Raw genomic sequence first — 57,671 nt, 5'->3', positions numbered from 1 at the left:
TAAATCCTTTGATTCGTCTCAATCTTCTGGTGACAACAGATCCGTTTTCACCCTCTTCCTGTGTCTAGATTACGCACCAATCCCTATCCTACATGGTATCGTTTCATGATCCATCTGACAGGCGGAGCCAAAATGCTTTCTATATCCCCTATCCCCGCATTCAGCGACAACTATATATGGCATCTCCAACAAGGCGATAAACACTGGGTTGTGGACCCAGGAGAGGCCGACCCGGTTGTTAAAGCCCTCCGGGGGGCTTCGCTCAATGGCATTCTCATTACTCACCATCATCTGGATCATACCGGCGGTATCGCATCACTGTTTAAACAGTATCAATGCCCGGTCCTTGGCCCCGCATCCATCGAGGGGGTAACAACCCCATTGACCGGGGGTGGTGGGGTAACCGTATTGGGCATGCCCCTCGGGGTCTGCAATATACCGGGTCACACTTTGGACCACTTGGCACTGATCCTGCGGGAACCGGTTTCCGAGCGCTCTGTGCAAACCCATCTGTTTTGCGGTGATACACTGTTCGCCGCCGGTTGTGGTCGCCTGTTTGAAGGCACTCCGGAGCAGATGTTCCATTCCCTGGCAAAACTGGGCACACTGGACGCCACTACCCGAGTCTACTGCGCTCACGAATACACATTGGGCAACCTGCATTTCGCCAAAGTCGTCGAGCCCGGAAACACAGCCATAGAACAGCGGCTCTCTAGTTGCCAGGCACTCAGGGATGCGAACAAGCCCACACTCCCCTCCACCATCGCCCAGGAACTAGCAACCAACCCCTTTCTGCGCTGCAAAGTGCCCGAGGTGATAAAAAGCGCAGCCCACCACGCGGGTCAACCTCACCCCTCAACTCTGGATCAAGTCACCGTATTTGCAATCTTGCGCGAATGGAAAGACCAGTTCTAGAGAAATAGTCATCGGCTAGACATTAATCACGCATTGTATTTTCGACAAAGCTTTCGATTGCCGGGGTAAACGGCTAAGGAAGGCCCAGCAAGAGAGCACCCTACACATACACTGGTATTTCAAGGATGGCGATTCAAATGGCCTTTTCAATATCCGCTTACTTGTCTGTTAGATCGTGTCACAAATCGGCTGCATATTTCTTATCCGCCTGCATTGACCGAAACTATTTCGGCTATTTAGAATCACATGGATATGATTAAATGCTTAGTATCCCCAAAAATAAGCGCTTAAGCGCAGTCTGGGCCAGGAATTAGAAGAAGTACGCGCGGATATACCCAACATGGTTCACAAGAATTTTACCATGGCATTGCTGGCAGCCACGGTCGGGGCCTGCTCGCCAATACCGACTAAAGACGCACTCCCCGAGCGCGAACCCATTCCGGCACAAGAAACCTCAAATACGCAGAGCACTGACACGCCCACCTTGGTAGCCACTGAAGAGTCGCTGCCACCGGAGAATATATGGGATCGCCTGCGCCGGGGTTTTCAGCTCAACCACCATACTAGCGATCCCAGGGTAGAGGACTACATCGCGTATTTTTCTCGCAATGAAGGCTATATGGCCCGTGTTACCCAACGCGCCCGCCGTTATATTTTCCATGTTGCAGAGGCTTTGGATCAGGCTAATATGCCGCTGGAACTGGCTCTGCTGCCGATCGTTGAGAGCGCCTACGACCCCTTTGCCTATTCCCACGCCCGAGCCTCCGGTATGTGGCAGTTTATTCCCTCTACTGGCCGCTCGTTAGGCTTGCAACAGAACTGGTGGTACGACGGGCGTCGCGATGTTCACGAATCCACCCGCGCTGCGATCAAATACTTTAACTATCTAACCGAGCGTTTTGACGGCGATTGGGAGTTGGTTTTAGCGGCTTACAATTCCGGTGAGGGCACTGTGCGCAGAGCCATTGAACGCAACCGGCGCAAGGGACTGGGTACCCGCTTCTGGGATCTCAAACTGCCGCGGGAAACCAGGCACTATGTCCCCCAGCTGCTGGCCCTGGCAGAGGTTGTATCGCACCCCGAACAATATCAAGTGCCATTACACGACGTAGCCAACCAGCCCTACTATGTTCGTGTAGATGTCGGCAGCCAGATTGGTCTGGCCCAAGCCGCAGACCTGGCCGAGATCGAAATCGAGGAGCTGTACCTGCTCAATCCCGGTTACAATCGCTGGGCAACAGATCCCAACGGAAATCACCAGTTACTAATCCCCATTGACAGCCACCAGCAGTTTGAAAGCGCCTTGAAGCTGCTGCCGAAAAATCAGCGGGTAACCTGGCAGCATTACACTATCGTTCGGGGCGATACGCTTTCCACAATCGCACGCGATTATCAGACAACGGTCTCGGCGATACGCGAGGCCAACAAGCTCCGCAACAACAATATCCGTGCCGGCACAACCCTGCTGATCCCCAGCGCATCCGGCCCCGCCGGGCAGTATGCCTATGCCCTAGACCAGCGCGTGAGGCACCGCCAGTCCTCCGAGCATGGACAAAAGACCCGCTATACCGTTCAACCCGGCGACAGTCTTTGGGCAATTGCCCGCAAGTTGAAAGTCAGTGTGAAAGCACTGGCCAGCTGGAATAGTATGGCCCCCAGTGATACCCTACGCCCCGGGCGTATACTGGTTGCTTACGGCAGCACTCCGGACAATAACAGCCGCACCACACGCAAGGTCTCTTACAGGGTGAGAAGCGGTGACTCTCTCTACCGGATAGCCAGCAAATTCAGTATACGAATCGATGACATTTTGCGCTGGAACAAACTAACCAAATCGAAATATTTACAGCCCGGCCAGCGCCTCACCCTGTTTGTGGATAGCGCCGGTAACCAGCGTAAACTTTTCTAAGCAAGTCTATTTAATAGTTTGAAGGACTTCTGGCAATAAAAAACCTAGCAAAATATCGGGTTTTTTATTGCCTATCAAACGGGTTACTCACCGCTAGTAAAAAGCTCAACCTTAGCCTGATCTGACAGGTAGCGCTGCACGGCAGCCAATTCAGCACCGCCAGTGACCGAGGCCAACTGCTGCATCAGTGCCTGGCGCTGCTCTTTGTTCTGTTGCGACAAACTGCCTGAGCGAACATGGCGCAGTTTGAGAATCACCTGGTCTCCATTATCGGTGGCAAACACCACTAATCTAGTCGCCCCCCCCAAAGGCGCTGGCAACGAGAAGGCTTTATTGTTAATTTCACCGCGCTCACCGAAGCCGCCGCGGCGGGTCTTATCACTGGTCTCAAAGGTCAGCCCCTGGTCCTTGGCAAGCTCGGCAAAGTCTTCTCCCTCGGTCAGCTTTTCTTTAAGTGCCTGCGCCTGTTGCACAAGCTGTGCGCTGGCCTTGTCGCGCTTGAGGCGTTCAACGATTTGCTCACGCACCTCCTCCAATGGGTAGGTACCGGCTGCCTGGGACTCGGTTACACGCAGCACCAGCGAATGCTCATTGGTCAGGTTCAGCACATCGGAGGTATTGCCATCTTCCTTGACCTCAGGAGAGAAAGCCGCGTCGACCACCTGACTATCTGCCAGCACACCGGTACCACTGGTACGGGAAAAAAGGTCACTACTTTGCAAGGGCACGCCCAGCTCCTCGGCCGGGCCGGAGAGTTCCTCGGCGTTATAGGCCAGATCGGACAACCGGCTCAGGGCATCAACGAACTCCTGCTCTGCAGCGACGCTGCGCAGTTGGCTTTCAATTGCACTTCTACGCTCTGAAAAAGTAGGGGGTTCGTTCTCTTCAACTTCCAGCAGCTTGATAAAGTGGGTGCCGCTCTCAGTAGTTACCGGAGACGATACCTGTCCCACCTCCAGAGAGGCTAGCGTCTCCTCGAAAACCTTGGGAAAGACATCCCCGGTGGTGAAACCCAGATCACCACCCTCATCCCGCGAACCGATATCTTCCGAATAGGTCTTTGCCAGCTGGGCAAAGTCCTCACCAGCGTTCAGCTTGCCCTGAATTTCAGCAATTTTATCCTGACTGGCATCTTCCAGAAGGATATGGGCGGCCCGTCGGCGGCGCTCAGCGCCAAAACTGGCTACCTCCTGATCATATTGAGCACGTACATCCTCTTCCGAGATATCGATATTGGCGGCAAATATGCTAGGCGTCAGCTCGATGTATTCAACCGCCACCTGCTCGGGACGCTGGTACTGACTCTGATTCTCCTGATAATACTGCTCCACCTCTCCATCGCTGACCTCTATACCGGCCAACAGCGCCTGTACAGGCATCACGACGTAATCGAAGTCGCGCTCCTCCATAGAGGCCGCCACAATCTGCTTGGCATCCACCTCTGTGGTGAAGGCACTCCCGGTGACGCTGTCAGCATACTGCTGCAAAGCAAGATCACTTTCGATAACCTGAGGAAAGTTCGCCGTGTTATAGCCCATGCGGCGCAAAGCATCACGATAGAGTTGCGGATCAAAATTACCATTCACCTGAAATGCAGGTATCTCCGTGATGGCTTTGTTCACAGTTGTCGTGCTCATCACCATGCCGCTACTTTGTGCAGCTTGGCGCAGTACGGCGCTGGATACCAGTTGACGCAACACCGGTTCGCGCAGCTGTTGATCACTAATAAGATCTGCAGGAACATTTTCACCATATTGGCTCATAATCATATTACGGCGATTTTGGATTGCGCGCTGCAAATCCAGATTGGTAATCTTCTCACCATTGACCTCGGCAACCGCATCGGCAGCACCGCCACTGGCCCCGGTGAAAAAGTCGATTCCACCAATAACCATAATAAAACCAAAAAAGGCCGCAAGAATGATTGCCGCTGTGCCTTTCAGGTTGTCGCGCATGGACTGAAGCATGCTCAGCTCCGAAAGTTGAGTTTGTTATTTGACTGTGCAGATAGAAAAAAGGCGTATCCGAGTTGACACGCCTGTTGAAGCTCCAGTTATTTACAAAGCCGGGAACACCACTGACAAACTCAGTTTACGGCGTCTTTCAGGGCTTTACCGGCCTTGAAGCTGGGAATTTTTGCCGCAGCAATTTCAATTGGATCGCCCGTGCGCGGATTGCGACCAGTACGGGCAGCGCGCTCTTTAACTGCAAAAGTGCCAAAGCCCACCAAGGCAACCTGATCGCCTTTCTTAAGCGCACCAGTAATGCTATCAACTATTGCCTCCAAAGCACGACCGGCAGCTGCTTTTGGAATATCTGCAGATGCGGCAATTGCTTCAATCAATTCGGACTTGTTCACGCTTAATCCCTCTGTTCTTTTCAATATGCTTCGGATACCCTCAAGCTGGGCACCCTTAGTTGTAACTTTTTGACCACCAGCCACTCACATGCCGGGTAGCAAGCCTTGTTTTATACCAACTGCCCCGTAGCGGGTCAAGGAACCATGGGGGTTTCCGGTGGGCCGGGTACTCCTCAAGCAGCTGAATCCGGGTGACCGGCTATATTTTGACCCTGAAAATTGTTTCAAGGTGACAAAAGCCACCCCGGACAGGTATTTAGTGGGTCTGGATTGAGCGCTGAGAGCGCTCTTCAGCTTGCTTTTGTAAGGCAGAGTATTCCTCGTCCGATAAGGATTCCGGTTTGTGCTCGAGTGCCAGCTCGAGTACTTGATCAATCCACTTAACCGGTTTAACCACCAAATCCTGAAGGATATTGTCGGGAATATCTTTTAGGTCCCGCTCGTTATCCGCAGGAATCAGTACCGTTTTGATACCGCCTCTGTGTGCCGCTAACAACTTCTCCTTGAGACCACCAATGCGCAGTACCTCTCCACGCAAAGTGATTTCACCCGTCATTGCAACCTCTGAGCATACCGGGATATTAGTCAGTACAGAAACCAATGCGGTGCACATGGCTATACCCGCCGATGGGCCGTCTTTAGGTGTAGCGCCTTCAGGAACGTGAATATGGATATCTTTTGTCTCGTGGAAATCAGGCCCTATGCCAAGCGCCTGGGAGCGAGAGCGGACCACTGTCAGCGCGGCCTGGATTGACTCCTGCATCACATCGCCGAGGGAACCGGTTTTGATCATGCGCCCCTTGCCGGGCACCGCAGATGCCTCAATATTGAGTAGCTCACCACCCACCTCGGTCCAGGCAAGGCCGGTTACAATACCGACCTTGTTTTCCTCTTCTGCACGACCAAAATCAAACTTGCGCACACCCAGCAATTCTTCCAGCTCCTCGGGTTTCACCATAGCTTTTTTATCTGACGGATTGCGCACATGTTCAGTGACAATCTTGCGACAAATTTTGGCGATTTCCCGATCCAGCCCACGCACTCCCGCCTCACGGGTATAGTAGCGGACTATGTCCCGGATCGTATCATCAGACAGTGCCAACTCATCCTCTTTGAGCCCGTTCGCTTTGCGCTGTTTGGGCACCAGATAGCGCTGGGCAATATTGAGTTTTTCATCTTCGGTGTAACCGGGCAGGCGTATCACTTCCATGCGGTCGAGTAGCGGACCCGGTATATTCATGGAGTTTGAGGTACACACAAACATCACATCAGAGAGGTCATAGTCCACCTCCAGATAGTGGTCGTTAAAGCTTTTGTTCTGCTCAGGGTCCAACACCTCCAGCAGTGCCGATGCAGGGTCACCGCGCTGGTCCATACCCATTTTATCTACTTCATCCAGCAGAAACAGGGGGTTCTTCACACCAGCCTTGGAGATTTTCTGTATCAGCTTACCCGGAAGTGAACCAATGTATGTGCGACGGTGACCTCGAATTTCTGCTTCATCCCGCACCCCGCCCAGAGCCATTCGCACATAACGGCGATTGGTCGCGCGGGCGATAGACTGTCCCAGAGAGGTTTTACCAACGCCGGGTGGGCCCACCAGACACAGAATTGGACCTTTCACTTTTTTTACCCGCTTTTGCACTGCGAGATATTCGAGTATACGTTCTTTGACTTCCTCCAAGCCGTAGTGATCTTCCTCTAGAATTTCTTCGGCCTTCTTCAGGTCATGTCGTACCCGGCTGCCTTTTTTCCAGGGCAAACTCAGCATCCAGTCAATGTAGCTGCGCAGCACCGATGCCTCTGCGGACATTGGCGACATCATTTTCAGTTTAGCCAACTCCGTACGGGTTTTCTTTTCCGCCTCAGCACTCATACCGGCATCGCGAATTTTGTTTTCCAGCTCTTCAATTTCATTAGGTTCTTCAGTAATTTCACCCAACTCTTTTTGAATGGCTTTCATCTGTTCATTCAGATAATACTCGCGCTGGCTTTTCTCCATCTGTTTTTTCACACGGCCACGGATCCGTTTCTCAACCTGAATCAAGTCAATTTCAGAATCCATCAGACCGAGCAGATGCTCGAGTCGCTCTTTGACACTGGCCGTTTCCAAAAGCTCCTGCTTCTGCGAGAGCTCCAAAGACATATGGGCCGAAATAGTATCCGCCAGGCGGCCTGGTTCATCAATCCCTGCCAGTGAGGTAATTACCTCATTAGGTACCTTTTTGCTGACAGAGACATACTGCTCAAACTGAGCCATCACAGAGCGCACCAGGGCTTCCGCCTCTCCCTCTGGCAATTCCAGCGTTTCCAAGGGCTCCACGCGAGCCTCAAAGTGGTTTTCATGTTCCTCAACACCGAGAATATTGACTCTCTCTCCCCCTTCCACTAGTACTTTTACAGTGCCATCGGGAAGTTTGAGAAGCTGTAGAACATTGGCGATTGTGCCTATCCGGTAGATATCCTCAGCGCCGGGGTCATCTTCCGATGCCTTTCTCTGCGCTACGAGTAACACCTGTTTATCCCTGCGCATAGCCTCTTCGAGGGCTTTTATAGACTTCTCCCGGCCGACAAACAGCGGGATCACCATATGTGGGTAAACAACGACATCCCGCAGTGGCAATAATGGATATGCAAGTGTAGTGTCGGATGACTGATCCATAGAACTCCTCTCAGCCCAATCACTGGGTATTTGGCACAGCACCATATTGCTGCTTGAATTGGACCACCGCCTTTCAGTTATAGGAAATGGGGGAGATCGCCCCGAATACAAGTCTAATCTCGCGTCCAATGTGTACCGACTTCAAATGCACTACAGAAGACTGTTCCCTTATGTCTTGAGAAAATGGCCGCAAGTTTTGTTAATGATAAAAAAATGCTATAAAAAAACCCCATTTTGGGGTTTTCCTTGGCACATTGGGCACTATTCTTCCGGCACGGCTTTCTGCGGCTTGGTTTCGCTCTCGTAAACCAGCAGGGGCGCCGACTCCCCTCTAATGACCGGCTCATCAATAACCACTTTGGCGACGTTATCAGCGGAGGGAATATCGTACATGGTTTCCAGTAACACAGATTCCATGATAGAGCGCAGCCCGCGTGCACCAGTTTTGCGCTCCATGGCCTTGGTTGCCACCGCGTCTAGGGCATCCGGGCGGAAGTCCAATTCTACATTTTCCATCTCGAAAAGCTTTGCGTACTGCTTGGTCAAGGCATTGCGGGGCTCGGTGAGAATCTGCACCAGAGCCTCCCGGTCCAGTTCTTCAAGTGTGGCTGTCACCGGCAGGCGGCCCACAAACTCCGGGATCAAACCATAGCGAACCAGATCTTCCGGCTCCAGGCCCTTGACTATTTCCCCGAAATTACTCTTGTCATCGCTAGACTTTACTTCGGCACTGAACCCAATGCCGCCCTTCTCTGAGCGATCTCGGATCACTTTGTCCAGCCCCGCAAAGGCGCCACCACAGATAAACAAAATATTGGCGGTATCCACTTGCAGAAATTCCTGCTGGGGATGCTTGCGCCCGCCCTGGGGCGGCACAGAGGCCACGGTTCCCTCAATCAACTTCAGTAGTGCTTGTTGCACGCCTTCGCCGGAGACATCACGGGTGATAGATGGGTTATCAGATTTACGGGAAATTTTGTCGATTTCATCGATATAAACGATGCCCTGCTGGGCCTTTTCAACATCGTAGTCGCATTTCTGCAACAGCTTTTGGATAATATTCTCAACGTCTTCACCCACATAGCCAGCTTCAGTGAGCGTAGTCGCATCCGCGATGGTGAAAGGCACATTGAGCAGGCGCGCTAGTGTCTCAGCCAATAGGGTTTTACCGCTGCCGGTGGGACCTACCAGCAGGATATTGGATTTGCTGAGTTCAACATCGTCCTTGCCTTTCACGGCAGTTTTGCTGCGCAGGCGCTTGTAATGATTGTATACCGCTACTGCCAGCACGCGTTTGGCGCCCTCCTGCCCTACCACATACTGATCGAGGATTTCGGTGATTTCACGCGGGGTGGGTAGGTGTCCCTCTGAGCCTTCCGCGGTTTCCTGGACCTCTTCGCGAATAATATCAGTGCAGAGTTCGACACATTCATCGCAAATAAAGACGGACGGCCCGGCGATTAACTTCCGCACTTCCTGTTGACTCTTGCCACAGAAAGAGCAGTACAACAACTTGCCACTGTCTTCCCCGCTGCTTTTGTCGGTCATCAAAATACTCCGTGGTCACTGCCCGGCCAGGGCCCTCTCAAATACAAGTATTCCAGCAAGATGCTGCTTTTTAGCACCTTTTTCAAGCCCTTTTACCGAGGGGAAACAATCCTAGAACGCACCACTGAAAGATAACGCCACTGACAGATCTTCAGTTGCACTCACTATTTCTCCAACGCCTGCCGACGTGACAATACTTCGTCTACCAGGCCATACTCCCTGGCTTCATCAGCACTGAGGAAATGATCGCGCTCCGTATCCCGCTCAATATCGCTGACCGGTCGTCCGGAGTGATGCGCCATCAACTCGTTCAAGCGGTGGCGAATTTTCAGGATTTCCTGGGCATGAATATGGATATCACTGGCCTGCCCCTGAGCACCACCGCTGGGCTGGTGGATCATCACACGGGAATTAGGGGTCACAAATCGCTTGCCAACAGCCCCTGAGGTCAAGAGAAAAGCCCCCATGCTGCAGGCCTGGCCAATACACATGGTGCTCACATCCGGCTTGATAAACTGCATTGTATCGTAAATTGACATGCCCGCAGTTACAGAACCACCGGGAGAATTAATGTAGAGATGGATATCCTTGTCGGGATTCTCAGCCTCCAGGAACAACAGCTGAGCAACCACCAGGTTGGCCATATGGTCTTCAACCGCCCCAACGAGGAAGATAACCCGCTCTTTGAGCAAGCGGGAGTAGATGTCAAACGAGCGTTCTCCTCTGGCGGTTTGTTCCACCACTACGGGCACCAAACCCGTTCCCAAAGGGTCTATAGAGGCTCGGGGAAAATCAATTCGTGCCATAGGTACCATTGCTTCCTTTTTTGGCGTTTTCCGCGGGTCAGCAAACGGGCGACTGCCACCGATGCTGAAAAAATCGGTTTTCAGAGCTTAACCGGTCAGACGGGATAAAGCCAGCCGACGCTAGGGGTAGGAGATGCAGCGGTGCCCCACCGAAGCGGGGCCACCTATCCTTGTAGGGAAGTTAAAATTTAGTTCTGTTGCGGCTTGATGACCTCATCGTAGCTGCATTCAACATCCTGTACTTTGGCAGAAATCAGAATAAAATCGACCACTTGGTCTTCCAGAACCACTGACTCAACACCCGCCAGCAGTTCGCGGTTGCCGTAATAGTAATCAACCACCTCTTCCGGCTGCTGGTAAGTAGAAGCCAGTTCCTCGACCTTCGCTTTCACACGCTCTGCGTTCACAATCAAGTCATTTTGCTTGACAATCTCACCCACCACGAGGCCGAGCACTACCCGGCGCCTGGCCTGTTCTTCAAACATGGTGTCCGGCAGCATGCGCTCGGCATCCTCGGCTTTAACCTGACCACCGAACTGCTGGGTCATTTGGGTGCGGAGGGTGCCGATTTCTCCTGCCACTAACACGGATGGCAGCTCAAGTGAATGCCTTTCGAAAAGCTGATCCATAATTTGGGTCTTCACTCTGTTCAAGGCGGCGTTCTTAAGCTCCCGCTCCATATTGCTGCGCACTTCCTCACGGAACTTTTCTTCCCCGCCACCCTCCACGCCGTAAGCTTTGAAAAATGCGTCATCCAATGGCGGCAATTCAGGCTTTTCGGCGGAGTTCACCTTAATGTGGAAGGTTACTGCTGCACCGCGCAGCGCTTCGGACTGGTAGTCTGCCGGGAATGTCAAATCAACCTCTTTTTCTTCCCCCGGTTTCATGCCCAGGATGCCATCTTCAAAACCGGGGACCATCTGTCCTGAACCCAACACCAACTGATGGTCTTTGGCCTCACCACCTTCAAACGCCTCACCGTCCTTACGGCCAACGAAATCAATGGTGACCCGGTCTCCCTTTTGAGCTTTACGCTTGGTATCTTTCCAGGAAGACTGTTGTTTTCGCAGTACTTCAACCATGTTATCGATGTCGGCATCGGTAACCGCCGCTACCGGACGCTCAATCCTGATCTCGGCGAGGTCGGCCAACTCCACTTGGGGATAAACTTCAAAAGTGGCGACATATTCGAGATTCTTCCCCGCGGCAGTTTCCTTTGCCTCAATACTCGGCTGGCCGGCGGGCTTCAATTGTTCATTCTGAACAGCGTCGTGGAAGGAGCGGCTCATCACTTCACCAAGCACTTCCTGGCGCACACCGGCGCCAAAGCGCTGGCGCACCAGCTTCAAAGGCACCTTGCCCTTGCGAAAACCGTTTACGCGAACTGTTTTAGCGGCCTGCTGAAGTCGCTTGTCCACCTCTCTATCGACGATTTCCGCCGGCAAATTAACCGTTAAACGGCGCTCCAGACCCGAAGTAGTTTCGATGGAAACCTGCATGTTTATCCTCGTGAGACTCTCTCTTTATATCGCGCCACAGCGCCAACGAATATCGGGCGCCGGAGACTGAGCCGGCCACCTCATAGGCATATCCAGCGAACTTACAAAGTAAATTCCCGCCCATGCCAGATACAAGAAGTCCGCACCCACCCTTCTCGGGGCAGATCCGGCGGACTCCAGGACTCTTGATTTGGTGGGGACGGGGAGACTCGAACTCCCACACCTCGCGGCACCAGAACCTAAATCTGGCGTGTCTACCAATTTCACCACGTCCCCAGAACAGCTTTGCCGCTAACTCTTTGAAATATATGAATTTTCACACTTAAACAAATGGCCGACGCAGCAAGGAGCGAGATTGTGCCACAGCGTATTACAGGCTTCAACAGCTTGCCAGTTACTAAGTCCACAAAATTAAAAAAGGCGTCTTAACGACGCCTTTTCAGAGCAGAGGAGGGCTCATACTCGTTCTAAAACCGTGGTAATACCCTGCCCCAGCCCAACACACATCGTGGAAACCCCCAGGGTTCCACCCTCGTTCTGCAAAACGGACAGCAGGGTGCCGGTGATACGCACCCCGGAACAGCCAAAGGGGTGACCCAGAGCGATGGCACCGCCGTACAGATTGACCTTTTCGTCCATTTTTTCGAGCAGATCGAGATCCTTCAACACCGGCAGTGCCTGCGCCGCAAATGCCTCATTCAACTCAACCTTGTCGATATCATTGATACCAAGACCCGCATGCTTCAGTGCCTTGTGGGTGGAAGGAACAGGTCCATATCCCATGATGGAGGGATCAACCCCGGCCAGAGCCATCTCCCTTACACGAGCGATCGGGATCATGCCCAGGGCCTCGGCGCGCTCAGCCGACATGACAAGCATTACTGAAGCCCCGTCAGTGATCTGAGATGAAGTCCCCGCTGTCACCTGGCCGTGCTTGGGATCGAACGCCGGCTTCAATTCTGCGAGACCTCCCACGGTGGTGTCCGGTCGAATGGTCTGATCGGTCTCCACCAGAAAAGGCACACCGTCATCATCATGACCTTCGATGGCAATAATCTCGCGATTAAATTTGCCGGTCCGGGTCGCTTCTGCGGCACGCTGGTGAGAACGAGCACCGAACTCATCCATTTGCCGGCGCTGAATACCGTGCATCATTGCCAAATATTCCGCGGTCATGCCCATGGAACCAGCTGCTTTGGCCATATAGCGACCAAGCATAGGGTTGGGGCTGACATGCTCCATCATATTCAGGTGGCCCATGTGCTCTACCCCCCCCACCACATAAACATCGCCCACACCGGCCTGGATATTGGCCGCAGCGGTGTGCAGCGAGGACATGGAGGAGCCACATAGGCGGTTGACCGTCTGCGCTGGTATAGTATGAGGCAGTCCAGCTCGCAACAGGATAAAGCGCGCCACGTTGAAGCCCTGCTCGTCCCGCTGCATCACACAGCCCCAGATCAGGTCATCAATCTCCGCGGGATCCAGTTTGTCATTGCGATGCAGGAATTTCTTTAGCAGCTCCGCGGACATATCGTCGGCGCGCACATGGCGATAAACGCCATTTTTTGAACGCCCCATGGCCGTACGCGCGTAGTCAACGATCACGGCATCTCTAGGATTTAAACCCATCGTTCTTCTCCTTACTTGTTGCCGTAGTAGGTTTCGCCACTTGCGGCCATTTCACGCATGCGCTCAGTCGGTTTGTACAGCTCACCCAGTTCTGCATACTTGTCGGCTATTTCCACAAATTCATCCAGGCCGATCGTGTCTAGCCAGGCAAAAATACCACCGCGGAAAGGTGGGAAACCGATACCGTAAATCAGCGCCATATCCGCCTCGGCCGGAGAGCCGACAATACCCTCCTCCAGACAGCGGGCCAGTTCAGTCGCCATAGGCACCATCATGCGCTCAACAATCTCCTCGCGCTCGAATTCACGGCACTCGGCGACATGGGGCTTAAGCAGATCGTAAGATTCTCTGGTGGCCACTTTCCTGGGCTTGCCCTTCTTATCCTGCTCATAATTATAAAAGCCTTTTTCATTCTTCTGGCCGTAGCGACCGGCTTGGTACATCACATCGGATGCCGCAGTAAAGGTTTTACCCATTCGATTCGGAAAGCCCTCCGCCATAACACTTTCCGCATGCACGCCGGTATCAATACCTACGACATCCATCAGATAAGCCGGACCCATCGGCCACCCCCAGCGCTCCATCACCTTGTCGATCGACTGGAAATCGGCACCGTCGCGCACCAGCAGTGAGAAACCGGCAAAGTACGGGAAAAGCACGCGGTTTACGAGGAACCCAGGGCAATCGCGTACAACAATGGCTTTTTTACCCATCTTATTCGCGTAGGCAACCACCCGTGCGATTGCCTCATCGGAAGTCTTGTCTGCACGAATTACTTCCACCAGCGGCATTTTGTGTACCGGATTGAAGAAGTGCATGCCCAAGAAGTTTTCCGGGCGGGATAATGGCTCAGCCAGGTAATTGATGGAGATAGTGGAGGTATTAGACGCAATCACAGTATCTTCGCTGACTTTGGTCTCCACCTCCTTTAGAACCGAGTGCTTTACTTTCGGGTTTTCAACAACCGCTTCTACCACCACATCGACATTGTCAAAGCCATCATAACTCAAAGTCGGTTCGATGCGATTGAGAACCTCACCCATTTTTTCCGGGGTGAGACGCTTGCGCTCAACCAGTTTGGTCAGCAGTTTATTGGCTTCATTCAGACCGAGGTCGATCCCCTTCTGATCGATGTCCTTCATTTTGATGGGCGTGCCTCTGTAGGCAGACTGGTAAGCGATGCCTCCACCCATGATACCCGCACCGAGGACAGCGGCGCGCTCGACCGGCTTATTCGCCTTCCTCTCCCAGCGCTTGGCCGCTTTGCTAACTGCCTGATCGTTCAGGAAGAGGCCTACCAGTGACTTGGCAGTGCCCGTTTGGGCACAGAAGATAAACTTTTCCTGCTCAATCTTCAGCGCTTCATCACGGGTTAATTTATAACCCTGCTCAATGGATTCAACTGCAGCAACTGGAGACGGGTAGTTTTTACCTGCCTGCTGACCAACAAATGCCTTGGTGGTATAGAAAGCCATCAGAGCTTCAGTGTCATTTAGCGGAATTGGAGAGTTTTTAACCACACGACCGGCTTTGTAGTCCAGTGTTCCATCAATCGCGCGCTCAAGCAGTTTAAGCGCTGCACTTTTTAATTCATTGGTCGGCACCACTGCATCCACAGCGTGCACTTCAAGCGCCGCAGCGGGCTTTTGTTCTTTCCCTGCAGCAATCCACTCGACTGCCGCATCGACACCTAAAAGGCGGGGCAATCGCACAGTGCCGCCCCACCCGGGAATCAGCCCCAGCTTGACTTCAGGCAGGCCCACTTTGGCCGCCTCACCCATCACACGAAAATCACAGCCGAGACATACCTCGAACCCCCCGCCCAGTGCGTACCCATTGATCGCTACTGCGGAGGGTACCGGCAAATCTTCCAGGCGGTTGATATTTTCATTATTCTGGTTCATCAGATCAGCAACACCCTCTGCACCAGCGGAAAAGGCACTGCCAAATTCGGTGATATCGGCACCGACAATGAAGACATTCTTGCCACTGGTGAGCAGCACCCCCTTAACGCCTTCTGCTGCCTCGATAACATCCAGCGCTTGAGAAAATTCAGAAACCGTTTGACGATTAAACTTGTTGATGGATTCGCCTTGCAGGTCGAACTTAAGCTCAACGATGCCGTTGTCGAGCATTTGCACCGTAAGTGCTTTGCCATTAAATAACATTGATTGACCTCTTTTATTCTGGGCCGCAATCCTGGACCCGGGGTCGGAATTTTATGCAACCTTGAGCCGCGCCGCTGGGTGCGGTGACACCTGGGCCCAATACGGTCAGCCGTAGTATAGCCAGATTCAAACAATTGTTTGAATACTATTTCTTACAAATGGAGTGGCACCAACAACAGCACCCAGGTACATAAAGCAGCCAGCTCAATACACCTGTCGGGAACGAAAACCGCAAGAGTGTATCCCGGATCTACCCGATTAATCAGCGGGTTGGCATAATTTACCCTTTATACGCTCAGGCCTCAGCTCTAGGAGAGGGCTGCATAAGCGGGGGAGACAGGGGGGTCGTTGCGCTCACGACGATACAGTCACTTTGTCCTCGATTGCAGAATCGATGGGGGCGCCTGCCACTGAAATAATAACCGTCCCCCACTTTCAGTAGCGCCGAATCAGTGCCAACAGTGACCTCCAATTCGCCCGCTACCACAATACCCCCCACCTCACCATCGACGATAGAGAGGCTGGACGCAGAGTCCTGGCCAACCGGAAAGACCTTGCGCAGTATGGACATTGAACGCCCTGCCCGATGCCCGCCGAGAAGCTGGCAGCGGACCCGCCCGTTGCCAATATCCGGCATTTCACGGGCACGAAAGAAAACCTGGCCAGGCTCGACGAATTGCAGAGAAAAAAAATCGGCCAGTGACATGGGGACGCTGCCCAATATTTTTTCAAGAGACCCAATGGATGGGCTGACACGCCCCTGCTCAATAAAAGAGATTGCAGCGTTGGTCACACCTGCCCGCCGTGCCAATTCTCTCTGGGATATACCGTAGATTTTGCGCACCAGTTTTAGGCGCACACCCACATCACTGTTATCTTCTGACTCATGACTTGCTTCCGTATCCACCATTTTACTTCCTGTAAATTTGGAGGCTTATAAATCCCTGCTGTAACCGAACACCTCAAACCGTTGAAAGCATGGTGATCACCTCTTCTCTTCCCTACACCATATCCTCATAAGGATTGTTCCTGGGAAGTTTAACCGCTGGTAATCCCGGCAGGGTTACCGCATCAGTCGACAAGCGTATTTCACGCTCATCCACAAGCGCCTCGCCAAACCTGTAAATCGCGTTCAATTCTCCTCGGCAGGCGTTTTTATCATAGGCAGCGGCTTTCTCAACAACCGCATCATTATTTTTGTTGTAAGCTTTCATCAACCCCGCGCCATGGCGCTTCTCAATCATGGAACGTGTCAGGCGAGGCGATAAAACAAGCGCCGTAGCATTATTGCCACCAAAGCCTTTGGAATTAAGCAGCGCAAGATCCAGGGTATTCGGGTCTCGTTCGACATGTGCCAGGGAAATATCGAGATTCTTCCGATGCACATCATCGGCCACACGGTCTACAGTGACAATTCCCGGTAAGATACCCCGCTGAAAGATACCCAGCGCAGTAATCAGCTGATCACCACTGGCTGCAGCAACGGTATGCCCAACATAGGCTTTGACTGCGCATACCGGCCAGCGATCAATTCCGAAAGTAGCGGCCAACCGATCGAGAATAGCAGACTCTGTCACACGATTTTGTGGCGTACTTGAACCGTGGGCCTGTACAAAACTGCGCCTTTGCAGGCTTTCCTTGCCGGCAATTGCCTCAGCTTGCGCCATCGCCTTCGCTACAGTCAAGTAATTACCTGGACCCGGAGCTGAAATAGACTTTTTATTGCCGTCGGCATTGGTAAAGACACCGGCAACTGAGCCGTGGATGTTCGCACCCAACTCCAATGCCAGGGAATCGTCCATCAGGATAGCCCATTGGGTCCCCTCCCCCAGTGTAAACCCGCAGTTTTCCCCAAAGGGGCGACTGGTACAGCGAAGATCCACCGACCCTGCAAACAACCTGCGCAGATTGTCGATTGTCGCCAGAGCGCCCATGGTCGAATAGCCATCCACCACCTCTGGCACAAAAGGCGCCTCAGCTGCGCCGATAATGGCGACCCTGGCACGTCCATAGCGAATATCCTCCACCCCGGCACGCAAGTTATACAGGTAGCTGGCACAGGCACCAGCCACCGCACCAGTGGATCCCACATTACCCAACACATAAGCATTGACAAAATCCGCCGGCATGCTGTTCAGACCGAGCGCTAACTGCTTGGAGGTGACTCGTGAACCACGCAAGCGGGACTGTAATAGTCCTCCATTCCCCATAGGATCCAATTGACTCATTGCCGAAGAGGCGTAGACCGAAATATTGTCTGGCCCCGCCGCAGCCACTACGCTTTCCCAATTGATCCCCATAGACTGCACTGCATCGGAAGCCCCGACTATTGCCAGTTGTAAGCCACGGGGATGAAAGCGCGAATTGTACTGCTCACCGGGCTCGAAACCGGTGGGTAACTGGCCTCCAGAGGCAACAGGGATTTCCCGATAACTATCCAGCATTACCGAGAGGCTCGCTGTGGTCACCCGCACCTTGCCACCGCTGACACTGGCCTCCACCTGCCAACCTTCTGGCAAAGGGTGCGGTAGCTGCCGCGTGGGCATTTCAAACTCCAGGCCATTGGCATTGCTCAACATTGCCGCCTGATGGAAATGACAATTGCGGTAGTCATAAAACCGCTGCTCGAGCTCCCGCACCAGCGTACCCTGCAATACACGGCTCTCAAGATCGGCCTCCAAAGGACCTCCGGCGGCGGCACCGGTGCGCAGCCCCATCAACGCAGCCAGATCAGATAACGTCTCAATGCGCTCCTGATGGCCAAGTCTGTCCAGCACCAGACGGGCGTAACCCCGGTGGAAGGAACTACGCCCCGCGGGGTTAAAGCCCCCAAATGCGGTAATTACGGGAAGGCGCTGCATCCTGACCTCCAAGCAAACGCGAAAAACAACAAGAATTGGCACAGGGAAGTGTAGGGGGTGGCGATTCTGCCCGGTTATGGGCATACTGGCCAAAAAAATTGAGTGTTTTGGCCAATGGCGCAAGTGCGTTTAGAGATGTAATGCGAACGGTTACTTTTCTCCTAATCGATCAGATGCTGGCAACCAGCACGGTTCTCCCGTTAGAAATGCTTCGTGGCGCCGAGAGTCGCGCACGCCTTGAAAGCAAGAGTACCCCCCTGCGACTGATTACCGCCAGTCTCGATGGAGGTCCAGTAAAAACCCGCTGCGGCTTCGTCTTCCAGCCCGATGCAGCCCTGGGTGATACACCGGACAGTGACCTCGTCTATATTCCTGCCCTGTGGCGAAATCCACGCCCTGCCCTTAAGCGTAGCGGACAGCTCCTGAAATGGCTTCGGGCCCAAGCTGCATCGAGGGCCGTTATCAATGCGGTGGGCACCGGCGTCTGCTTTCTTGCGGAAGCAGGCCTGCTGGACGGTAAACCAGCAACGACGCACTGGCACTATTTTGAACAATTCAGCCTGGATTACCCTGAGGTCAAACTTAAACGGCAGTATTTTATTACACAGGCAGACAGACTGTTCTGCGCTGCAAGTATCAATGCTCTGGCGGATCTCACAGTGCATATGATTCGCCAGCTCTTTGGACCCGCCGTGGCCAACCACGTAGAACGCAACTTTTCCCACGAGATACGGCGCCCATTCGAGGAGATTGCCTATTCAGAGGGGGCTGTGCATCTGCATCCGGACGAAGATATTGTACAGGCACAGGCATGGCTGAAAGAGCACTGCAATACGGAAGTACGCTTGAGTGAGGTCGCGAAATTATTTGATATGAGCGTACGCTCATTTAACCGGCGCTTTAAATTGGCTACCGGGCAGACTCCTCTGCAGTACTTGCAGAATGTTCGCGTGGATATGGCTCGGGAGCTTTTGCAGTCAAGCAACTTGTCCGTGAATGAGATTGCAGAAAAGGTTGGCTATCAGGACATGGGGCACTTTACGGCACTATTTAAAAAATTCCTGGCCACCACCCCCAGTGAGTACCGCACCACAGTCAGGGCAAAATTATTCCGTGTAAACACCTGACCTGCAGACAAAAAATTACATTGCAACCAGCAAATGGCAGGTCGGTCTTTACCCTCTGTGTGCACCGTCGGGAAATTCTAGCAATGAAAAAGTCGAGCGCGCTTGATCCCGGATATGATAATACCCAATATCTACCATCGTGTTTTCATGGAATTTATACTAGGCGAGTCCCTCAGCGGTAGAAAGGCAAGGTTCGACGGGACAATTACCCGACCACAGCGATGACAATAGCAATAGTGCGGATAGAGTGTGGCATCACTGTACCGCCATATGGCGGTACATTACACATTAATAAGACAAATCAGGCCGCTATTGTGCTGGATTTTTTTTCACTTTCTGCATGCCGAAGCAGACTACTGTCACCAATTTCAATTTTGCGTGGCTTCATCGCCTCGGGAATTTCCCGCATCAATTCAATATGCAGTAGTCCATTCTCAAGCTTCGCACCGGTTACCCTGACATGGTCGGCCAACTGGAAGCGACGCTCAAAATTTCGCGCGGCAATGCCGCGATGCAAAAAGTTCCTTTGTGCCGTTTCTTCCGGTTTTTTTCCACTGACAATAAGGCGGTTTTGCTCAACCTGAATATCCAGTTCTGACTGCTCAAATCCGGCGACAGCCATGCTGATCCGGTAACTATCCTCGCCCGTCAGCTCAATATCGTAGGGGGGATAGGCCGGCTGCTTCTGCTCGCCGGAAGCCATGGTATCGAGCAGACTGGCCATGCGGTCAAAGCCAATTGCAGAACGGTACAGGGGGGTAAAATCAAAATTACGCATTGTCATATCCTCAATTCAGAGCAATATTAAATTTCGCTCGCCAACAAGCCCGAGCGCTTACGCAGGTAGTACTTTCGCAAGTCTGCTACCACTCACAATGAGAATATATGGGCGTAAAAATGACATTCAAGGATCAGAGTGGGAAATAACATGTCAAAAATGAAAACGAGGATGGGCAAAGCAACTACGCGGCTGTTTATCGGCTCCCCCCCCTGCTGTTCAACGCAGGCGTATTTTGATGAATTGATCCGCCGTTGCAGGGCCAGGATTGAGCAACAACAACGGAATCAGATTCACTGGACCCACCCGCATGACAGGCACTTGACACTTGGATTTCTGGGGGAAACCCCAGACTACCTGATCCCCTCTATCGAGCAGGGCCTGGTGCAAATTGCAGGAACAGTATCCCGCGCTAGTGGGCACCTGTTTTCCCTGAGCCCCTTCCCGGCACAAAACGCCCACTTACTAGCGGCAGAGCTTACAGGCGACCCAAATCTGCAAAAACTGCATCAACTCTGCCAGCAACTCATTATCCACTTGGGCATGACACCGGGGCGGCGCAGCTATCGACCACATATCACCTTGGCGCGGGGTAGGGAAGGGTTTTGCGGGCTTGTGCCGGTACACTTGGATTATTCCATGCCTCTGAATACTATCGCCCTTTATAAAAGCATTCCGGCACCGGACAGCAGCCACTACCAGCGCCTATTTGAGACAGCCCTTTGCGGAATACCATTATAGCATTGGCTTGACCAGCACCTAGTTCAGTGCTTTTAGGGCATACTCGGGGTACATGACAAGTCGAGGTCGGGAGAGCCGGCGTGCATCAAAGACAAACACATAGCGCGTATCGCCATCTTCCGCAGGAACAGTCCGGCGAAACTTCCAAGAATTGATTTTATAGGTCTGCCTGCCCGCGTCGACAGTAGTCACTAAGCGGTATTGATCTTTCCCGAGGAACTCAAACGGCAGGCGCTTGCCACCAGAGGATCTCAATTCCAGGCTGTTGAACGTCTGCCTGTTCTCGCTGTTCTCATCCGCCAGCAGTTTGCGCAAACGCTCCTGCTCCCGCTGTACATAGGCCAGCAATTCCGAATCCACCTCGCGCTCAGCTGCAACCGGTACAGGTCTAGGCATAACCTCTGGCCTTGGCGCTTCTTGAAGGGGGGCGGTCTTGAGCTCGGGCTTATCCAACCGGACGGCACTCTTCGCCAGGGCAGCTCTCCGCTCTGATTCCTCTGCCTGAGCAAGCATGGTCTTTACCATTTGGTTTACAGTTTCCTGTTGTGCGGAAATCCTGGCCCTAGTCTCAGTAATGGCATACTCCTCCTCTGCCAGCTTAGCCCGCAAGGTACCGTGGTTTGCCTGAATAAACTTGAGGCGACGGCTACGGCTGTCAACGCCTCGCTCAGCCATGTCAAAACTGTGTTTTGCCTTGGTCAACTGCCGTTGAGTATCCACATTGGGGCTGGAATCGTAGTTCTGTTGCGCCTTAGCCAATTCCAGGCGGCTTTCTTCATACTTCTGGTGGAGGCTTTCGAGAGATTCCCGGGCGCGCTCAAGCTTGTATTCATAGGACAGAAGCTCGTTTTCAATATCCTCCTGTACCACCAGTCTGTTCTCGAGGGACTGCTCCAGACGCGCCAGCCGGTTCCTTTCCACCATCAGGGTTGGCTGTGACTGAGCCACAGCTCCGTCAAAAACTACCAAACCCGCCAAAAATAGCAGACAATATCGCTTTACCGCCATTGCTCAGAACCTATTTACCGATTTCGTATCACTTGTAAGATAAAAACGCAGAGCTTATTTTTTGCACAAACCCCAGAAGTCACTGCGTGTTACTGACAATCTTACGCGGGCCTCAGCACATGGGCAATGACCTTACATCCACTTGGGGAACCAATTTGGTCAATACACCCGATTGAGTGCGTCAAATCAAGTAAAAGGCGCATTATCAAAGTTTATGTGACAATTTCCTGCAATAGCGCTTGATTTTTTTTTTAGCGGAAGCATGATGAGTACTAGGGAGAAGATCGCTGAACTCAGCGGGAACCCGACCCGGACGTAAAACACTCTGGCTGCTTTGTCAGCAAATTTTCGTTACGCTCCCGTCGGCTCGGTACTTCCACTGCTGCAGGCTCGACCCCTCCCGCTAGGGCGCCCTTCCTTCTCGTAGCAATCCGCAAAAGCGGCCTGCATGGTTTCTTTTAACCGGAGGTAATTGCCCATGAAATCAACGCCTAACGATAACATTGTGTTCCGCGATATCGACAGATCAGCCGCCCTGGCTAGCACGGTATCGAAAAAGTTACATAAGCTGGAACGTTATTGTGGCGACATCATACACAGTCGCGTAGTTCTGGAAGCCCCCCACCAACACAAGAGCAAAGGCAAACATTTTAAGGCTTCCCTTGAACTTGCCATTAGTGGCAATCCCGTGACCATCAGCAGCGAGAGCGAATCCATTCACCGGGCAGTCAACGACACATTTGCTTCCGCCGAACGCTGCCTGAAAGAACGCGGTGAGCGCAAGAAAGCGCGGCGCCACCAACCACTTCGCGAAGCTGTTGAAGAACAGTGAAAATGAAGCAAGCGAGCATTCAAAAGAAGCACTGCAGAGCAGATGTATGCCTCTTCTTTAGTATCAACCCCCAGCCGAGGCCGGAGAATCCACTCCGCCTCACTGACATCTTCCAGGAGGTAACCAACTCCAACTCTCGGGTCAATGCATTCAACCATCCACCGGAGAACGCATGGTGACAAATTCTTCAGCTGCAGTCGGGTGAATCCCGATCGTCTCATCGAAGGTTTTTTTCGTCGCGCCCGCCTTGAGGGCCACCGCCATTCCCTGAATGATCTCCCCGGCATCCTCGCCCACCATATGTACACCAATGACCTTATCGGTACTGGTGTTTACAACGAGTTTCATCAGCGTTCGCTCACTATTGCCACTCACCGTATGTCGCATTGGCCGGAATTCGGATTTGTAAATTGTTACCGGGATACCCGAATCCCTGGCTTCTTCTTCTGAAAGCCCCACAGTTCCAATATTTGGCTGGCAGAAAACAGCCGTTGGAATATTATTGTAATCAATCTCAGCAATGTTACCGGTATGCCAGTGTTTTACCAGGGCCATGGCTTCCGCCAGTGCTACCGGTGTCAGTTGGGGCTCCCCCGTGACATCGCCTAGAGCGTAGATGGAGTCTACACTGGTACGAAAGTTGTCATCCACCGAAATGGTGCCATCTCTGTGCAGGACAACACCCTGTTTCTCCAGTCCCAAGCCTGCCGTATTAGCCACCCGACCGGTGGCATAGAGAACCATATCGACATTCAGGCCAGACCCATTTGCAGCATGCACAAGAAGACTGCCATCCTGCAGTTTTTCAATCGCACTGACATTGTGATTGAATTTCAATTCCACACCTTTCTTGATCATTTCATCGCGCACAAAATTGCGAATATCCCGGTCAAAGCCGCGCAGGAACAACTCCCGGCGGTAGGAAAGGTGCGTATCCGCCCCCAGACCCGAGAAAATGCCAGCAAACTCCACGGCGATATAACCACCACCAACCACAAGCACACGCCGGGGAAAATCCGGCATGGAAAAAACTTCATTAGAGGTCAGCACAAGCTCGCGACCTGGTATTTCCGGTACAAATGGCCAGCCACCTGTCGCCACTAAAATACGTTTCGTTGTGAACGACCACTCGTTGACGACAATGCGATGGGGATCAACAATACTGGCTCGGCCATCAAACACTGTGATCCCGGCATTGTCCAGCAGACTGCGATAGATGCCATTGAGACGGGAAATTTCCTGTGCATTATTATCCCTCAATGTCGGCCAGTCGAACTCTGCACCCTGATTTTTCCAACCATAGGCTCTGGCATCGACAAAATCCTGGCTGTAGCCACTGGCATAAACAAACAGCTTTTTGGGGACGCAACCCACATTGACACAAGTTCCACCCATGTAGCGGTCTTCCGCCACAGCTACTTTCATACCCTGATCCGCGGCCATTCTTGCAGTGCGCACGCCACCGGAGCCCGCCCCGATTACAAAAAGATCAAATTCGTATTCTGCCAAAACAAACCCCCACCATTTGTTCAACTATTCTGCAGCTTCGGGAGCAGCAGCCGAAAAGAAAACTCTAAGCTCAATCTTATTTGGAACAGAAGTGACTTTCTGTACTTAATAATCGTTGACACCCTTTCGCACTTTAGATATTCATGTGAAGACTGTCACAAAAAGCAGCCCAGAAACAAAGTCACAATTCAGACAGTATGTTTAGCAGATAGAATAACCATCATTAAAAAACAACTCCTGAGCATGATCATGAACTTCCCTATTAGAGCGACTCAGCGAGCCCTTGGGCTATTGATCCTGTTTATTACCAGCAGCCAGAGCTACGCCAATCCCCATCCCGCCTACCTGACCAACGACTACTGTAACAGTGTCGTGGAACAATTTATCGATTCAGGTATGCGCAGCCTCGACAAGTATATCAACGAGCATTTCAACCTTGAGTACACAGGTGGTATCCGCAATACCATACGGTTTCTGGAACAGAGACTGGAATGGCTGACCGAGTGCAATGATTACCTGATGGACACCTCGAAAACCCATGTGTTCCACAATCAGGAAGACACACAGAACATCTTTACCGCAATCAATGCCTTAGCTCGGGAGCTGCAGCATGTCCGCTCTGGTGTTGAATACCGGGATGATGCCGGAAACAACAACCCGGCCCCCTTCATAAAACGCCGCTATAGGGACCTGGCCCAGCTGTTAGACCGGCATCATACACGCATGTTGATGCAGAGGCAGTTTCAGTAAAACCGCAGCCAGACTCACCCAAATCCCGACCAGTATCGGGTTCGTGGCCTGTGGAGATTTCTCATGCAGAAGCATAAGGGGGAATTCCCGCCATCGATGTATCCACCCCACCGAAGACTTGGCGTCTTTCGTGACTTCCAAGTAATCTTACCAAGGTCAAGGCCTGTCCTGGGTGCTTTGGCAGGTGCCTGGGGTCACAGGCTGCGTCCCGTAACGGCCACGAGCGACTGCCGAAAAGACCCCGGGCATACGCTCTTTCAGTCCAGCACCAATATTCCCTATCACCTCCCCCAACCGGGGCCCCTGCTTGCCCGCAAAAGGGATGGGCCTGCAACCCTGCAGGGTTGCCAAGCCAATACGGGCCACAAACAGGCTGGCACCAACCCCCTGCCCCAGACGCACGGAAATGGTTGATAGCACGCTGTCACCAACCAACTCGGGCCACAGCTCAGAAATTGCATACTCGCTGGCACCGCTGTAGGCCACCAGAGCCAGAACCTTTTTAAACAGGCGCCAGCGCACCACCATTGATGGTCGTATACCGTAGATTTGCGCCACATCATCAATCATGCGCAGAGCCTGGCGCAAGGCAACAAGGATATCGATACTGGCAAACGGGCTTAAACCAACCAGGGTCCCCGTCGTGGTGGAATGGCGCACTACGCGTCTCAGCGCCTCCTGATCAAGGGCATGGAGAAAAGCGGTCTCAAGGTACTGCAACAGTTCACTGCTGTCATAGTAATCGGGGGCCTCATCCAACACCCGGTCTAGCAAAGCTCCCTGGGGCTTGCCGACAAAATACTCCTGTAACTGGCACCGAAAAGTCTCTGCCTCTTCATGGCTGCGACAGTCACGCATCTGCGCGGCCATCACCCGGGTTTTCTCAAGTTTGCGCAAAGGCTGTCCGGCTCGAAAAAATTCCCACACCGAACTGACAATGGTGAATGCGAAGGCGACGATCACCAGAGCGGTGAGCACTCCGAGGGCCCAGTGCTTATCCACTGCCCATGTGTACAACTGGCGCAACTCCCAGGCCAACACAGCCAGTACAAGTCCGGCTGTCGACAACGATGCTGGCCTCAGCCATCTCAGGTGAAACGACGGCAGGCGCAATTCAGAAAAGGCGATACGGTCCGGCAGGGATTCTCCCGTGGTAATTGATCTGGGTATCTCCTCAGACTCTCCAATCAGCGCTTCCACCCGCGTTGTATCCCGCTGAGGCGCTTCTACTCCCAACTCTTCCAGTGGCTCAATTCGTGTTGTGCATCGCTGCGGGGCTTTGTTGTCACCGTTTGTCACACTTTGTCTCCCAACAGCAGATTTAGCAGCGCATCAACGCGAATATGCGGGATATGGCCAGACGCCATACCCAAGGGTGGGCGCAGCTGTGGTGGCGCGGCCCCGGTATAGTGGTTCCAACCCGCCTGGTCCGCTGGCAATTGGGAGGATATTTCTGCATTTTCAAAGCCGAGATAGCGCCCCTGCAGGTCGTGCCCTACCAGCATGCGCCGGCCACTGCGCTGATCCTCCCGGGAACAGCGCACGGCAGCAATTGCCTCACTGAAAATGGGCAGGCCGCGATGGCGGGCTCCGCTAAAGGTCTGCTGCAGCTGCTGCCCCAGTAGCTGGCGCAGCGCATCGTGATCCGCTGCGAGCACCTGGTCCACCTTGGTGGCGGCAAACAGTAGCCGGTCCACTTTTGGCTTCCACAGCCTGTTGAGTCGACCGGATTTCCCATAGCGGAAAGTATCGGCGATATGTGCAAACGCCAGGCACATATCGTCCAGAGCTTGCTCCCCTGCGAACAGCGTACCGATCATATCCACCAGTATTAATTGCCTGTCCAGATGGCGGAAATGGCTTTCCACGAAAGGGGTGACCTGCTCCTGCACATAGTCTTCATAGCGTCGACGCAGGACCTGGTAATTGCTGTTGTCCGGCATGGCCGCCAACGCCTCTGCGCTCATATCACGCAGGTCGAGCAGGGGCAGCAAACCGTAGTCTTTTTTCTCGAGCAGTGCACGGCCCGGCTGCAGATAACTGAGCTTGCTTTGCGTGCGGCACCTCAACAAAAATTGACGGTATTCCCCCCAAAGTCCCTCCAGTTGGGCCTCCTGCGCCGGGGCCTGAGGGGAGAGGGCTGCCAGCCTTGAAATCAATTGTGGCGCCAATCTGGCTCGCGAGTCGTCATTGATAATATGTGACTGATGTCGGCACCATTCTCGATAGTCCATGCGCAGCAGCGGCAGGTCCATCAGCCATTCCCCAGGATAGTCGCGCAATTCCAAAATCAGGGTTTTGGTGCCCGCACTCCGAAATCGGTGGTGGCTGCGCAGATGGATGTGCAGCTCCAAGGCCGACACATCGCGGGTACTTTGCGGCCAACGGGGCGGTTGTGACATCAAAGCATCAAGGCAACCGCCATAGTCAAATGGCGGCAGGCCGGAGTCGAGGGCGGGGTTTAATTCCGCACCGAGCAAATCACCCGTAAGCGCAGGGGCAAATCCCGGCAGCTGGGCCTTTTGGGGGTGGCTGAGTTGATAGATGAGGCTGGTGAGCAAGGTTGACTTGCCGGCACCACTGAAACCGGTGACACCAACGCAAATCCGGCGATCCATCAGCCGCTCCGTCACCCAGTGAGACTTTTCCTGCGCGCTTTGTCTCCAGCGGCGCCACTGTTCCCTGAAGCGCCTTCTGCGCTTAGTAACATGATCAGCAGAGTTCACAGGCGTTTCAAATGCAGACTCTGTTATCGGTAATCTCATCGGGGAGACAACTTCCCAAATCAAAAATAAAGACCTGATGGGGATAACTCCCGCCAGTTAGCCACTGCCCTGATGGCGGCGCGCCTTAACACATTCAGGGCGAGATTTAATCTATCAGAGCCACATCTCCGGAGCCCATCACAGAAAAGGCGTCTCGGCGCGGGCGCTTTAAGACAATATCCCCAGAGCCCATCACCGAACCGCCGGCACTGTCCGAGTACAGACTGCGGCCAACAAAGTCCCCTGAGCCCATGATGCGAATAGTCACATCGGCAACCCGACCGTTGATCTGCATATCACCAGATCCTTTGATCTCAGCGGAAAGTTGTTCACCGGCGATACTGCCAATATGCAAATCGCCAGAGCCGGTCAGAGAGGCTTCGCCGCTTATCGCCAGGGCCCGGTCCAGAATCAGGTCGCCAGAGCCAGTGACAAACGCACTCAGGGTTTCCGCTGCCGCCTTGTTTACATACACTTTGCCAGAACCACTGACTCCCAGGTCAAGACTTTCACCCTCAATCCTCTCTGCGCTGGCCTCTCCGGAACCGGAAACCAGTATTCCCTCCACCTGGGGCATGGTGACCGAGAACTTCACTTCCTGATCCTGACCCCAAATGACAGTAACCACTCCAAACCAGTTCTGCCTGTTGTCCTCCACCGACAGCTCCAGGGTATCCCCCTTCACCACAGCTTTAGCGTAAGGTATCGCCACGGCCGGGCCAGTGACACTCACCGAGAAATTCTCCCCCTGAATCACTTCCACATGAGAGCTACCTTTAAGTGAAACACGGGTAAAGCCATCGACATCGAAACGCTTGGAGTCCATTTCCTGAGCCTGGGCGAGAGCACTGAAGGCTAAATATACAGCCACCAACGCAAACAATGGGGCCAGCAAGGCTTTAGTCACAGTTGTCATTGTGAAGCTCTCATCATTATCAGTATTACATATCACTAGACTACTCGGAAAACCGGTTTGGATGCAGCACTGTCTGAACGATATTGGAGATACCGTGGCTCCGACAATCGAAAGGCTGATGGGGTAAAGCTACAAGGATACAATATCTGCCAGATACGGATAGCGAAGGCCCTGGCAAAACCAACCGGGCCAACCTGCTTACCAGTGCATAAGCGACAACCCTTCCCCACACCAAAAGGCCTACTGGAGTCATAATACCGCCATATATTGAGACCAACTAGTCAAAAGAAGAAATTGCCGAAAGGCCCACTATACACACCCCGCCTCTACGCAACCGAGCTCAAGCAACGCATTGCGGATTTTCCCGGCCTCGGAGGCTAGCTGCTCTGGAGTAGCCGGCCCTTGTAAAGAGAAATCAAGGTCTGTCAACTGATCAACAGGTATCAGATGCAAATGCGTATGAGGCACCTCCAGTCCGGCAATCATCATTCCCACCCGCTTGGGCGAGTAAACTGTCTTCAGACCTTTGGCGACTTTTTGTGCGACCCTTATCAAGTGCGCTGCAAGATCAGCCGGCATATCATCCCAGTGATCAATCTCCTCTACCGGAATGACCAAACAATGCCCGGGTTTAATCGGGGAGATGGTCATAATTGCAACAGCTTTTTCATCGCGCCAGAGGAAATGCCCCGGTAGATCCCCATGGATAATTTGAGTAAAAATACTTGCCATCAATCGTCCCACCCCGTTGAAAATGTGTAATTGGTTCAATCGTGCAGTCTAATCGTGAGATAAAAAAACACAATATCAAGTGACGGGAAATCTACAAGTAAATACCAATATTCTATTTGGCGTGCGTAAAAACAGCATTCAGAACAACCTGTCGAACAGAATGACAATTTTCTTATGGCAAGTTGGCATACCAGGAGAATATGTCTTAGGCTCCACACCAACTAGAGCCTTACTATCATTGAGCCGGCGCATTTTGTGCACGAATCGTTACCACGCTCTTTTTTGGCTCAGTACAATTTTATTTTTAAGTACTCAATGCTCGCCGGGGGGGGAGACATGAACAGCCTGTTGGATCAGGTCGGTGGTGCTCAATTTGTCAACCGCACAGTCAGCGAATTCTACCAGGCCATAGGCCGCCAGCTTACCAGCTATGATATCGGCGAACACCGTAAACAGCAGAGCCGGCAAGCCCAGTTCCTCAGCCATGCGCTCTCTATCCAACCCGAGCCAGATCGCAGCAGCCGTGCAAGCTTCCTTGCCAAGGGGCTGAATCCCGCTCTGTTTGATGCGCTTTTGGAGTACCTCGAAGCGCGCATGCTGGAACTGGGATTTTCCTGGCATTTAAGTACCCACCTTGTTGAAACTGCCAGCCGTTTATATGGCGGATGCGAGCAGGATCTTTCTATCGCCTGTTGACTGTTCGGACACGCAATAGGATGTAGCATCTGCATGCCCTTGTTATCTCTACAGGGTAGGCCCTGCGACTTTTAGAAAAAGTGAGCGCGCTAGACGCTAAAGTCAGGGATTCTCGGCAGCCAATGCCATTGCCACAGTGCCCGGCCCAAGATTGATACCGCCGGAAAGACTCATCATGGATTTATACACTTTGACCTGGTGCTCCGCGGCAACCTGCAGCAGCACTTTGAAGCCAGGAATTCTCTCAAGGTCCTGTAGTTTGCCGGCAATGCTTACCATCAGGATCGGAACGACCAACTCTCCTGTACGGATTTTGTCAACTGCGATCTGAAACAAAGTATCAGTGCAGCGCGCATAGCCCCGTACTATATCTGTGACTGTACTGCCCTCGTGGTGGATAGAGAGGATCGGATGCAGCTTGAGCAAGCTGGAAATCTTGGCCTTAAACCAATTGATGTTGTTTTCATTTTTACTGCGTGCACGCTCGCGCACATAATAGACATCCCTGATTGCCGCATAGCCGTGGACCTTGCGACGAAAGCGTTCTACCTGTACCCGTACCTGTTCGCCAGTCAGCCCGCGCTTGATCAGCGACAGTGTATAAAGTGCCAGCAATCCCTGCCCGCTAAAAAGCGTATGCGAGTCGATAGTATGTACCCGCACATCCTCGTTACCGGGAAGACCACACAATGTATCGGCAGCGGCAACGGCATTCTGGTAAGTTGGGCTATTGGCGCTATTGATGGTTTGCACCACGATATCGCGATGCCCATCCTGCACCAGACCATTCAAGAGCCGCTCAACCTCAGCAAAAGAGGCAGGTCCCGTGACAATTTGGTGCGAGCGGTCCACCAGTGACAAGGTATAAAAGTGGGCCATCTGGGCCGGGTTGCGTCGATCATCGAAAGTGTCTTTGCCAACACTCACGGTATGGGGCAATACCGGAATGGAGAACTTACGCAAAAAATCATCTGGCAGGTCGCAGCCAGAATCTATGACTAACTGAACCATAAAATGCTCTGCAGGACAGTATTTGTTATCTTTTTTCTGTTATGACTGCTAACGTTAACACAAGCCAGCCATAGCAGGAAAAAATGATCCGGAGATACTGCAAAATCACCGACGACAACAAGCTACATTGGCCTTATCAATCTGGCAAGTTAACAGCCTAACTCTGACCAATTGACTTGTCACCCTTCCGTTTTAAAGAGAATGGTTCACCAGTGTGAGGTTGCTTACATTCTACGAGCTATCACCAGCACTCCAATGCATCCGCGACAGATGAGAATGTCAAAGACAAAATGCGGAAGTAAATGGTACCAGTGCTCCAAACAACGAAACACATCCCATTTGATCAACACCTTGCGCATCCATTAGTGGGCATCGGTAAGACCTGTTGCCAGTGCCCGCCGCAGCACTGTAGTAAATAAATAGGATTGCAGACTGGCTGCCCTGAATTACAAGCCAGTAGTTTACTCGCAATAACCCACCTCTTTTTATCTTTCTAAGTGAAGAGGCCAAATAAAACCTGGAACCCCATCCTAGAGCCTCGGAGAACGGTGCAGTGCAAATTTTCATTTTCAATGGGAACTAAAGGGTTACGGTAATTGCTGTTCCTCCGCAAGAAAGTGACTTTGCATTGATGTGCCCCTGGTAGCTCTCGACAATATCCACCACCACAGCAAGGCCAATCCCCTGCCCTGGCTGTTGCTGATCGGCACGCACGCCGCGCTGGGTAACCGCCTTCCAGGTTTCGCGATCAAGTCCTGGGCCATTGTCGACGACTCGGACCATCAGATTGTGTCCGTCGGGCATTTGTTCGACAGTCACGTCAACCCGGCCATTGCCGTACTTGTAGGCGTTATCAAGCAGATTGCCGAGCAATTCCATGAGATCCCCCTCATCACCGTAAAACAGCGTTTTCTCGCTGCAGTGACTGCGCACATCACTGGGTTTGTTGCGGTATACCTTTTCCAGCGCATCCAGAATTTTGTACATCAGTGGAGCTACTGGGATACCGCGCAAAATAGACTTGGGTGAACTGGTCACCGCCCGCTGCAGTTGGTAGTTGATAATACTGTCCATACGCTGCACTTGATCGGTCAAAACTTTGAACGCGGGCTGTGAATCGCCACTTAAGCGTAATCCTTTCAATACCGCCAGTGGGGTTTTCAAACTGTGCGCCAAATCCGCCAGGGTGTGACGGGTTTTTTCCCGCTGGCGACGCTCGTTTTCAATCAGTAGATTCAGATTATCGGTGAGGGGACGCAATTCCTGCGGAAAGCTGCCCTCCAGGCGGTCGCTGCTACCGCACTGTATTTCCCGCAGTGCATGCGCAAGTACTCGCAACGGTGCAAATCCCCAGCGCAGCACCAGCCACTGGGCCAGCATCAGTAGCAGTGCACACACGCCCAGCCAGCGCCAAATGGTGGAGCGGAACTGACCGATCTGCGCCTGCAGGGGGCCCGCATCTTCCAATACAATGAAGGTAAACGGGTGCTCATTATCCAGTCCCCAGGCTACACCCTGGCGAAAGCTACTGTAATTTGCAACATCGCCGGGCAGAGCAACTTGCATATAAGACTGCTGCCCTTGAGATAGTGGATAGAATTTCAGCTCCGGCATCCCCAAGGCCGACTCAGAGCGCCAAACAATCTGCCCTTCGCCATTGATCACCGCACCTACCAAGCCGGAATCCGGCTGGTTAAAGCGCTGCTCGGGTAGCTCCAGGGGCAACACCAAACTGTCACCCTCCGGTTCCGCTAACGCCAGTAAAGTGTAGATATACAGTTGCAATTCCCGTTGCTTCGCCTCATCCAGAGAGGTGCGATAGGCGTGTTCCAGTACTCCCGAAATCAACAGCACAAAGCCCACCAGCACCAGGCTGGTGACCAGCGCAAGGCGGCCCTTGAGGGAACTGAACCAGAGGGCCATCACGCGCATCAGCATCCGGACTTATCGGGGGATGACAAAGCGATAGCCGCGCCCACGCAGGGTTTCGATAGGGTTGCACTGGGTTGTCGCAGTGATTTTCTTGCGCAAGCGTCCGATAAACACCTCGATCACATTGCTGTCACGATCACAATCCTGTTCGTAGATATGTTCGGTCAGGGTGGTTTTGGAAACTACCTCATCGGGGTGCATCATCAGGTATTCAAGCACCTTGTACTCAAAAGAAGTCAACTCCAGCTCCACACCATTGGCCACTACCCGCTGGGAGCTGGTGTCCAGACTTATGGGGCCGGCTTTGATGGTGGGAGAGGAAAATCCCGCTGAGCGACGTACCAGCGCATTGAGTCGGGCCAGCAACTCTTCTGTATGAAAGGGCTTTACCAAGTAGTCATCGCCGCCGGCCTCCAACCCGGCCACCCGTTCCTGCCAGTGACCGCGGGCGGTTAGAATCAATATGGGGAAATGCCTCTCTTCACTGCGCAGACTCTGTATCACTTGGATACCGTCCATTCTCGGAAGGCCCAGATCCATCACCGCAATGTCATAGGGATATTCGCGGCCCAGGTAGAGCGCCTCCTCTCCATCGGGGGCCTCATCCACCGTGTAGCCAGCATCGCGCAGCGATTGCGCCAGTTGCTGTCTGAGCAGTGCTTCGTCTTCGACTAAAAGTGCGCGCATTTGCTTTCCCTTCGTACAGTTGGTCTGGAGTAGTTGCAGCGGGCGTTTATTGGGAGATGCGCCCGCTTTGCTTGTCCACATAGACCACATAAACCTGACTCTTATCCGACAACCCCTTTACCCGGTACACCGCCTGTCCATTTCTACGGGTTTCAGAGATTGCCAGTATTTTGCCTCCATAGCGCCGTTTCACCAGAGAGGCCGCCGCTTCACGGGAAATCTCTCTCCCCTGTACATGATGGTATTCAGGCTTGTACGCCTCCCGTTCGGAAATCGGCAAACCGCGCACAGAGGCGGAACCTAATCCGGGAAACAGGGCAATTATTAGAAAAAAAGTCCGTAAAAAAGTGCTGCTAGGTTTCACGATGCGGCTCCTGTGGATATCCAAATTTCCACCCTTGGCTGACTCCGGCCGCCCTCGCTTTGACTCAAGGCGCCGGTGAGACAGCGACACGAACCCGGATGCTATCTCCAGGATGGTGATCGGTACGGGTCAGATACGACCGGTCATTATACCGATAGCGCACATCGTATCCGACCAGTTCCCTGCGTGTAGTGAATTCATCCACAACCCGGCAGCGGGGTTCCGTAGTGTAGTAAACCGGCGCGTTAGTACGACTGATCTGGTTGCCGACCAGAGCACCCACCACCGCCCCTGCCACTGTGGCACCGCCGCGGTGATGGTGGCGGCTGCCCAGATTGTTGCCAATTGCCGCGCCGATCAGGCCGCCGACAAGGGTACCGGCGGGGGACGCTGGTTCACGGTAGGCTACCTGTTCCTCACGGCATTGGGTGCGCGGTGTGCGCACCTGTACATCGGTATAGACGGGAATGACTTCTGTCACCGGTGCATAGTCGTAGATATCGGCATCATAGGAACCTGTATAGCCCCCCGGCCCCGCTTTGACAGAAACACTCATACTCAGCAGTGTCACAATGGCCGCACCGGCCACAAGCTGTTTAAAGCATTGCACAATCAATCTCCCGCTATTTATCAACGGGGGTCAGATTAAGCAACTCGGCCTGAATAGACGCTGAATTACACCGGGCAGGCAACGGGAAACCAACTCCCTCCCGTACCAAATACCCAATTACCTGCTGGAAATACCTTTCCCAGTCATAGGTTGACCACTCAGCCGATTTTATATACTGATCAGTTACCCCTCTACAACTTCTGCTCCGGGGACCTCATCTCCCAGCCAGCGCTGGGTCAATGTCCCCGCTGTAATGGCTCCATTTACATTGAGTGCCGTCCGCGCCATATCGATCAGGGGCTCCACGGATATCAATAGCGCTGCGATGGTCACTGGCAAGCCCATTGCAGGCAGAACCACCAGAGCGGCAAAAGTGGCACCGCCACCCACACCGGCAATACCAAAGGAACTGATTACCACTACGGCAATGAGTGTTCCCAGCCACAGGGGATTCCAAACATCGATCCCCAGTGGCACGGCTACCATGGCAGCCAGCATCGCCGGATAAATCCCCGCGCAGCCGTTCTGGCCTATGGTCGCACCAAAGGATGCGGAGAAATTGGCAATTGCCGGGGAGTTGCGCAACTGATCCACCTGGGTTTCCACATTGAGCGGGATAGTGGCGGCACTGGAACGGGAGCTGAAAGCGAATACCAGCACCGGCCACACCTTGGTAAAGTAATGCAGCGGGTTTACGCCGTTGATCCATAACAACAGGCCATGCACCAAAAACATCAAGCCGATCGCACAAAAGGAAGCCAGTACAAAGCCGAGCAAGTTGACAATATCGCCCCAACTGGATTTGGCAATCAGTCCGGCCACCAAAGCCATTACACCATAGGGTGTGAAGGCCATGACCAGGCGCACCAGTTTCATCACCCAAACCTGTGCCACATGCGCAAAGCGCTCTATAGCCGCCCCTTCTTGCGGGAACTCGCGGCGCACCGCCAGTGCAGCAAGTCCCAGTAGCACTGCGAAAATAACCACTGCAATCACCGAAGTAGAGCGGTCTCCGGTCAAGTCCTGAAAAATATTGCGCGGGATAAACGAGGCGATAATCTCCGGGATCGCGAGGTCACTCACCCGTCCGATGCGCTCATTGAGAACTTCAGCCCGTGCAGCCTCACGACTACCCTCAACCAAACCAGCAACGGACAATCCGAACAACTCCGCCATAGTCACGCCAATCAGCCCTGCCACTGCCGTTGTGCCCAGTAACACCGCCAGCACCGAAACACTGATTTTACCCAATGCCTGGGTGTGACTCACCTTCACCACTGCTACCAGAATAGAGGTAAGCACCAGGGGCATCACCAGCATGTACAGCAAACTCACATAACCGTCTCCCAACATCTCTATCCACGGCAAAATCTCCCCGGGCATGGCTCCCCATCCCCGTGACAACTGCAGCGTTGCTCCGAACACAGACCCGAGGAGCAGGCCGGCAAAGACTGCCGGTGCAAGAGAATCGGTTCCACTGTGCCAGCGGTGCAGGACGTATAACAAAACCGCAAAGAAAAACAGTAGAGCGAAGGAGCTGATATGCATGATATGTGAATCCCACCCCGGGCAAACTGGAAAGTGGCGGCATGCTATCAGTGATGCGCCAAAGCCCTATAGTTGCAATAGTTATAGTTTTATACAGTACATCGTGGATCGGACAGATTACTGCAGTGCCAACCTGAACTCTGCAGCGGTCTGGGGGCCTACCAATGTTTTTTTCCAAGTGCCATCGGCATTGATAATCAGGGTTGTCGGCAACACATCGGGCCGGGGCTGCCCCCAACGCCCGGCAGGCTCAGAGGACAGCACTGGAAATTCAATCCCCAGCTTGGCCATCTGCCCAGTAACGACAGAAATCGGCAGGGTATCAAAATTCACCCCCACTACCACAATATTTTCCTGGCTTTGTGCAAACTGGTTCAGTATCGGCACCTCTTCACGACAAGGCTTGCACCACAGCGCCCAGTAATTAACCAGTAGAATCTTTCCCTCCGTATCAATCGGTTCTCCACCAACAGTTTTCAAAACCCTGTCTGTATCACAGGCGCTTATTGCGCCGACCGAGCACAGAAAGACGGCCCCCAGGGTGCTTTTCAGCTTTTCTTTTATCGTTGTCAGACACATCGTTTCCCCCCTCATACCGGGCTGCTTCACCACTATTAGTTTCAGCCTCGCCCACAGGCGCAACACCGTGCTGCGCTGCATCTTCGCAATCACAGGCAGCCTTGAACAGCGCTCCAATAGTAACCCTGAGTTGTTCGCTGGCAAAATCTCGCGTATTGGCAAGGCGCCGCTCCACCTCGCTGTACCATCGCAACCCTGGCAGGTCCTCCGGAATGTCACCGGGTATCCACTGGGGGGTGAGCCAGGCGGTCAATTCCATCAGTGGAACAGTGTTCAGGTCGCGCATCAGGACATAATCATTCCTGTCGGTCCGGGTAAGAACGCCATGATCCTGCAGTACCTTGCTCAGGCGCCGCCACTGGCCAAACTTGATGCCCACCAGGGCAATATCCCGTTCGCGCAAAGGCTGCCCATGCCGGCCGCCGGTATACAGCTGCCAAAGTACAATCAGGGTTGCCACCAGGTCCGTATGCCGGCGCCCCTGAGTCGCCGACTGATACATTGAAAGGGTGCGCACAAGCACACAGCCCGCCAGCACCAGCATCCACATCAGATAAATCCACAGCAGAAACAGCGGCACAAAGGCAAAGGCCCCATAAATCGCCTGCACCGAACTGCGCGCAACAATGACTCCAAACAGGTATTTCATCACTTCAAAGGCGATTGAGGTAATAACACCACCTTCAATCCCGTGGCGCAGGGGCACGTAACAGTTGGGTACCGCGGTAAAAAGCAGGGTAAAGATGGCACTGGTAAAAATAAAAGGCAGCAGCCTCAACGCAACCGCCATCAAACCCAAACCATCCTCTCCGCCCAGAAACAGTTTCTGGGACAACAGATAGGTACTGGTGGCCAACCCCGCGCCCAACAGAATCGGCCCCAGGCTGAGTATCGCCCAGTAGAGCAGGAAACTGGAGACCCCACTGCGTCCACGGGATACATCCCAGATGGAATTGAAGGTTCCTTCGATACTGCGCAGCGTCAGTCCGGAAGTAATAATCAGCATGGCGATGCCCACACCGGTGAGGCGCTGGGCCTGGGTGGAAAAGCTGCTGATATATTCCTGCACCTCACGCCCGCTCTGGGGCACGAAGTGGGAAAAAATCTGTTCCTGCAACTTGCTCTGAAGGCCGGCAAAGTCCGGAAACAACGACAACATCGCATAGCTCACAGTCACCAGCGGTACTATCCCGAACAGGGTGATATAGGTGAGGGCCGCCGCGCTCCGCTGGCAGCCCTTCTCGTTGAACAGTGTCCACAGTGACACCGCAAAACGCCGCCAGTGATTCACCCAGTTCCGCATGGTGGTTCCCGTTTTGATATCTTGCGCTGTGCGAACGCTTGCACAACAGGGCAGTACTTGCCCAAGCTTAGAACTCCGCAAGGTTATTCGGTTAGAATACGCCAAACATTAACAGGATATCGCCAAGATGTGGACGATTTACCACAACCCTCGTTGTTCAAAATCCCGCCAGACCCTGCAGCTATTACAGGAACAAGGACTGGAGCCGGAAGTGGTCCTCTACCTGGAAACACCACCGTCGGTACAGATCCTCAAGGAGATAATTGCCAAGCTCGGCACCGGCGCACGTGACTTAATGCGTCACGGAGAGCCACTTTACAGGCAGTTGAACCTGCAAGACAAAACACTGAGTGAAGCACAGCTGATCAATGCAATGGTGCAGAATCCCATTCTGATCCAGCGCCCGGTTGTTGTTAAGGGCGAAAAAGCTGCCATCGGTCGCCCACCGGAAGCGGTACTGGAGCTGCTGTAATGGATGCGGGTTTACCGGCTGCCTATGTTCTAGTGCTCTATTACAGCCGCACCGGCGCCACTGAGCGTATGGGTGCAGAGCTTGCCCGCGGTGTGGAGTCATCGGGCATGACCGCACGCCTGCGCACAGTGCCCAGTGTATCTCCTGATACCGAGGCCAGCTTGGCGCCGGTACCCAGTGAGGGCGCCCCCTACTGTACATTCGAGGATCTGCGTCACTGCGCCGGCCTGCTCATGGGCAGCCCCACCCGCTTTGGCAATATGGCCTCACCGATGCGCTATTTCCTCGATCAAACCAGCGATCTCTGGCTGGAGGGCAGCCTGACTGGCAAGCCCGCCGCGGTATTTACCTCAAGCAACAGCCTGCACGGCGGGCAGGAGACCACGCTTATCTCCATGATGCTGCCATTGTTACACCACGGCATGCTGATCGCCGGTATCCCCTATTCCGAGGCGGGGCTGAATCGCACCCACACAGGCGGCACCCCCTACGGTGCCTCGCACTGGGCCAGAGACGGTACCAGCATACTGAGTGAGGATGAAATTACCCTGTGCCGGGCACTCGGTGCCCGCATCGGCAGGCTGGCCGGGGCTTTGCGACAAACACCAGCCAGTGGCGGGATTGGGGGCTCTCAGTGAACCATGCCGTGCAGTACAAGTTGAAAATGGCACTGATCATCAACTGGTTCTGTTATATCGGCCTGTTGGTGCTGTTTGCGGTGTGGAACCTGTTTTTGGAGGGCGGTTCCCTACCGCTGTGGTGCATACAGACCCTACCGCTACTGCTGGTGTTGCCCGGCCTGATTCAACAACGCTACCGCAGCTATCTATGGCTTTGTTTCATCCTGCTTTTGTACATCACCACCGGTATTGTCGACGTAATGATGCCTACACGCGGCTGGCAGGATGGCGCCATGCTGGTCTTAAGCCTTATTCTATTCTTTTCTGCAATGATGAGCAGTCGCTGGCATCGCCTGCAGTAGCCCCCTGGCGGACACCCTACCTATGATTCAAAAGAAAGATGCGCGAAAACGACTGAACCCCCAACGCGCTAAGGAGTTTTGAAGTTTGACTGATTCACCCCCCAAAAAAGGCCTAGTGCGCAGTTTTTTCAGTGCTATTGGCGCTTCCATTACTTGGTTGAGACGTGTGTTCACCAACCTGCTGTTCCTGTTGGTGCTCTTGTTTCTCGGTATCGCCATCTTCAGCAAGGACGACCAACTGGCAGTCCCCCAGGGCGCCGCTCTGCGCGTGGCGCCCAGCGGCTTTCTTGTGGATGAACTCTCCCAACCCGCCACGCTGCCAATCTTCCTGGGAGGCTCAAACAGCCCTATGGAGGTCCGCGTCAAAGATCTGGTCGATGCAATCGACCATGCCGCCAAGGACAAGCGCATCTCCTCACTGGTACTGGAAATGGATCAGATGGTGGGGGGCAGCCTCAGCAAACTGGACGAAATTGGCGCCTCTCTGCAGCGCTTTAAAGCCGCCGGCAAGCCCATTTACGCGGTGGGGGACAACTATACCCAGGCCCAGTATTTTCTCGCCAGCCACGCCGACAAGGTCTATCTAAACCCTATGGGCTCGGTGATACTCACCGGTTTTGGCGTCTACCGCAATTATGTAAAAAGCGCGCTGGACAAGCTGAAGGTGAATTTCCATGTGTTCCGTGTGGGGGATTACAAGGACTTTATCGAGCCCTACACCCGCGACAACATGTCCCCCGCCTCTCGCGAGAACAACCAGCGCTGGTTGCGCGAACTCTGGGGTGAATACACCGAGCAGGTGACCGGTCTACGCAACCTGCCCGCCGAGAGTATCGATTTGTTTATCGACGAGCTGCCTCAGAAGCTGTCGCAGCACGGGGGCAGCTGGGCCGAGGCGGCACTGGCCAATAAATTGGTGGATCAACTCGCCAGCCGCAACGAGGCCATGGAAGAACTGAAAAAAGCCATCGGCGAGGATGAAAAAAACAAACGCAGATACAAATCCATCGATGCCCTTAATTATCTGCGCAGCCACACCCTCGCCGACACCGCCAGGAAACTCCAGCAATCCAGCAAAGTCGGTCTAATCACCGCCAGTGGCACCATTGTCGATGGCCAGGCCCCCGCCGGCAGAATTGGCAGCAAGAGTCTGGGCAAGCTGATTGCCCAGGCGCGCGAGAAGAAAGTGGATGCCCTGGTACTGCGTATCGATAGCGGTGGCGGTTCCGCCTTCGCCTCGGAGGAAATTCGGCAGGAACTGCTAACCACCCGCGAAGCGGATATTCCAGTGGTGATTTCCATGGGCAGCGTGGCTGCATCTGGTGGATACTGGATCGCCACCGCTGGCGACCGCATCTGGGCTTCCCCCGCCACCATCACAGGTTCAATCGGCGTATTCGGCGCCTTCCCAACCTTTGAGGACTCCCTTGAATCCATCGGTATTTACACCGATGGCGTGGGCACCACGGACCTGGCCGGAAGCATGCGCCTGGACCGCCCCCTCTCGGAAGCGGCCGCCAGCATACTGCAACAGGGGGTCGACAACACCTACGCACGCTTTCTGCGCATTGTCGCCGAAGCCCGAGGCAGCACCCCGAAAGAAGTGCACAAAATTGCCCAGGGACAGGTGTGGACCGGGCGCGCCGCAAAGAAGCTGGGACTGGTGGATGACCTGGGCAATCTCAGTGATGCCGTCGCCGACGCAGCACAACTTGCTGGCGTTGAAGAATACGATATCGTAGAGATCCAGCGAGATATGACCCCAGGCGAAAAGTTTCTGCGTGCCCTGAGTGACAATGTGGACGCACAGCTCGCCGCACGCCTTGAAGCCAACCTGCCTTTAGGGGCTTGGTTGAACAGCGTACAGCCTGTGTTGGCGCCAATTGCCAAACTGCAAAGCTATCGCGACCCCCGCGCCCTTTATCTGCGCTGCCTGCCCTGCCAGGCGCCCTGAGTTCCGTAAGCCATCCCGTGCTGCGCCGGTTCAATGCCGGCGCTCACGCCCATAAAGCCCGCGCAATTCGGCCTTGGCCGCTTTCAGTACCCGGCGCCTGTGCGCAGGCAAGCGCTTGCCTGCACGATTGATATAGAACGTCAGCATAGCCATGGCGGAACGGTAGGGGTCAGATTTGCGCTGCCCACGGGTCTCGGCCGCCCTTTTCAATGTCCGCGCAATGGCTCTTGGGTCATCCAGGCTGAACAGTCCTTCGCCCAAATCCAAGGCATGACTGCTGCGCGTCACCCGCTCAGACCAATTGCTACTGGTATTTTTACTTTTCACCACACTCAACAAAAACCTCCAACAAACCGGGCTTCACTGCCAATAGTAGGGTGTGCGCTTGGCAGTTGCCCATGCTCTCTGACGGCTGTCATCACGCTGTACTATCGGGTACTTTTATTCGGCGCAGCGCCCCGCTTACCGCCGCCAGCACAAACGCCACAAAACTCAGGATACCAGCCCACAGCAGGGTGGTGAGAGGCGCTGCGTATTCGCTCAACACACCCGCCGCCAGAGCACCGAGCGCTGCAGAACCAAACAGGGCTAGCTGGTAAATGGATATGATCCGACTGCGGTAATCCGCCGGTGCCAGCAACTGGACGATACCGCGTCCCAACCCCGCAGAGGCCGCTGCAACAGCACCCCAGCAAAGGCACAGCAAGATCAGGCCCAGAGGCGTGGGTCCGAAACTAATGGCAACCAACAGAGCCGCACTGTAAAGCAGGCACATCAGGATACCCCGCCCCGGCTCCGGACCCTGGCCACGGCGTAACATGGTCACTGTGGCGGTGACCGTACCGGCCACAAAGGCCAGCTGTAGCGTTGCATAATAACTGGCGCCGCGACCGTAGCCCTCAGCCAGCAGTGGCAGCACTACCAGGAAAACGCCGATGTGCACAAACCCGTTAAACGCCATCAATGCTGTGAGTTCGCGGAGTACCGGACGCCGCCAGGTCTGCGAAAGACCGTCGAGAATCAGTGCATGCGGGCGTTGTTCCACCACAGCCACACTGACACCGCGCTCCCGAAGTGAGAGGAGGAAAACTGCAGAGAGCAGCAACGCCGCAATCTGCACCCCCAAAAGGGACCCCAGTCCCCACTGGTCAAAACGACTGGCCAGCAACATACCGGCAGCCTGGCCACCGTACTGGGCCAGCATCATCCAGGTAACCGTTGTCTGCACACACCGCTCCGATGACCGCCCCTTTGGATTGCGGGCACTGCGCTGTACCAGGTTGTCCCGTGACGGCTGTAAAAAAGCGCTGCAGATCCCAAGACAAATGCCATAGGCCAGCAGCACCGGCAAACTGATAACAAACAGGGTGAAGCACAGCAGCAGCGCTGTGTGGCACAAAGCCAGGCCGAAGCAGGCCAGCGCCGATACCACGGCGGGATCGCGCCGGTCCGCCACGGCACCCCCAAACAGCAGCAGGAGCAGATTCGGCAACAACACCGATGCCTGTACCCAACCCAATTGTAACGCCGGCAGATTCACCACCGTGAGGGCGATCCAGGGCAACAGGATCACCTGCAGACCGGTGGCCAGGGAAGTACCGCTGTAACCCAGGAGGAATCGCTGCAGCCTGAGCGGCATCTTGAGAGAGAGGTTGTCCAAGGATTAGTGCTCTGTCAGCGCCTGTCCATCGCGCGCGCGCTGGATCAATCCAGGCAACATAAGACGCCAGCGCAACAGCCGGCGCAAAGCGTTCAGCGCGGCCTGATCTTCACCGTAAGCCGCGCCCTCGAAAGCGTCGGTGACACCTTGGGCCAGGGCTGCTAGCTGCGGTCTGGCCTCGCCGATACGCTGCGCATAGTCCCGCGGTGTCTCGCCAGTGCCGCGCACCAATCCTGCGCGCGCCATACGCCGGCAGAATTTATCATAGAGGCGTTCTGCCGGGGACAGCTTGCCCCCCTGACCACCGCGCCAAATCCATAGCAGCAGACCCAGCAGTACCACTGCAGTCGGCACGGCGAGTAACAGCGCCATACGCAGCGGGGAAATCTTGCCCAACAGGCGTTGCAGATAATCCCGCTGCCTGTCCCCATCAAAGCTTACGACTGTCTGGTACCAACGGTAGTTGATCCTGTCCCACTGCAGGCGCAGTTTCATCAGAATATCCACACGGTGCCAGGGCAGCAGGGCATCCTGCATAAATTCTACACCTGCCGCACTTTCCAGGCCGTCGCGCACCCGTTCCGGTGCTACCGCCGCTGTCGGGTCAATCCGCTGCCAACCGCGCCCTTGGTACCAGACCTCCGCCCAGGCGTGGGCATCGTATTCCCGTACCAGCAGGTACTCCTCGCCGCTCACCCATTCCCCGCCCTGGTAGCCGGCCACCACCCGCGCCGGTACCCCCGCTGCGCGCATGGCAAAAACATAGCTGCTGGCAAAATGCTCACAGAAACCCTGGCGGCTGTCGAACAGAAACGCGTCCACACTATCGCTACCCAAAGCCGGGGGACTCAGTGTGTAGGTGAACTCGCGGTTGTAGCGCGCGAGCAACTGTGCGGAAATATCACTGGCACCCAGGCCCTGCCGGCGCAGGCGCGCCACCCACGCGCGAGTGCGCGCATTGCCGGTCGGAGGCAGCTGCAGATTGCGACGCCGCTCGGCGCTGCTGAGTGGCACCGGCGCAGGTTGGGAATCCCTGGGCCAGGAGCGCACGTCATAGGCAAAGCGGTTGAAAACCGGCGTGCGCTTGACCAAGCGATCATCGGTGGTGGCCCCCACCCCGGCACTGTCGGAAGCCGGGCGCGCCAGTGCGAACAGCCACGGGTCACGGCTCGCCTCCTGGATCACCTGGTAGCGATAGCGCGGGCCCACTTGTGGCAGGGACCGCTCACCGCTTTTCCAATACACCCGCCCCCCATTGCGGGGGTCGACAGCAAAACCCTGGCGCCAGGTGCGCCCATCGAATTCGGAGTAGACCAGCCCGCGCCAGTAGCGCTGTTCCGGCGGCGGTATGGGGCCGTCGAAAGCGATGCGCAACACCGGTTTGTCGGATTTGGACAGGCGGGTAAAATCCCCCGGCGCCATGGAATCGCTCACCCCGGTACGCCCCGCGGCAGTGTCCTGGGGCACAGACCAGAGTGGCCCCAGGCGCGGCATCGCCACAAACAGCAACAGCATCAGCGGTGCGGCCTGGGCCAGCAGACGGGTTGAGAGACCCAAGGCCCGGCGCGGGCGCGCACTGAAGCCCCCCAACTGTGCAGCTAATGCGGCTGTAATCACCACCACACAGAGCAGACCGTAGAGGGCAAATGGGATGGTCTGCTCCCGTACAAACAGTGTCGCCGCCACGAAATAGGCCAGCAGCAGACTGACAAAAGCGTCACGGCGGCTCACCAGCTCCAGGTTTTTCAGGGTGAGCGACAGCGCCAGCAGCGCCACCATGGGTTCCAGTGCAAACCAGCGTCGGTAGGATAGTGACAGTCCCGCTGTGGTCAGCAAAATCACCAGTAGTTTCAGGGTGCGTCCAGGCAGGTCGCGACGCCCACGGAAAACCTCCAGGCGCCAGTAAACTGCAAAAGCCCAGGCAAAGGGAATCCACAGGGGCAACTGGGTGAACTGGGGTAGCAGGGCGACAAACTGCGCGGTAAAAATCCACACCAGGCTCTCGAGGGGCAACCATTCCCTGGCGCTCGCCATCAGCTCCCCCACTTCGGAAACAGGGCCAGGGCTCGAAGTACCTGTTGCTGATGTTTCGGCCCCAGGGCAGGCGCAATACGGGTACCGGGCAGGCGCAGGCCGTAGGCAAGCTGCTGTCTCTCCGCCTGCAGCACCCAATGGCACAGGTTACTCAGGCGGGTTTCCACATCCCGCCCGTCGAGCAACTCCCAGTCCAGCCACAGACGCCCGTCAGTGCGGCTCTCGTACTCCTTGCTGTAGAGGTCGCGCCCGGCGGCGTATTGCTTCCAGGCCAGGTGGCGCAGTGAATCGCCGGGCTGGTACGGCTTGAGGGCGTTGAGGTCATCGTGCCCGCGGCGCACCTCGCCACTCTCGCCCTCACTCTGGGCGGCACCCACAGGGAGTGGACCGGCAGATACCGGCCGCGGGTACACCAGAAACTCGATATCCAGGTCGAGCCAACTCCAGCAGCAAAACAGGCCCAGGGGAAAGCGGCTCTCGATACGCAGGCGCGGAGCCTGTACCCGCCCCCGCGCCACCACGGGCATGGCAATGCAGACATCTGTGCCGGCTTGATCACACAGGTCCACATACCTCCCCTCTTCCGGCGGCCAACCCAGCTGTATCCACTCCCGTTTACGCTTGCCTTCGCGGCGGACATTGATATTCGCCTCGGTAAAATCCCCGGCAAAAGCCGGGCGGGTGCCCAGCAGTTGCAAATGTAAACCCGTCAGGTTGGCGAAGGTGTGTACCGGTAAAATCACAAAAGCACTAACCAGTAAAAAGGTCAGGGCAAATACCAGATTATTCTCGTAGTTGGTGGCCAGCAGCCACAACAGTGCGATCATCAGCAGGAACCCGAGCCCCGCGCGGGTGGGGAGAATAAACAGGCGGCGGTGATTGAGGGCGATGGCGCGGGCGCGGGGCGCACGCCGGTTGAGCCAGCGCTCGGCCAACGCGCGGAAAGGGTTACCTGCGGTATTGCGGGTCACACTCATCTGCTCAGGCCGCGATAATATCCACTTGGCGCATCAGGCGCTCCACCAGCTGGTCGCCATTGCCACTGTCGCTCTGCAGGCGGTGTCCGGCTACGGAGGGCAGAACCGCCTGTATATCCTCCGGCAGCACATGGCCACGGTTGTGGATCAGGGCCCAGGCTTTCGCCGCACACAACAGCGCCAGGGCACCCCGCGGCGACAGACCCACGGTGCAGTCGGGGCTCCGGCGTGTGTACAGTACCAGCCGCTCCAGGTAATCCAGCAGGCTTTCAGAGGTTTTCACCCGCCCCACCAGATGCTGCATTTTCTTCAGGGTGCTGATATCAATGCGCGGTTGTATTTCGGCCAGTTGCCGACGGGGGTCAGTGCCCAGGAACAGGGCCCGCTCCGCTTCACGGGTGGGATAGCCGAGGCTGATCCGCATCAGGAAGCGGTCCAGTTGGGATTCCGGCAGGGGAAAGGTACCCGACTGCTGCAGTGGGTTCTGGGTGGCGATGACAAAAAACGGCTGTGGCAGCATTCGCGTCTCACCATCGGCGCTGACCTGGCCCTCCTCCATGGCTTCCAGCAGGGCGCTCTGGGTTTTCGGCGAGGAGCGGTTGATCTCGTCGGCCAGCAGCACCTGGCTGAACACCGGGCCTTCATGGAAACGGAACTGGCTCGACTGCCGATCAAAAATCGACACACCGAGGATATCCGCCGGCAGCATATCGCTGGTGAACTGCACCCGCTTGTAAGAGAGACCCAGCACCTGCGCCAGCGCGTGCGCCAGGGTGGTCTTGCCCATGCCGGGCAGGTCCTCAATCAGCAGGTGGCCCCTGGACAGCAGGCAGGCCAGCGCCAGCTGTACCTGGCGCTCTTTGCCCAACAGGACACGGCCAACATCGGAAACGACGGCGGAAACTATTTTTTGCACGGCAAATCCATTACTGCTCAATATTGCTCTGGCCGTTTTGCGGCCCCGGTGTCGGCTCCCCCATTACCGGCAGGGACGGCCACCCAATCGCCCCTCCGGCACCGGTTGATGTCGCCCCACTATTCATCATAGGCGCAGGGGCCCCGCCCCCGCTGCGCTAGCGGTAAATCGCGACACTTACAGCCGGGACAACCCCCGCATCAGATCGCGCTTGAGGTCCTCTACATGCTCGAGCCCTACGGAGATGCGGATCAGGTTCTCCGTGATGCCGGCACGGTTTTTATCTTCTTCACTGAGGCGCCCGTGGGTGGTGGTGGCCGGGTGCACGATGGTGCTCTTGGCATCACCCAGGTTGGCAGTACAGGACAGGATTCTGCAGCTGTCGATCACTGTCCAGGCCTGCTCGCGACCACCGCGCACGGTAAAACTCAATACCGCGCCAAAAGCGGTCTGCTGCTCGCGGGCAAGTCGGTGCTGGGGATGTTTGGGCAGGCCGGTATAATTGACCCGCTGCACCACCTCCTGCTCGTCCAGCCACCAGGCCAGATCCAACGCGTTGGTACAGTGGGCCTGCATCCGCAGGTTCAACGTCTCCAGCCCCTTGAGGAACACCCAGGCGTTAAACGGACTCATACTGGGTCCGGCGGTGCGCAGGAAAACCACCAACTCGTCTATGACTGCCTCCCTGCCCACGGCGACACCGCCCAGGGCGCGCCCCTGGCCATCGAGGAACTTCGTGGCGGAGTGCACCACGAGATCGGCACCGAGCGCCAGTGGGCGCTGTAGGGCCGGGGTGCAGAAACAGTTATCCACCACCAGTAGTGCACCGGCACTGTGGGCCACTTCCGCCAGGGCGCGGATATCCGCCACCTCGCAAAGCGGGTTGGAGGGGGTTTCCATAAACAGCAGCCTGGTGGAGGCATCCACCGCCTGCTCCCACGCCTCCATATCGGTGAGATCCACATAGCGCACACCCACACCGAATTTTTCCATATAGCGCCCGAACAGCGCTGTGGTGGTGCCGAACACACTGCGGGAGCAGACCACGCTGTCGCCGCTTTGCAGCAGGGCCATGCAAATACTGAGAATGGCGGCCATGCCACTGGCCGTCGCCACCGCGGCCTCGCCACCCTCTAAAGCGGCGATGCGCGCTTCAAACATGCGCACGGTGGGGTTGGTATAGCGGGAGTAGACGTTTCCGGCACTCTCGCCGGAAAAACGCCTGGCGGCTTCCGCGGCGGAGGGAAAAACGAAGCTGGAGGTGAGATAGAGCGCCTCTGAGTGCTCCCCCTCCGGCGAGCGGACCTGCCCGGCGCGCACCGCCAGGGTTTCCAGAGCGTAACTGTCGTCTTCAAGCATATACCGCTTCCCGGTCAGTATTTACCGAAGCGGTCATCTTACCCGAAATGGTGCTCTATGGCGCCCTCTTCTGCTGTGAAGAGCGCGCTGGAGATCACCTACAGGGCACTGGTATCAACCTTTTTGTGCTTGGCGTCGTCGTTGCGCGCCGCGTGCAGGTCGTCGAGGTACTGATCGTCCACATCGCGGGTAATGTAGTTGCCGTCGAACACGGAGCAATCGAAACGGTCGATTTTCTGGTTACCGCTGCTGGAGCTGAGTACCAGATCCTCCAGATCCTGATAGATCAGCCAGTCGGCACCGATCTCCGCACAAATCTCCTCGGTGGTGCGGCCGTGGGCCACCAGTTCATTGGCGGATGGCATATCGATACCGTATACATTGGGGTATTTCACCGCGGGGGCGGCGCTGGCGAAATACACCTTCGCGGCACCGGCATCGCGGGCCATTTGTATAATTTGCTTGCAGGTGGTGCCGCGCACAATGGAGTCATCCACCAGCAGGACATTCTTGCCGCGGAATTCCAGTTCGATCGCATTGAGCTTCTGGCGCACGGATTTTTTGCGCTGCCTCTGTCCGGGCATGATAAAGGTACGGCCGATATAGCGGTTTTTCACCATACCTTCACGGAACTTCACACCCAGGCGGTGAGCCACTGTCTGGCCGGCAGTGCGGGCGGAATCGGGGATGGGGATCACCACATCGACATCGTGGTCCGGGCACAGGCGCAGAATTTTGTCTGCCAGGTGCTCGCCCTGGCGCAGGCGCGCCTTGTGTACAGACACACCGTCCATAATGGAGTCCGGGCGCGCGAAGTACACATGTTCAAAAATACAGGGAGTCAGATACGGGTCCCCGGCACACTGCTCGGAGTGCACTGTGCCGTCCAGCTCGATATAAATCGCCTCACCGGGCGCCACGTCCCGCACCAGGGTGTAACCGAGCACGTCCAGGGCCACGGATTCGGAAGCCACCATATACTCGGTACCCTTTTCCGTTTCACGTTTCCCATACACCAGCGGGCGGATGCCGTTGGGGTCGCGGAAGGCGACGATGCCGTAACTCACAATCAGGGCCACACAGGCATAGGCACCGCGCACGCGCTTATGCACACCGCGCATGGCAGTGAAAATATCATCCGCTTTGGGCTGCAGCTTGTGCAGTTTGTGCAGCTCGTGGGCAAAGACATTCAGCAGGACTTCGGAATCGGAATCAGTATTGATATGGCGCAGGTCCTGCTGGAAGATCTCGTCCACCACTTCTCGCATATTGGTCAGATTGCCATTGTGAGCCATGGCAATGCCGTAGGGGGAGTTCACATAGAACGGCTGCGCCAGTGCGGGACCGGAACTGCCCGCCGTGGGATAGCGCACATGACCAATGCCGAAATTACCCTTCAAACGCTCCATATGGCGCGCGCGGAATACATCGCGCACCAGACCATTGGCTTTCTGCTGGTTCAAGCGGTCATCGTCACAGGTCACGATGCCGGCGGCATCCTGCCCCCGGTGTTGCAATAGGGTGAGGCCATCATAGAGCTGCAGATTGACGTCACTCTTACCGACGACACCGATAATACCACACATAGTTTTGACCTTACTTGATCGAGAAAGCGGCGCTAGCAGCCGATTAAAACAACGTTACGAAGAAGTCCATGACGGACTTGGCCAGCGCCCGCGTACTGCCCTCGAACTCAAGGAAATGGGCAATCAACACCGAATCCCCCCACCAACTGTCCTGTTCCACCGGTACCAGCGCCGGCGCCAGTATCAATAGGGCCATCACTACAATACTGCCACGCACCAGGCCAAACAGCACCCCCAGCACCCGGTCGGTGCCGGATAAACCGGTGGACTCGACAAAAGCGGAGAGCATCGTATTCAGACCGGCACCAACTAATAGCGTGCCGAAAAACAGGATGGCAAAAGCGGTAATCACCTGCAGGGAAGGGGTATCGACGAGATTGGAAAGCAGTGGCGCCAACTGGTCTCGAAACAGCATGGCGACAATAAAAGCGGCGACCCAGGTGAGTAGTGACAGGGTTTCACGCACAAAACCCCGACCGAGCCCGATGAGCGTGGAGATACCCACAATTGCCAGAATGATCCAGTCAGCCCAATTCATTCAACCCACCTGCGTGGCGGCTGTTGCCGCAAAGAGCGCGCATTCTAACTTATGGGACCAAGCGCGTGAAGCTGTAGGCCAACCCACTGGAATTTAATCCCCCAGGAACAAAGCTCCTTGGGCGATTCGCCATACAGCCATGAGTTTTTACCGAATAAAAATGCAAACACACAACCGCAAACCGGTGCCCTCACACCCTGCTGATGCCCAGGCAGAGGGGGGTACCGCGATCATATATGTACAGAACCTTAAAAACGCAGAATCAGGGTTTGCGTCTGCAGCAAAGTATCCAGTTTGCGTTTCAGGACCTGGGCATCCGCCTTATTGATCTTGGGCCCGACAAAGACCCGCACCAGACGCCCCTTGTCGGTCTGCACAGTGCGAGTGTAGGCCCGGTAACCTTTATCCATCAAGCGTATACGCAGTTGCTCCGCCCGAGTGGCCTCCCGATAAGAGGCCACCTGTACAACCCAGGCCATTGGCAGGCCCTGGGCATCCGCCAGGGGCGAAGCGCCCTTGCTGGGAACAGTGGAGGTATTGGTGCTGAGTGCAGGGCTGTCCTGGGCCTGTTTGTCGGCAGGCGGAGAACCGGTGTTCTGTTCAGCCAGCGCCGGCGGATTGGAAAACTGCTCGGGCACAGCCGGTTGGAAGGCCGCCTCAGGCGCGGGCGCCGGGGCCACATCCACCACAGGCTCCGGCTTGGCAATCTCGATGGGGTGAATATCCGGTTCTGAGGGAATCTGGCTCACTTCACTGATATAGCCTTTCGCGGCTTCGCGATCCAAAAGGCTCGGCAGGAAGATCACAGCGAGAGCGACAAGCACCAGCGCACCGACAATACGCTGCTTGAAACCGTCATTCAGCCGTCCCCTAGGAGAGGACTTGTCCTCGCAATTCTCCATTACCCTCGTCTCGTATCTGCTGCAGAACTTCCGCCACAGTAAAGAAGGATCCAAATACAAGCAACCTGTCCTGCGGCCCTATAGTCAGCAGCAGCTGTTGCAACCCAGTGGCAACCGTTGGACAGCGGCTATCCACTTTCGTTACCTCAATACCCGCCGCTCGCAGACCAGAACAGAGAGCCCCTGCCCCCGCAGCGCGGATATTGTCCGGCAACAATGCCGGGTGCCATCGGTCTACCAGGAGTGTCAGTGGGGCAAACAGACCACTCAGGTTCTTATCCGCCATGGCTGCCACCAGGGCATGGGTCTCCCCCGTCACCCGGTGGGATTCCAGCCAGCGCGCCAGGTGAGCCGCAGCGGCGGGGTTGTGGCCAACATCCAGCAACAAGGTGCGTTCACGCCACTGCACCTGCTGACAGCGTCCCGGCAGTGCTATACGGGACAATACGGCCCCGATGCCCTGTTGTGGCAATGCATTGAGCAGTGCCAGGGCAGTGATTGCAGCAGCAGTGCTGGCATAGGACAAGTTGATGGGCGGGATTGTCAGCGTCAGCGCGCCAAACCGATAGAGGCCCCCGCCACTGCCAGCCGCTACAGTGAAATCCCGATCAATAAAGTAGCTGAAACCAGCGAGATTTTCCGCTGCGGACACAACGGATCGCGGCGGTGCCCTGTCCGCACAGACAAAGGGGATACCCGGTCGCAAAATTCCGGCCTTTTCGCTCCCAATCATTTCCCGATCGCTGCCCAGCCAGTCCTCATGATCCATGGCCACACTGGTGATAATAGCCAGATCCGTATCCACCAGATTGACCGCGTCCAGGCGCCCCCCGAGGCCCACTTCCAGCAGTGCGAACTCGATGCCGGCACGCTGGTAAAGCCACAGGGCCGCCAGGGTGGTGAACTCAAAGTAGGTCAGGCTGGTCTCGCCACGGGCGGCCTCCACCACTTCGAAGGCCCTGACCAGGTCTTTATCAGGCACCGCTCTGCCATTGATGCGCACCCGTTCATTAAAGCGCAACAGATGCGGAGAGCTGTAAGCGCCAACAGATCGACCGGCGCTGCACAGAAGGGCTTCCATCACAGCCACACAGGTTCCCTTGCCATTGGTTCCGGCAACCGTAATCACCGTGGGTGCGGGCTTCTGTACGCCCAAAGCCCTGGCCACACGGGAGACGCGCTCCAGACCCAGCTCGATTTCAGTGGGATGCAAGCGCTCCAGGCGGGAGAGCCAGTCTTGTAATGAGAGCATCGTTGGGCAAGTCACAAGGGGGGCCAGCGCAGTTGTAAAAACGATCGGCACAGCGGCCGCCTGGCCACGACATAACCGGGCATCAATGGCCGCTCAGCTTTCCCAGCAGGCGCGATACCGTTGACCGCATCTCCCTGCGCGGAATGATCAGATCGATCGCGCCGTGCTCCAGCAAAAACTCACTGCGCTGGAACCCTTTGGGCAGCTTCTGGCGAATAGTCTGCTCAATGATATTGGGCCCGGCAAAACCGGCGCGGGCACCGGGCTCAGCTGCGTTGATATCCCCCAGCAGCGCCAGGGATGCGGAGACACCGCCGTAGACCGGATCGGTCATAATGGAGATATAGGGCACCCCCGCCATCTTCAGCTTTTCAAGCACCGCGGAGGTCTTTGCCATCTGCATCAATGAGATCAACGCCTCTTGCATCCGCGCGCCGCCGGTCGCAGAAAAGCACACTAGCGGTATCCGCTCCTCCAGGGCACGCTGGGCCGCACGGGTAAATCGCTCTCCCACCACATAGCCCATGGAACCGCCGTGAAAAGCGAACTCAAACGCCACTGCAACCAGTGGTGCCCCCTCCAGGGTACCCAGCATGGCCACCAGCGCGTCCTTTTCCCCGGTAGATTTTTGCGCTTGCACCAGGCGGTCCTTGTATTTCTTCACATCCTTGAACTTCAGGCGATCCACGGGTAGCACATCGCTGGCCAGTTCCTCCCGTCCCGCCTCGTCGAGAAAGATATCCAGCCGGCGTCGGGCACCAATGCGCATATGGTGATTACACTTGGGGCAAACATCCAGATTGCGCTCCAGCTCCGGGCGATAAAGCATCGCATCACACTTGACACACTTTCTCCACACACCCTCCGGCACCTTGCTGCCGCCGGTGCGGCGCTCGGTGCGAATGACAGCGGGAACAATCTTCTCTAACCAGCTCATCTCGTTTCCAAATCCGGATGCTTCCAGTAGGCCGGTGCATTGTACCGACCGGTGAGTTTCAGGCTGCGAATTAAAACACTAAGTCGAACACCAAACCCGGCCACATCAGCCGCTGTTTTTGGCTTTTTGGCCAGTCCTGTGCCTAAACACAGGACCGCGCTTACCGGTCCAGGGCCTGGCGTATTTCGCCGACAATCGCCCCAACCCGCTCCCTCGCGGCTGTCGCGTCCGGTGCCCTACCAATCGCCGACACCAATACGCTGCCCACGACCGCACCCTCACCGTAGGCGCTGACAGCCTGCGCCGATGCGCCATCCTTGATACCAAAGCCCACGCACAGGGGCAGGCCGGTAAAACGGCGAATATGGGCTAACTGATCACGTACAGAGTCCAAGTCCAGATGGCCGGCTCCGGTAACCCCTTTTAGGGATACATAGTAAACAAAACCACTGGCCAGCGCGGAAATCTCCCGGATACGCGCATCACTGGTGGTGGGCGTCAGCAGGAAAATAGTGCGCAGACCGCGCTCCGCCAACAGCGCATTGAGTGGCCCCGCTTCCTCCGCCGGCAAATCCACGGTGAGCGCGCCGTCAACTCCGGCCTCACAGGCGGCATCGGCAAAGGCGCGCTCACCCATGCGCTGGATGGGGTTGGCGTAGCCCATCAGGATCACCGGAGTCACATCATCCCTCTGGCGAAATTCCTGCACCAGTGCCAGGCACTTGCGTAGCGAGGCGCCATTGGCCAGGGCCCGCTCATGGCCTTTCTGGATCACTGGCCCCTCCGCCATGGGGTCGGAAAAAGGCACCCCCAACTCAATCACATCCGCGCCACTCGCCACCAACTGGTGCATCAAGGGAACTGTATTCCCGAGCCCGCCATCCCCGGCAACGAGGTAAGTTACCAGGGCCTTGCGGCCCTCCCTGCCCAGCGCAGCAAAGCGGCGATCAATTCTGTTTTGTTCTATCACATGTATTCCCTGAGCTACTCCCGGCCTGATACCAGGGCATTCAATCGATTTTGCGCACCCCAAACCGGCACTGTAAAGTGGTTTTGGAATGGTTAAACCTCAATCCCGTCGATTGCGGCAACGGTAAAAATATCCTTGTCGCCGCGACCGGAGAGGTTCACAACGATATTCTGCTTCGGTGCCATAGTAGCCGCCAGTTTCAGCGCGTAAGCCACCGCATGGCTGGACTCCAGCGCCGGCAGTATGCCCTCGGTACGGGTGAGGCGCCGGAAAGCGTCGAGCGCCTCTGTATCATCAGCGGTGACATAGTGGACCCGCCCGATATCCTTCAGCCAGGCGTGTTCTGGACCCACCCCCGGGTAGTCGAGCCCCGCAGATACCGAATGGGTCTCGATAATCTGGCCGTCCTCATCCTCCATCAGGTAAGTGCGGTTACCGTGCAGCACTCCGGGAATACCGTCATTCAGGGGGGCCGCGTGCCGACCGGAAGCCAGCCCCTCGCCACCGGCCTCGACGCCATACATCTGCACTTCGGCCGCATTCAGGAAAGGGTGAAACAGACCGATGGCATTAGACCCGCCGCCAACGCAGGCCACCAGGGCATCGGGCAAGCGGCCAAACTGCACCAGACTCTGGCTGCGCGCCTCACGGCCGATAATGGCGTTGAAATCCCGCACCAACTGCGGGTACGGATGGGGGCCTGCTGCGGTGCCGATGATATAAAAAGTATTATCCACATTGGTGACCCAGTCGCGCATGGCCTCATTCATGGCGTCCTTGAGGGTTTTGGAACCGGATTCCACCGGCACCACTTCGGCGCCAAGCAACTTCATACGGTATACATTGGGGGACTGGCGCTTTACGTCTTCCGAGCCCATATACACGGTGCACTGCAGCCCAAGGCGCGCGGCGACCGTAGCCGACGCCACACCGTGCTGGCCAGCCCCGGTCTCGGCAATGACCCGGGTCTTGTCGCTGTGCTTGGCCAGCAGGGCCTGACCAACCGTATTGTTTATCTTGTGCGCACCGGTGTGGTTGAGATCTTCGCGTTTAAGCCAGATCCGCGCGCCACCGGCCTGTTCTGACAAGCGTTCGGCAAGATACAGCGGCGATGGCCGCCCTACATAGTGGGCCAGATCGCGGTCAAAGGCGGCGATAAATTCCGGATCCTCTTTCAGGCGACTGTACATCGCCTGCAATTCATCCAGTGCGCTGACCAGCGTCTCCGAAACAAAGCGGCCGCCATAGGGGCCGAAATGCCCGCTAGCATCCGGAAAAGTGGAGAAATCAATAGCATCTGGCTTATTCACATTACTACTCCGTCGATCTCTGGGGTATTTTATTCCCCACCTGCAAAGGGTTTGCCCTGAACCCTGAATGTCACCTGTAAAGACTGGCGCAGAGGCGTGGATCTGCTGGTCTTTTCAGCCCCGCGCCGGCTGCGGCCGGCCGCACTGCCCAGTGCCACTTATCGAGCCCTGGTTTACCGGCCTAGTGGCCCTTCGCCGCACGGATAAAGGCACTGACTTTGCGCGAGTCTTTTAGGCCCGGCGACTGCTCTACCCCACCACTGACATCCACCCCCTGGGGGCGGGCAGCAGCGATTGCCGCAGCGACATTCTCCGCCTTCAGGCCACCGGCGAGGACAATCGGGCAGCCGCTGTTTTGCGGCACCCTGTCCCAGTCAAAGGTCGCTCCGGTGCCTCCGGGAACACCTGGGCAATAGGCGTCCAACAGGAAGCCCCGTGCCTTGGGATGTTGTGCCATTGCTGCGGATACATCCAGACCCTCTCTCATACGCAGGGCCTTGATATAGGGCCGTCGAAACTGCTCACAATAGCGCGCGCCTTCCTCGCCATGGAACTGCAAGAGGTTGAGCGGTACACACTCCAGTGCCTGGTCCACCTCGCTCTGGGCAGCATCCACAAACAGGCCGGTGAGGGTAACAAAGGGAGGCACCGCAGCGGCAATAGCAGCAGCAGTCTGAAAGCCAATATAGCGCGGGCTCGCCTTGTAGAACACCAGACCCAGCGCATCCGCACCGGCATCAACAGCCCCAAGGGCATCCTCAACACGGGTTATGCCGCAAATCTTTACTTGCATCGTTTAACCTGAAGCCATCCGGGCGGCCAACAGAAATGGGGGATTCGGGATACTAGCAGATTGGTACAGGGCCTGAAACGGGGTCTTGGATACACGCTTTCATTCTGCCCTCCCCATCTCCAGCCCCCCACGCCTCATTCCTTGCTGATCATAGACCCCCACGGCTCATGACAATCGGAACATGGGGATTTGACATTCCAGCGCGGGAGCATATCAACCCCCAGTTGCGCAGGGCCAATGATATTGATTCACGATAGCCTGTGAGCTGCATCGGTTGGACCACTGCTTTGTAGACCACTTGTATACAAAAAATACCATACCCGAAACACGCCAATAGAAACACTTTGCGATTTTCTGCCAAATTCGTCAGTCTAGGGAAAATGCAGCCGCTTGCGCGGTGTAGTCCTTGGCTGTCTACGGTGGTCACTCCCCTCTCGCAGGTGGGCGAACACCACCCGGCGAGGATAGGGTAAGCCCTGAAGGAAAGGGGCTGGGACCCACAAATATTTTTAAGGACTAAGCAATAAAGATTGTTGGTTACTGCTCTACGTAAACTGTTAACAAACGGCTGTTGTCGCCCCTTCGGCTCTGACACGCCCTTTCCGCTGCTTCGCAGTTCCAAGTCCGTCCCAAAGTCAGGCAATTAAATTTCAATGAACTAGAGAAAAAAATGAAAAGAAAATCAACAGTATTACTTTTATTGAATGTTTTGTTAAATAGTTTGGGTGCGCAAGCAATCGAAAAGTCAGGTCCTGGCACGGTAGATAGATTGGCATCGTATT

At 55.3% G+C, this 57,671-nt stretch carries 50 protein-coding genes and 1 tRNA gene; 11 read left to right on the top strand and 40 right to left on the bottom strand.

The genetic code is table 11. The features are described 5' to 3' along the window. Positions 1 to 132: 132 nt before the first annotated feature. Together gloB and Q5Y71_RS09545 are read left to right on the top strand one after the other, a co-directional pair. The gene (gloB, locus tag Q5Y71_RS09550; protein WP_306041951.1) at positions 133 to 915 is read left to right on the top strand and encodes a hydroxyacylglutathione hydrolase; all 783 of its coding nucleotides are present in this window, start codon (positions 133 to 135) and stop codon (positions 913 to 915) included. Positions 916 to 1,255: 340 nt separating this feature from the next. After that, on the top strand, positions 1,256 to 2,824 hold the full coding sequence (locus Q5Y71_RS09545) for a LysM peptidoglycan-binding domain-containing protein (protein ID WP_306041950.1): 1,569 nt from the start codon (positions 1,256 to 1,258) through the stop codon (positions 2,822 to 2,824). Between the two features lie 83 nt (positions 2,825 to 2,907). Here Q5Y71_RS09545 and Q5Y71_RS09540 read toward each other — a convergent pair whose 3' ends face one another. The 11 genes from Q5Y71_RS09540 to Q5Y71_RS09490 all read right to left on the bottom strand — a co-directional run bounded on the left by Q5Y71_RS09540 (position 2,908) and on the right by Q5Y71_RS09490 (position 18,359). Continuing rightward, positions 2,908 to 4,791 carry a SurA N-terminal domain-containing protein gene (locus tag Q5Y71_RS09540; protein WP_306041948.1) on the bottom strand — a complete coding sequence of 628 codons (1,884 nt, stop codon included), beginning with the start codon at positions 4,789 to 4,791 and terminating at the stop codon, positions 2,908 to 2,910. Between the two features lie 119 nt (positions 4,792 to 4,910). Further along, complete coding sequence (locus Q5Y71_RS09535; protein ID WP_306041946.1) at positions 4,911 to 5,183, bottom strand: HU family DNA-binding protein; 273 nt, start codon at positions 5,181 to 5,183, stop codon at positions 4,911 to 4,913. 256 nt (positions 5,184 to 5,439) lie between these two features. Continuing rightward, the gene (gene lon / locus Q5Y71_RS09530) at positions 5,440 to 7,845 is read right to left on the bottom strand and encodes an endopeptidase La (RefSeq protein WP_306041944.1); all 2,406 of its coding nucleotides are present in this window, start codon (positions 7,843 to 7,845) and stop codon (positions 5,440 to 5,442) included. 261 nt (positions 7,846 to 8,106) lie between these two features. Beyond that, on the bottom strand, positions 8,107 to 9,393 hold the full coding sequence (gene clpX / locus Q5Y71_RS09525) for an ATP-dependent Clp protease ATP-binding subunit ClpX (RefSeq protein WP_306041942.1): 1,287 nt from the start codon (positions 9,391 to 9,393) through the stop codon (positions 8,107 to 8,109). Positions 9,394 to 9,557: 164 nt separating this feature from the next. Beyond that, entirely contained in the window at positions 9,558 to 10,199 is a 642-nt protein-coding gene (clpP, locus tag Q5Y71_RS09520; RefSeq protein WP_301417538.1) for an ATP-dependent Clp endopeptidase proteolytic subunit ClpP, read from the bottom strand. Positions 10,200 to 10,387: 188 nt separating this feature from the next. Next, on the bottom strand, positions 10,388 to 11,698 hold the full coding sequence (gene tig, locus Q5Y71_RS09515; RefSeq protein ID WP_306041940.1) for a trigger factor: 1,311 nt from the start codon (positions 11,696 to 11,698) through the stop codon (positions 10,388 to 10,390). Positions 11,699 to 11,889: 191 nt separating this feature from the next. Further along, positions 11,890 to 11,974 (bottom strand) — tRNA-Leu (locus Q5Y71_RS09510). 180 nt (positions 11,975 to 12,154) lie between these two features. Then, a complete protein-coding gene (gene fadA, locus Q5Y71_RS09505; RefSeq protein ID WP_306041938.1) occupies positions 12,155 to 13,330 on the bottom strand; it encodes an acetyl-CoA C-acyltransferase FadA in 1,176 nt (391 codons plus the stop codon). A gap of 11 nt (positions 13,331 to 13,341) precedes the next feature. Further along, complete coding sequence (gene fadB / locus Q5Y71_RS09500) at positions 13,342 to 15,498, bottom strand: fatty acid oxidation complex subunit alpha FadB (protein ID WP_306041937.1); 2,157 nt, start codon at positions 15,496 to 15,498, stop codon at positions 13,342 to 13,344. 295 nt (positions 15,499 to 15,793) lie between these two features. After that, positions 15,794 to 16,408, bottom strand: a complete 615-nt coding sequence (locus Q5Y71_RS09495; protein ID WP_306041936.1) for a helix-turn-helix domain-containing protein — start codon at positions 16,406 to 16,408, stop codon at positions 15,794 to 15,796. A 91-nt stretch (positions 16,409 to 16,499) separates the two neighbouring features. Beyond that, positions 16,500 to 18,359, bottom strand: a complete 1,860-nt coding sequence (locus Q5Y71_RS09490; protein ID WP_306041934.1) for a beta-ketoacyl synthase — start codon at positions 18,357 to 18,359, stop codon at positions 16,500 to 16,502. A 140-nt stretch (positions 18,360 to 18,499) separates the two neighbouring features. Here Q5Y71_RS09490 and Q5Y71_RS09485 point away from each other — a divergent pair, with 140 nt between their 5' ends. Then, positions 18,500 to 19,486, top strand: a complete 987-nt coding sequence (locus tag Q5Y71_RS09485) for a GlxA family transcriptional regulator (protein WP_306041932.1) — start codon at positions 18,500 to 18,502, stop codon at positions 19,484 to 19,486. Positions 19,487 to 19,787: 301 nt separating this feature from the next. On the opposite strand, the gene Q5Y71_RS09480 is transcribed toward Q5Y71_RS09485, so the two are convergent. Then, the gene (locus tag Q5Y71_RS09480; protein WP_306041931.1) at positions 19,788 to 20,264 is read right to left on the bottom strand and encodes an Hsp20 family protein; all 477 of its coding nucleotides are present in this window, start codon (positions 20,262 to 20,264) and stop codon (positions 19,788 to 19,790) included. A gap of 171 nt (positions 20,265 to 20,435) precedes the next feature. On the opposite strand from Q5Y71_RS09480, the gene thpR reads away from it, so the two are divergent. Beyond that, the gene (thpR, locus tag Q5Y71_RS09475; RefSeq protein WP_306041930.1) at positions 20,436 to 21,005 is read left to right on the top strand and encodes an RNA 2',3'-cyclic phosphodiesterase; all 570 of its coding nucleotides are present in this window, start codon (positions 20,436 to 20,438) and stop codon (positions 21,003 to 21,005) included. A gap of 18 nt (positions 21,006 to 21,023) precedes the next feature. Here the strand turns inward: thpR and Q5Y71_RS09470 are convergent, their stop codons facing one another. Beyond that, positions 21,024 to 21,953 carry a hypothetical protein gene (locus Q5Y71_RS09470; protein ID WP_306041929.1) on the bottom strand — a complete coding sequence of 310 codons (930 nt, stop codon included), beginning with the start codon at positions 21,951 to 21,953 and terminating at the stop codon, positions 21,024 to 21,026. 538 nt (positions 21,954 to 22,491) lie between these two features. Here Q5Y71_RS09470 and Q5Y71_RS09465 point away from each other — a divergent pair. Beyond that, positions 22,492 to 22,845 (top strand): HPF/RaiA family ribosome-associated protein, encoded by a 354-nt coding sequence (locus tag Q5Y71_RS09465; RefSeq protein ID WP_306041928.1) that lies wholly within the window; start codon positions 22,492 to 22,494, stop codon positions 22,843 to 22,845. Positions 22,846 to 22,995: 150 nt separating this feature from the next. Here Q5Y71_RS09465 and gorA read toward each other — a convergent pair whose 3' ends face one another. Beyond that, positions 22,996 to 24,354 (bottom strand): glutathione-disulfide reductase, encoded by a 1,359-nt coding sequence (gorA, locus tag Q5Y71_RS09460; RefSeq protein WP_306041927.1) that lies wholly within the window; start codon positions 24,352 to 24,354, stop codon positions 22,996 to 22,998. A 249-nt stretch (positions 24,355 to 24,603) separates the two neighbouring features. Here gorA and Q5Y71_RS09455 point away from each other — a divergent pair, with 249 nt between their 5' ends. Beyond that, positions 24,604 to 25,104 (top strand): hypothetical protein, encoded by a 501-nt coding sequence (locus tag Q5Y71_RS09455; protein WP_306041924.1) that lies wholly within the window; start codon positions 24,604 to 24,606, stop codon positions 25,102 to 25,104. Positions 25,105 to 25,260: 156 nt separating this feature from the next. Here the strand turns inward: Q5Y71_RS09455 and Q5Y71_RS09450 are convergent, their stop codons facing one another. The 4 genes from Q5Y71_RS09450 to Q5Y71_RS09435 all read right to left on the bottom strand — a co-directional run bounded on the left by Q5Y71_RS09450 (position 25,261) and on the right by Q5Y71_RS09435 (position 29,556). After that, entirely contained in the window at positions 25,261 to 26,403 is a 1,143-nt protein-coding gene (locus tag Q5Y71_RS09450; protein WP_306041921.1) for a TIGR01620 family protein, read from the bottom strand. Then, entirely contained in the window at positions 26,400 to 27,830 is a 1,431-nt protein-coding gene (locus tag Q5Y71_RS09445) for a YcjX family protein (protein ID WP_306041919.1), read from the bottom strand. The genes Q5Y71_RS09450 and Q5Y71_RS09445 overlap by 4 nt, the downstream gene beginning before the upstream one ends. Before the next feature lie 145 nt (positions 27,831 to 27,975). Further along, positions 27,976 to 28,785 (bottom strand): GIN domain-containing protein, encoded by an 810-nt coding sequence (locus Q5Y71_RS09440; RefSeq protein WP_306041918.1) that lies wholly within the window; start codon positions 28,783 to 28,785, stop codon positions 27,976 to 27,978. A gap of 309 nt (positions 28,786 to 29,094) precedes the next feature. Further along, positions 29,095 to 29,556: an HIT family protein gene (locus tag Q5Y71_RS09435; RefSeq protein WP_371877021.1), complete on the bottom strand. Its 462-nt coding sequence runs from the start codon at positions 29,554 to 29,556 to the stop codon at positions 29,095 to 29,097. Between the two features lie 297 nt (positions 29,557 to 29,853). Here Q5Y71_RS09435 and Q5Y71_RS09430 point away from each other — a divergent pair, with 297 nt between their 5' ends. Then, positions 29,854 to 30,213 carry a hypothetical protein gene (locus tag Q5Y71_RS09430; RefSeq protein ID WP_306041917.1) on the top strand — a complete coding sequence of 120 codons (360 nt, stop codon included), beginning with the start codon at positions 29,854 to 29,856 and terminating at the stop codon, positions 30,211 to 30,213. Positions 30,214 to 30,315: 102 nt separating this feature from the next. Here the strand turns inward: Q5Y71_RS09430 and Q5Y71_RS09425 are convergent, their stop codons facing one another. The 8 genes from Q5Y71_RS09425 to Q5Y71_RS09390 form a co-directional block, all read right to left on the bottom strand. Next, positions 30,316 to 31,224, bottom strand: a complete 909-nt coding sequence (locus tag Q5Y71_RS09425; RefSeq protein ID WP_306041916.1) for a DegV family protein — start codon at positions 31,222 to 31,224, stop codon at positions 30,316 to 30,318. A gap of 579 nt (positions 31,225 to 31,803) precedes the next feature. Continuing rightward, the gene (locus tag Q5Y71_RS09420) at positions 31,804 to 33,147 is read right to left on the bottom strand and encodes an ATP-binding protein (RefSeq protein WP_306041914.1); all 1,344 of its coding nucleotides are present in this window, start codon (positions 33,145 to 33,147) and stop codon (positions 31,804 to 31,806) included. 21 nt (positions 33,148 to 33,168) lie between these two features. Then, on the bottom strand, positions 33,169 to 33,843 hold the full coding sequence (locus tag Q5Y71_RS09415) for a response regulator transcription factor (RefSeq protein WP_301417499.1): 675 nt from the start codon (positions 33,841 to 33,843) through the stop codon (positions 33,169 to 33,171). Positions 33,844 to 33,889: 46 nt separating this feature from the next. Continuing rightward, entirely contained in the window at positions 33,890 to 34,207 is a 318-nt protein-coding gene (locus Q5Y71_RS09410) for a PepSY domain-containing protein (RefSeq protein WP_306041912.1), read from the bottom strand. Positions 34,208 to 34,271: 64 nt separating this feature from the next. Beyond that, entirely contained in the window at positions 34,272 to 34,817 is a 546-nt protein-coding gene (locus Q5Y71_RS09405) for a glycine zipper 2TM domain-containing protein (protein ID WP_306041911.1), read from the bottom strand. 183 nt (positions 34,818 to 35,000) lie between these two features. Continuing rightward, a complete protein-coding gene (locus Q5Y71_RS09400; protein ID WP_306041909.1) occupies positions 35,001 to 36,365 on the bottom strand; it encodes an L-cystine transporter in 1,365 nt (454 codons plus the stop codon). 117 nt (positions 36,366 to 36,482) lie between these two features. Then, the gene (locus Q5Y71_RS09395; protein ID WP_306041907.1) at positions 36,483 to 36,845 is read right to left on the bottom strand and encodes a TlpA disulfide reductase family protein; all 363 of its coding nucleotides are present in this window, start codon (positions 36,843 to 36,845) and stop codon (positions 36,483 to 36,485) included. A gap of 13 nt (positions 36,846 to 36,858) precedes the next feature. Next, the gene (locus Q5Y71_RS09390) at positions 36,859 to 38,247 is read right to left on the bottom strand and encodes a YihY family inner membrane protein (RefSeq protein WP_306041905.1); all 1,389 of its coding nucleotides are present in this window, start codon (positions 38,245 to 38,247) and stop codon (positions 36,859 to 36,861) included. Between the two features lie 127 nt (positions 38,248 to 38,374). Between Q5Y71_RS09390 and arsC the strand changes: the two genes are divergently transcribed. The 4 genes from arsC to sppA all read left to right on the top strand — a co-directional run bounded on the left by arsC (position 38,375) and on the right by sppA (position 41,655). Beyond that, entirely contained in the window at positions 38,375 to 38,719 is a 345-nt protein-coding gene (gene arsC / locus Q5Y71_RS09385; protein ID WP_306041902.1) for an arsenate reductase (glutaredoxin), read from the top strand. Further along, positions 38,719 to 39,357: an NAD(P)H:quinone oxidoreductase gene (gene wrbA, locus Q5Y71_RS09380; RefSeq protein ID WP_306041900.1), complete on the top strand. Its 639-nt coding sequence runs from the start codon at positions 38,719 to 38,721 to the stop codon at positions 39,355 to 39,357. Before arsC ends, wrbA begins: the two co-directional genes overlap by 1 nt. Next, a complete protein-coding gene (locus tag Q5Y71_RS09375; protein ID WP_306041898.1) occupies positions 39,354 to 39,701 on the top strand; it encodes a DUF2069 domain-containing protein in 348 nt (115 codons plus the stop codon). Before wrbA ends, Q5Y71_RS09375 begins: the two co-directional genes overlap by 4 nt. An 85-nt stretch (positions 39,702 to 39,786) precedes the next feature. Next, complete coding sequence (gene sppA, locus Q5Y71_RS09370) at positions 39,787 to 41,655, top strand: signal peptide peptidase SppA (RefSeq protein ID WP_306041896.1); 1,869 nt, start codon at positions 39,787 to 39,789, stop codon at positions 41,653 to 41,655. Positions 41,656 to 41,685: 30 nt separating this feature from the next. On the opposite strand, the gene Q5Y71_RS09365 is transcribed toward sppA, so the two are convergent. The 14 genes from Q5Y71_RS09365 to Q5Y71_RS09300 form a co-directional block, all read right to left on the bottom strand. Next, positions 41,686 to 41,985, bottom strand: coding sequence for a DUF3175 domain-containing protein (locus Q5Y71_RS09365; protein ID WP_306041959.1), 300 nt, complete (start codon positions 41,983 to 41,985; stop codon positions 41,686 to 41,688). 88 nt (positions 41,986 to 42,073) lie between these two features. Next, complete coding sequence (locus Q5Y71_RS09360; RefSeq protein WP_306041895.1) at positions 42,074 to 43,315, bottom strand: MFS transporter; 1,242 nt, start codon at positions 43,313 to 43,315, stop codon at positions 42,074 to 42,076. 3 nt (positions 43,316 to 43,318) lie between these two features. Continuing rightward, on the bottom strand, positions 43,319 to 45,349 hold the full coding sequence (locus Q5Y71_RS09355; RefSeq protein WP_306041893.1) for a DUF3488 and transglutaminase-like domain-containing protein: 2,031 nt from the start codon (positions 45,347 to 45,349) through the stop codon (positions 43,319 to 43,321). Beyond that, positions 45,349 to 46,326: a DUF58 domain-containing protein gene (locus Q5Y71_RS09350; protein WP_306041891.1), complete on the bottom strand. Its 978-nt coding sequence runs from the start codon at positions 46,324 to 46,326 to the stop codon at positions 45,349 to 45,351. Before Q5Y71_RS09350 ends, Q5Y71_RS09355 begins: the two co-directional genes overlap by 1 nt. 4 nt (positions 46,327 to 46,330) lie before the next feature. Next, complete coding sequence (locus Q5Y71_RS09345; protein ID WP_306041889.1) at positions 46,331 to 47,242, bottom strand: MoxR family ATPase; 912 nt, start codon at positions 47,240 to 47,242, stop codon at positions 46,331 to 46,333. A 177-nt stretch (positions 47,243 to 47,419) separates the two neighbouring features. Next, positions 47,420 to 48,601 carry an O-succinylhomoserine sulfhydrylase gene (locus tag Q5Y71_RS09340; protein WP_306041887.1) on the bottom strand — a complete coding sequence of 394 codons (1,182 nt, stop codon included), beginning with the start codon at positions 48,599 to 48,601 and terminating at the stop codon, positions 47,420 to 47,422. 98 nt (positions 48,602 to 48,699) lie between these two features. Further along, positions 48,700 to 50,187: an amidophosphoribosyltransferase gene (gene purF, locus Q5Y71_RS09335; protein ID WP_306041886.1), complete on the bottom strand. Its 1,488-nt coding sequence runs from the start codon at positions 50,185 to 50,187 to the stop codon at positions 48,700 to 48,702. Positions 50,188 to 50,230: 43 nt separating this feature from the next. Beyond that, positions 50,231 to 50,725, bottom strand: coding sequence for a CvpA family protein (locus Q5Y71_RS09330; RefSeq protein WP_306041884.1), 495 nt, complete (start codon positions 50,723 to 50,725; stop codon positions 50,231 to 50,233). A 248-nt stretch (positions 50,726 to 50,973) separates the two neighbouring features. Beyond that, positions 50,974 to 51,627: an SPOR domain-containing protein gene (locus tag Q5Y71_RS09325; RefSeq protein WP_306041883.1), complete on the bottom strand. Its 654-nt coding sequence runs from the start codon at positions 51,625 to 51,627 to the stop codon at positions 50,974 to 50,976. Next, on the bottom strand, positions 51,596 to 52,879 hold the full coding sequence (folC, locus tag Q5Y71_RS09320; protein ID WP_306041880.1) for a bifunctional tetrahydrofolate synthase/dihydrofolate synthase: 1,284 nt from the start codon (positions 52,877 to 52,879) through the stop codon (positions 51,596 to 51,598). The genes Q5Y71_RS09325 and folC overlap by 32 nt, the downstream gene beginning before the upstream one ends. An 82-nt stretch (positions 52,880 to 52,961) precedes the next feature. Beyond that, a complete protein-coding gene (gene accD / locus Q5Y71_RS09315; protein ID WP_306041878.1) occupies positions 52,962 to 53,816 on the bottom strand; it encodes an acetyl-CoA carboxylase, carboxyltransferase subunit beta in 855 nt (284 codons plus the stop codon). Positions 53,817 to 53,976: 160 nt separating this feature from the next. Then, complete coding sequence (trpA, locus tag Q5Y71_RS09310; protein WP_306041876.1) at positions 53,977 to 54,786, bottom strand: tryptophan synthase subunit alpha; 810 nt, start codon at positions 54,784 to 54,786, stop codon at positions 53,977 to 53,979. Positions 54,787 to 54,878: 92 nt separating this feature from the next. Continuing rightward, positions 54,879 to 56,096: a tryptophan synthase subunit beta gene (gene trpB, locus Q5Y71_RS09305; RefSeq protein ID WP_306041875.1), complete on the bottom strand. Its 1,218-nt coding sequence runs from the start codon at positions 56,094 to 56,096 to the stop codon at positions 54,879 to 54,881. Between the two features lie 181 nt (positions 56,097 to 56,277). Further along, the gene (locus tag Q5Y71_RS09300) at positions 56,278 to 56,889 is read right to left on the bottom strand and encodes a phosphoribosylanthranilate isomerase (protein WP_306041873.1); all 612 of its coding nucleotides are present in this window, start codon (positions 56,887 to 56,889) and stop codon (positions 56,278 to 56,280) included. Between the last annotated feature and the right edge of the window lie 782 nt (positions 56,890 to 57,671).

It is taken from the genome of Microbulbifer sp. 2205BS26-8 (assembly GCF_030731025.1).
In the GTDB taxonomy this organism is placed as follows: Bacteria; Pseudomonadota; Gammaproteobacteria; order Pseudomonadales; family Cellvibrionaceae; genus Microbulbifer; species Microbulbifer spongiae.
Note: the sequence above shows the minus strand (reverse complement) of the source record. Positions and strands in the feature narration are given on the sequence as shown.

What these genes read in the sequence shown, in the direction of transcription:
- Q5Y71_RS09545 (WP_306041950.1), top strand. Translation starts at nt 1,256, where the DNA reads ATGGTTCACAAGAATTTTACCATGGCATTGCTGGCAGCCACGGTCGGG.
- Q5Y71_RS09480 (WP_306041931.1), bottom strand. Translation starts at nt 20,264, where the DNA reads ATGCGTAATTTTGATTTTACCCCCCTGTACCGTTCTGCAATTGGCTTT.
- clpX (WP_306041942.1), bottom strand. Translation starts at nt 9,393, where the DNA reads ATGACCGACAAAAGCAGCGGGGAAGACAGTGGCAAGTTGTTGTACTGC.
- Q5Y71_RS09490 (WP_306041934.1), bottom strand. Translation starts at nt 18,359, where the DNA reads ATGCAGCGCCTTCCCGTAATTACCGCATTTGGGGGCTTTAACCCCGCG.
- Q5Y71_RS09540 (WP_306041948.1), bottom strand. Translation starts at nt 4,791, where the DNA reads ATGCTTCAGTCCATGCGCGACAACCTGAAAGGCACAGCGGCAATCATT.
- purF (WP_306041886.1), bottom strand. Translation starts at nt 50,187, where the DNA reads ATGTGTGGTATTATCGGTGTCGTCGGTAAGAGTGACGTCAATCTGCAG.
- Q5Y71_RS09465 (WP_306041928.1), top strand. Translation starts at nt 22,492, where the DNA reads ATGAAATCAACGCCTAACGATAACATTGTGTTCCGCGATATCGACAGA.
- Q5Y71_RS09300 (WP_306041873.1), bottom strand. Translation starts at nt 56,889, where the DNA reads ATGCAAGTAAAGATTTGCGGCATAACCCGTGTTGAGGATGCCCTTGGG.
- Q5Y71_RS09325 (WP_306041883.1), bottom strand. Translation starts at nt 51,627, where the DNA reads ATGGAGAATTGCGAGGACAAGTCCTCTCCTAGGGGACGGCTGAATGAC.
- wrbA (WP_306041900.1), top strand. Translation starts at nt 38,719, where the DNA reads ATGGATGCGGGTTTACCGGCTGCCTATGTTCTAGTGCTCTATTACAGC.
- fadA (WP_306041938.1), bottom strand. Translation starts at nt 13,330, where the DNA reads ATGGGTTTAAATCCTAGAGATGCCGTGATCGTTGACTACGCGCGTACG.
- Q5Y71_RS09400 (WP_306041909.1), bottom strand. Translation starts at nt 36,365, where the DNA reads ATGCATATCAGCTCCTTCGCTCTACTGTTTTTCTTTGCGGTTTTGTTA.
- gloB (WP_306041951.1), top strand. Translation starts at nt 133, where the DNA reads ATGCTTTCTATATCCCCTATCCCCGCATTCAGCGACAACTATATATGG.
- Q5Y71_RS09350 (WP_306041891.1), bottom strand. Translation starts at nt 46,326, where the DNA reads ATGAGTGTGACCCGCAATACCGCAGGTAACCCTTTCCGCGCGTTGGCC.
- accD (WP_306041878.1), bottom strand. Translation starts at nt 53,816, where the DNA reads ATGAGCTGGTTAGAGAAGATTGTTCCCGCTGTCATTCGCACCGAGCGC.
- Q5Y71_RS09430 (WP_306041917.1), top strand. Translation starts at nt 29,854, where the DNA reads ATGAACAGCCTGTTGGATCAGGTCGGTGGTGCTCAATTTGTCAACCGC.
- Q5Y71_RS09420 (WP_306041914.1), bottom strand. Translation starts at nt 33,147, where the DNA reads ATGGCCCTCTGGTTCAGTTCCCTCAAGGGCCGCCTTGCGCTGGTCACC.
- Q5Y71_RS09390 (WP_306041905.1), bottom strand. Translation starts at nt 38,247, where the DNA reads ATGCGGAACTGGGTGAATCACTGGCGGCGTTTTGCGGTGTCACTGTGG.
- Q5Y71_RS09415 (WP_301417499.1), bottom strand. Translation starts at nt 33,843, where the DNA reads ATGCGCGCACTTTTAGTCGAAGACGAAGCACTGCTCAGACAGCAACTG.
- arsC (WP_306041902.1), top strand. Translation starts at nt 38,375, where the DNA reads ATGTGGACGATTTACCACAACCCTCGTTGTTCAAAATCCCGCCAGACC.
- folC (WP_306041880.1), bottom strand. Translation starts at nt 52,879, where the DNA reads ATGCTCTCATTACAAGACTGGCTCTCCCGCCTGGAGCGCTTGCATCCC.
- clpP (WP_301417538.1), bottom strand. Translation starts at nt 10,199, where the DNA reads ATGGCACGAATTGATTTTCCCCGAGCCTCTATAGACCCTTTGGGAACG.
- Q5Y71_RS09340 (WP_306041887.1), bottom strand. Translation starts at nt 48,601, where the DNA reads ATGCTTGAAGACGACAGTTACGCTCTGGAAACCCTGGCGGTGCGCGCC.
- Q5Y71_RS09425 (WP_306041916.1), bottom strand. Translation starts at nt 31,224, where the DNA reads ATGGTTCAGTTAGTCATAGATTCTGGCTGCGACCTGCCAGATGATTTT.
- fadB (WP_306041937.1), bottom strand. Translation starts at nt 15,498, where the DNA reads ATGTTATTTAATGGCAAAGCACTTACGGTGCAAATGCTCGACAACGGC.
- lon (WP_306041944.1), bottom strand. Translation starts at nt 7,845, where the DNA reads ATGGATCAGTCATCCGACACTACACTTGCATATCCATTATTGCCACTG.
- tig (WP_306041940.1), bottom strand. Translation starts at nt 11,698, where the DNA reads ATGCAGGTTTCCATCGAAACTACTTCGGGTCTGGAGCGCCGTTTAACG.
- Q5Y71_RS09485 (WP_306041932.1), top strand. Translation starts at nt 18,500, where the DNA reads ATGCGAACGGTTACTTTTCTCCTAATCGATCAGATGCTGGCAACCAGC.
- thpR (WP_306041930.1), top strand. Translation starts at nt 20,436, where the DNA reads ATGGGCAAAGCAACTACGCGGCTGTTTATCGGCTCCCCCCCCTGCTGT.
- Q5Y71_RS09330 (WP_306041884.1), bottom strand. Translation starts at nt 50,725, where the DNA reads ATGAATTGGGCTGACTGGATCATTCTGGCAATTGTGGGTATCTCCACG.
- Q5Y71_RS09495 (WP_306041936.1), bottom strand. Translation starts at nt 16,408, where the DNA reads ATGGTGGATACGGAAGCAAGTCATGAGTCAGAAGATAACAGTGATGTG.
- Q5Y71_RS09355 (WP_306041893.1), bottom strand. Translation starts at nt 45,349, where the DNA reads ATGGCGAGCGCCAGGGAATGGTTGCCCCTCGAGAGCCTGGTGTGGATT.
- Q5Y71_RS09455 (WP_306041924.1), top strand. Translation starts at nt 24,604, where the DNA reads ATGAACTTCCCTATTAGAGCGACTCAGCGAGCCCTTGGGCTATTGATC.
- Q5Y71_RS09440 (WP_306041918.1), bottom strand. Translation starts at nt 28,785, where the DNA reads ATGACAACTGTGACTAAAGCCTTGCTGGCCCCATTGTTTGCGTTGGTG.